This window comes from Micromonospora sp. S-DT3-3-22, assembly GCF_015354745.1.
Taxonomy (GTDB): Bacteria; Actinomycetota; Actinomycetes; order Mycobacteriales; family Micromonosporaceae; genus Micromonospora; species Micromonospora wenchangensis.
The window spans coordinates 1-48360 of sequence record NZ_JACGMO010000049.1; the positions used below are offsets into that span (position 1 = coordinate 1).

43 protein-coding genes are annotated in these 48360 nt (G+C 74.8%); 12 read left to right on the top strand and 31 right to left on the bottom strand.

The window, feature by feature from the left end; genetic code table 11:
- Window positions 1–163 precede the first annotated feature (163 nt).
- The 3 genes from H1A17_RS16105 to H1A17_RS16115 form a co-directional block, all read right to left on the bottom strand.
- Window positions 164–1717 carry a HAMP domain-containing sensor histidine kinase gene (locus tag H1A17_RS16105; protein ID WP_145920378.1) on the bottom strand — a complete coding sequence of 518 codons (1554 nt, stop codon included), beginning with the start codon at window positions 1715–1717 and terminating at the stop codon, window positions 164–166.
- Complete coding sequence (locus H1A17_RS16110) at window positions 1695–2441, bottom strand: response regulator transcription factor (RefSeq protein WP_088645272.1); 747 nt, start codon at window positions 2439–2441, stop codon at window positions 1695–1697. The genes H1A17_RS16105 and H1A17_RS16110 overlap by 23 nt, the downstream gene beginning before the upstream one ends.
- 144 nt (window positions 2442–2585) lie before the next feature.
- Complete coding sequence (locus tag H1A17_RS16115) at window positions 2586–2819, bottom strand: hypothetical protein (RefSeq protein WP_194822240.1); 234 nt, start codon at window positions 2817–2819, stop codon at window positions 2586–2588.
- 203 nt (window positions 2820–3022) lie between these two features.
- Here H1A17_RS16115 and H1A17_RS16120 point away from each other — a divergent pair, with 203 nt between their 5' ends.
- The 3 genes from H1A17_RS16120 to H1A17_RS16130 all read left to right on the top strand — a co-directional run bounded on the left by H1A17_RS16120 (window position 3023) and on the right by H1A17_RS16130 (window position 5577).
- Window positions 3023–3973, top strand: a complete 951-nt coding sequence (locus tag H1A17_RS16120; RefSeq protein ID WP_145920380.1) for a serine/threonine-protein kinase — start codon at window positions 3023–3025, stop codon at window positions 3971–3973.
- Between the two features lie 77 nt (window positions 3974–4050).
- A complete protein-coding gene (locus tag H1A17_RS16125) occupies window positions 4051–4476 on the top strand; it encodes an OsmC family protein (RefSeq protein ID WP_145920381.1) in 426 nt (141 codons plus the stop codon).
- Window positions 4477–4749: 273 nt separating this feature from the next.
- Window positions 4750–5577 carry a hypothetical protein gene (locus tag H1A17_RS16130; protein ID WP_168222513.1) on the top strand — a complete coding sequence of 276 codons (828 nt, stop codon included), beginning with the start codon at window positions 4750–4752 and terminating at the stop codon, window positions 5575–5577.
- 19 nt (window positions 5578–5596) lie between these two features.
- On the opposite strand, the gene H1A17_RS16135 is transcribed toward H1A17_RS16130, so the two are convergent.
- The 5 genes from H1A17_RS16135 to H1A17_RS16155 all read right to left on the bottom strand — a co-directional run bounded on the left by H1A17_RS16135 (window position 5597) and on the right by H1A17_RS16155 (window position 10137).
- The gene (locus tag H1A17_RS16135; protein ID WP_145920382.1) at window positions 5597–6124 is read right to left on the bottom strand and encodes an ATPase; all 528 of its coding nucleotides are present in this window, start codon (window positions 6122–6124) and stop codon (window positions 5597–5599) included.
- A 159-nt stretch (window positions 6125–6283) separates the two neighbouring features.
- Window positions 6284–6730 (bottom strand): response regulator, encoded by a 447-nt coding sequence (locus H1A17_RS16140; RefSeq protein ID WP_088645276.1) that lies wholly within the window; start codon window positions 6728–6730, stop codon window positions 6284–6286.
- A 128-nt stretch (window positions 6731–6858) separates the two neighbouring features.
- Complete coding sequence (locus H1A17_RS16145) at window positions 6859–7209, bottom strand: STAS domain-containing protein (protein ID WP_228543643.1); 351 nt, start codon at window positions 7207–7209, stop codon at window positions 6859–6861.
- Between the two features lie 82 nt (window positions 7210–7291).
- Window positions 7292–8338, bottom strand: a complete 1047-nt coding sequence (locus H1A17_RS16150; RefSeq protein WP_145920383.1) for a B12-binding domain-containing protein — start codon at window positions 8336–8338, stop codon at window positions 7292–7294.
- Window positions 8335–10137, bottom strand: a complete 1803-nt coding sequence (locus H1A17_RS16155; protein WP_194822241.1) for a PP2C family protein-serine/threonine phosphatase — start codon at window positions 10135–10137, stop codon at window positions 8335–8337. The genes H1A17_RS16150 and H1A17_RS16155 overlap by 4 nt, the downstream gene beginning before the upstream one ends.
- 250 nt (window positions 10138–10387) lie before the next feature.
- On the opposite strand from H1A17_RS16155, the gene H1A17_RS16160 reads away from it, so the two are divergent.
- Complete coding sequence (locus tag H1A17_RS16160; RefSeq protein WP_194822256.1) at window positions 10388–10735, top strand: STAS domain-containing protein; 348 nt, start codon at window positions 10388–10390, stop codon at window positions 10733–10735.
- Window positions 10736–10848: 113 nt separating this feature from the next.
- Window positions 10849–11205, top strand: coding sequence for an STAS domain-containing protein (locus H1A17_RS16165; RefSeq protein WP_145920385.1), 357 nt, complete (start codon window positions 10849–10851; stop codon window positions 11203–11205).
- A 75-nt stretch (window positions 11206–11280) separates the two neighbouring features.
- Here H1A17_RS16165 and H1A17_RS16170 read toward each other — a convergent pair whose 3' ends face one another.
- Both H1A17_RS16170 and H1A17_RS16175 read right to left on the bottom strand, forming a co-directional pair.
- Window positions 11281–11616 (bottom strand): hypothetical protein, encoded by a 336-nt coding sequence (locus H1A17_RS16170; RefSeq protein WP_228543644.1) that lies wholly within the window; start codon window positions 11614–11616, stop codon window positions 11281–11283.
- A 155-nt stretch (window positions 11617–11771) separates the two neighbouring features.
- Window positions 11772–13073, bottom strand: a complete 1302-nt coding sequence (locus tag H1A17_RS16175; protein WP_145920386.1) for an NAD(P)/FAD-dependent oxidoreductase — start codon at window positions 13071–13073, stop codon at window positions 11772–11774.
- A gap of 213 nt (window positions 13074–13286) precedes the next feature.
- Between H1A17_RS16175 and H1A17_RS16180 the strand changes: the two genes are divergently transcribed.
- Window positions 13287–14372 (top strand): hypothetical protein, encoded by a 1086-nt coding sequence (locus H1A17_RS16180; protein ID WP_145920387.1) that lies wholly within the window; start codon window positions 13287–13289, stop codon window positions 14370–14372.
- A 204-nt stretch (window positions 14373–14576) separates the two neighbouring features.
- On the top strand, window positions 14577–15605 hold the full coding sequence (locus H1A17_RS16185) for a LacI family DNA-binding transcriptional regulator (protein ID WP_145920388.1): 1029 nt from the start codon (window positions 14577–14579) through the stop codon (window positions 15603–15605).
- On the opposite strand, the gene H1A17_RS16190 is transcribed toward H1A17_RS16185, so the two are convergent.
- The 5 genes from H1A17_RS16190 to H1A17_RS16210 all read right to left on the bottom strand — a co-directional run bounded on the left by H1A17_RS16190 (window position 15606) and on the right by H1A17_RS16210 (window position 19052).
- Entirely contained in the window at window positions 15606–15896 is a 291-nt protein-coding gene (locus tag H1A17_RS16190; protein WP_145920389.1) for a DUF6510 family protein, read from the bottom strand.
- Window positions 15897–15912: 16 nt separating this feature from the next.
- Window positions 15913–16668, bottom strand: a complete 756-nt coding sequence (locus tag H1A17_RS16195) for a ferredoxin reductase (protein ID WP_194822242.1) — start codon at window positions 16666–16668, stop codon at window positions 15913–15915.
- Window position 16669: 1 nt separating this feature from the next.
- Window positions 16670–17269: a sulfite oxidase-like oxidoreductase gene (locus H1A17_RS16200; RefSeq protein WP_145920391.1), complete on the bottom strand. Its 600-nt coding sequence runs from the start codon at window positions 17267–17269 to the stop codon at window positions 16670–16672.
- A 100-nt stretch (window positions 17270–17369) separates the two neighbouring features.
- On the bottom strand, window positions 17370–18389 hold the full coding sequence (locus H1A17_RS16205; RefSeq protein WP_145920392.1) for a TerC/Alx family metal homeostasis membrane protein: 1020 nt from the start codon (window positions 18387–18389) through the stop codon (window positions 17370–17372).
- Window positions 18390–18638: 249 nt separating this feature from the next.
- The gene (locus tag H1A17_RS16210; protein ID WP_194822243.1) at window positions 18639–19052 is read right to left on the bottom strand and encodes a DUF2267 domain-containing protein; all 414 of its coding nucleotides are present in this window, start codon (window positions 19050–19052) and stop codon (window positions 18639–18641) included.
- A 169-nt stretch (window positions 19053–19221) separates the two neighbouring features.
- Here H1A17_RS16210 and H1A17_RS16215 point away from each other — a divergent pair, with 169 nt between their 5' ends.
- A complete protein-coding gene (locus H1A17_RS16215) occupies window positions 19222–19494 on the top strand; it encodes a DUF2795 domain-containing protein (RefSeq protein WP_145920394.1) in 273 nt (90 codons plus the stop codon).
- 190 nt (window positions 19495–19684) lie between these two features.
- Here H1A17_RS16215 and H1A17_RS16220 read toward each other — a convergent pair whose 3' ends face one another.
- The 3 genes from H1A17_RS16220 to H1A17_RS16230 all read right to left on the bottom strand — a co-directional run bounded on the left by H1A17_RS16220 (window position 19685) and on the right by H1A17_RS16230 (window position 22568).
- Entirely contained in the window at window positions 19685–20656 is a 972-nt protein-coding gene (locus tag H1A17_RS16220) for a pirin family protein (RefSeq protein WP_194822244.1), read from the bottom strand.
- 67 nt (window positions 20657–20723) lie between these two features.
- Window positions 20724–21641 (bottom strand): cell wall-active antibiotics response protein, encoded by a 918-nt coding sequence (locus tag H1A17_RS16225; protein WP_228543645.1) that lies wholly within the window; start codon window positions 21639–21641, stop codon window positions 20724–20726.
- Window positions 21642–21734: 93 nt separating this feature from the next.
- Window positions 21735–22568 (bottom strand): DedA family protein, encoded by an 834-nt coding sequence (locus H1A17_RS16230; protein ID WP_145920396.1) that lies wholly within the window; start codon window positions 22566–22568, stop codon window positions 21735–21737.
- A 71-nt stretch (window positions 22569–22639) separates the two neighbouring features.
- Here H1A17_RS16230 and H1A17_RS16235 point away from each other — a divergent pair, with 71 nt between their 5' ends.
- The gene (locus tag H1A17_RS16235; protein WP_194822245.1) at window positions 22640–22819 is read left to right on the top strand and encodes a hypothetical protein; all 180 of its coding nucleotides are present in this window, start codon (window positions 22640–22642) and stop codon (window positions 22817–22819) included.
- An 89-nt stretch (window positions 22820–22908) separates the two neighbouring features.
- Here the strand turns inward: H1A17_RS16235 and H1A17_RS16240 are convergent, their stop codons facing one another.
- The 3 genes from H1A17_RS16240 to H1A17_RS16250 form a co-directional block, all read right to left on the bottom strand.
- On the bottom strand, window positions 22909–23763 hold the full coding sequence (locus H1A17_RS16240) for an SAM-dependent methyltransferase (protein WP_194822246.1): 855 nt from the start codon (window positions 23761–23763) through the stop codon (window positions 22909–22911).
- A gap of 97 nt (window positions 23764–23860) precedes the next feature.
- A complete protein-coding gene (locus tag H1A17_RS16245) occupies window positions 23861–24742 on the bottom strand; it encodes a helix-turn-helix domain-containing protein (protein WP_375372819.1) in 882 nt (293 codons plus the stop codon).
- Between the two features lie 149 nt (window positions 24743–24891).
- Entirely contained in the window at window positions 24892–25131 is a 240-nt protein-coding gene (locus H1A17_RS16250) for a DUF397 domain-containing protein (protein WP_088645293.1), read from the bottom strand.
- A gap of 269 nt (window positions 25132–25400) precedes the next feature.
- Here H1A17_RS16250 and H1A17_RS16255 point away from each other — a divergent pair, with 269 nt between their 5' ends.
- Entirely contained in the window at window positions 25401–26051 is a 651-nt protein-coding gene (locus H1A17_RS16255) for a GGDEF domain-containing protein (RefSeq protein WP_194822248.1), read from the top strand.
- Between the two features lie 51 nt (window positions 26052–26102).
- Here the strand turns inward: H1A17_RS16255 and H1A17_RS16260 are convergent, their stop codons facing one another.
- The 4 genes from H1A17_RS16260 to H1A17_RS16275 all read right to left on the bottom strand — a co-directional run bounded on the left by H1A17_RS16260 (window position 26103) and on the right by H1A17_RS16275 (window position 29202).
- Entirely contained in the window at window positions 26103–26588 is a 486-nt protein-coding gene (locus H1A17_RS16260) for a type II toxin-antitoxin system PemK/MazF family toxin (RefSeq protein ID WP_194822249.1), read from the bottom strand.
- 30 nt (window positions 26589–26618) lie between these two features.
- On the bottom strand, window positions 26619–27896 hold the full coding sequence (locus H1A17_RS16265; RefSeq protein ID WP_309236784.1) for a DUF6596 domain-containing protein: 1278 nt from the start codon (window positions 27894–27896) through the stop codon (window positions 26619–26621).
- A 2-nt stretch (window positions 27897–27898) separates the two neighbouring features.
- The gene (locus H1A17_RS16270) at window positions 27899–28318 is read right to left on the bottom strand and encodes a YciI family protein (protein ID WP_145920402.1); all 420 of its coding nucleotides are present in this window, start codon (window positions 28316–28318) and stop codon (window positions 27899–27901) included.
- 95 nt (window positions 28319–28413) lie between these two features.
- Entirely contained in the window at window positions 28414–29202 is a 789-nt protein-coding gene (locus H1A17_RS16275) for a trans-aconitate 2-methyltransferase (protein ID WP_194822251.1), read from the bottom strand.
- Between the two features lie 54 nt (window positions 29203–29256).
- Here H1A17_RS16275 and H1A17_RS16280 point away from each other — a divergent pair, with 54 nt between their 5' ends.
- Both H1A17_RS16280 and H1A17_RS16285 read left to right on the top strand, forming a co-directional pair.
- Window positions 29257–29772 (top strand): NUDIX hydrolase, encoded by a 516-nt coding sequence (locus H1A17_RS16280; protein ID WP_145920404.1) that lies wholly within the window; start codon window positions 29257–29259, stop codon window positions 29770–29772.
- 40 nt (window positions 29773–29812) lie between these two features.
- Window positions 29813–31171, top strand: a complete 1359-nt coding sequence (locus tag H1A17_RS16285) for a hypothetical protein (RefSeq protein ID WP_194822252.1) — start codon at window positions 29813–29815, stop codon at window positions 31169–31171.
- Window positions 31172–31317: 146 nt separating this feature from the next.
- On the opposite strand, the gene H1A17_RS16290 is transcribed toward H1A17_RS16285, so the two are convergent.
- The 6 genes from H1A17_RS16290 to H1A17_RS16315 all read right to left on the bottom strand — a co-directional run.
- Window positions 31318–36834, bottom strand: coding sequence for a non-ribosomal peptide synthetase/MFS transporter (locus tag H1A17_RS16290; RefSeq protein WP_194822253.1), 5517 nt, complete (start codon window positions 36832–36834; stop codon window positions 31318–31320).
- Window positions 36831–39953, bottom strand: coding sequence for a non-ribosomal peptide synthetase (locus tag H1A17_RS16295; protein WP_194822254.1), 3123 nt, complete (start codon window positions 39951–39953; stop codon window positions 36831–36833). The genes H1A17_RS16290 and H1A17_RS16295 overlap by 4 nt, the downstream gene beginning before the upstream one ends.
- Window positions 39950–40138 (bottom strand): MbtH family protein, encoded by a 189-nt coding sequence (locus H1A17_RS16300; protein WP_145920407.1) that lies wholly within the window; start codon window positions 40136–40138, stop codon window positions 39950–39952. Before H1A17_RS16300 ends, H1A17_RS16295 begins: the two co-directional genes overlap by 4 nt.
- Window positions 40138–41091: a TauD/TfdA family dioxygenase gene (locus H1A17_RS16305; RefSeq protein WP_145920408.1), complete on the bottom strand. Its 954-nt coding sequence runs from the start codon at window positions 41089–41091 to the stop codon at window positions 40138–40140. The genes H1A17_RS16300 and H1A17_RS16305 overlap by 1 nt, the downstream gene beginning before the upstream one ends.
- A 25-nt stretch (window positions 41092–41116) precedes the next feature.
- Entirely contained in the window at window positions 41117–46591 is a 5475-nt protein-coding gene (locus H1A17_RS16310) for a type I polyketide synthase (protein ID WP_194822255.1), read from the bottom strand.
- 56 nt (window positions 46592–46647) lie between these two features.
- Window positions 46648–48360: condensation domain-containing protein (locus H1A17_RS16315; RefSeq protein WP_228543646.1), on the bottom strand; the 1713-nt coding region annotated here is incomplete at its 5' end.

The following is a 48360-nucleotide window of genomic DNA, read 5'->3' on the forward strand; positions in this document are numbered from 1 at the left end:
GGCGACGCCGCGCGGGCCGGCGGTGCGCCCGCCGCGGCGGGCGGACCCGATGCGGGTGCGGTCGCGGTGTCGTCCGGCGGGCTGGCCGGCGTCGTCAGCAGACTCTCGGTTCTGTCCATGCGGCCAGCCTCGACGAGCGGGTTGGGGCGGCCCCATGACCGAGCTATGCGTGGGCTGTGGAATCCGGCGGCGCCGGCGCGGCGTGGTCCGGGGGCGTCGGGGAGGCCGGCAGCCGGACGGTGAAGACCGTGCGGCCCGGCCGGCTCTCCAGCTCGACGGTGCCGTGGTGGGCCTCCACCACGGCGGCCACGATGGCCAGGCCGAGGCCGGTGCTGCCGTGCTGCCGGGACCGTGAGCTGTCGCCCCGGGCGAAGCGTTCGAACACCTCGTCGCGCAGTTCCGGGGGCACCCCGGGACCGTCGTCGGTGACGCTGAGCTCCACCGCGTCGGGCACCGGGGCGATGCGGGTGGTGACGGTGGTGCCGGGCGGGGTGTGCACCCGCGCGTTGGCGAGCAGGTTCGCCACCACCTGGTGCAGCCGGACGGCGTCGCCGGGCACCTCCACCGCCTCGTCGGGCAGGTCGAGCTGCCACCGGTGTTCGTCGCCGGCCACGTGCGCGTCGCTGACCGCGTCGACCACCAGCGCGGTCAGGTCGACCGGCCCGGTGGCCAGCGGTCGGCCGGAGTCCAGCCGGGCCAGCAGCAGCAGGTCGTCGACGAGGCTGGTCATCCGGGTGCTGGCCGATTCGACCCGGCGCAGCGCGTGGGCCACGTCCGGGGGCACCCGGTCCCGGCCCCGGCGGGCCACCTCGGCGTAGCCCCGGATCGCGGCCAGCGGGGTGCGCAGCTCGTGCGAGGCGTCGGCAACGAACTGGCGTACCCGGGTCTCGCTGGCCTGCCGGGCGGCGAGCGCGGCGGCGACGTGGCCCAGCATCCGGTTCAGCGCCGCGCCCACCTGCCCCACCTCGGTACGCGGGTCGGTGTCGGCGGCGGGCACCCGTACCGACAGCGCCACCTCACCCCGGTCCAGCGGCAGTTCGGCGACCCGCCCGGCGGTGGCCGCCACCCGGTTCAGCGGGCGCAGCGTGACCCGGACGATCAACGCGCCCAGGCTGCCGGCGACGAGCAGGCCGGCGGCGGCGACGCCGGCCTGGGCGACGACCATCCACCACACCGTCTCCTGCACCACGTCGAGCGGGATGGCGAAGACCAGGATGTCGCCGTCGGGGAGCTGGCGGGCCGCCGCCCGGTAGTCGCCCCGGTCGCCGAGGTCCACCGTGCGCGGCCTGTGGTCGGTGGGCAGGCCGGTCAGCGGGGCGGCCTCGGCGGCGCTGAGCGCTTCGGTCGGGCCGGAGAAACTGGTCCGGATTCGCGCCACGGTCTCCCCCTGTGGGGTGACCCGGACCCCGATCGAGCCGACCTGGAAGGTCGGTGGCGGCTCGGGCTGCCGGCTCGTCACCTGGTCGAGGGGCCGCTGCTGATCCGGGGCCCGTTCCCAGGGCAACCTGCTGTCGTGGCGGCGGTCGCCCATGGCGAGTTGGTCGTCGACCTGGCTGATCAGGAAGTGCCGCAGCGCGACCGTGGTCAGCCCGCCGATGCCGATGCTGACCAGCGCGAGCAGCGCCACCACGGCGAGCACCAGCCGACGACGCAGCGACCAGCCGGCCCACCAGCGACGCAGCCGGTCGGGCCGGTCACGGCGCGGGTTTGAGGACATAACCGGCGCCGCGCAGGGTGTGGATCATCGGCGCCCGTCCCACGTCGATCTTCTTACGCAGGTACGAGATGTACAGCTCGACGACGTTGGCCTGCCCGCCGAAGTCGTAGTTCCACACCCGGTCGAGGATCTGCGCCTTGCTGAGCACCCGGCGCGGGTTGCGCATCAGGTAGCGCAGCAGTTCGAACTCGGTGGCGGTCAGGGTGATCAGGTCGTCGCCCCGGCGTACCTCGTGGCTGTCCTCGTCGAGGGTGAGGTCGCCGACGGTGAGCACGGCCTCCTCCCGGGCGGTCACCGCGAAGCCGGTACGCCGCAGCAGGGCGCGCAGCCGGGCGATGACCTCCTCCAGGCTGAACGGCTTGGTGACGTAGTCGTCGCCGCCGACGGTGAGCCCGGCGATCCGTTCCTCGACCGCGTCGCGGGCGGTCAGGAAGAGCACCGGTACGGTCGGGGTCTGCTCGCGCAGCCGGCGCAGCACCTGGAAGCCGTCCAGATCGGGGAGCATCACGTCGAGCACCACCGCGTCGGGCTGGAACTGCCGGGCCGCGCTCAGCGCCGCCATCCCGTTGCCCGCGCTGCGCACCTGCCACCCCTCGTAGCGCAGCGCCATCGACAGCAGGTCGGTCAGGGTGGGTTCGTCGTCGACCACCAGCACCCGGACGGGTTCGCCGTCGGGGCGGCGCAACTCGATCCGGTGTGGTGCGGTCTGCCCGTCGGTCACCATGCCCCCATCGTGGGACCGGTTACTGGCGCTGACCTATGCGCATCCTGTGTGCCCGCTGTGCGGGTGCGGCGGCCCCGCTCGACCGTACCGGGCCGGGCGGCGTCGGGGGGCCGTTCCGGGAGCGCGGCCCGGCCGACCGGGTGACTACTGGCCCACCCCGGTCGGGTAGGTGTGCACGAACGACATCGTCCAGTGGCCGTCGCCGGCCGGCCGGTCCCGCTGGTAGAGGTGGTCGGGGCCGCCCCCGCCGGGGGCCGGCGGGGTGTCCGGGTGGCGCAGCACCCAGCGGGCGGGCGGCGTCCCCGCCGGGTCGGCCGGCAGGGTACGGACCAGGTCGTGGGCCGGCCCGCCGACGAAGCGTACGGTCACCTCGCCCATCGGGGCCTCCCTCCGGTGGCCGGCGGTCGCGCGGGCCACTGACGGCAAGCTACCGCACCCGGGACCGGGCCGGGGTCGCTCGACCGGGTCCACCAGGGTGCGGGGCGCAGCGGGCACGGTTTGCCCAGCGCAGCGGCCGGGTACCGGCTCGACAGCGCCATCGCCACCCCGGCGACGCGGTCGGCATGGACGGGAGCGGGTCGATGAGGACGCTGGCCGGGCGGTACCAGCTCGAACAGCGCATCGGCATGGGTGGGATGTCGGAGGTCTGGCGGGCCCACGACATCGTCCTGGACCGGCCGGTCGCGGTGAAGCTGATGTCCCCCGCCCACCGGGGCGAGCAGACCTCGGTCGAGCGGATCAGGGCCGAGGCCCGGTCCGCCGCCCGGTTGGTGCACCCCAACGTGGCCAGCGTCCACGACTTCGGCACCTCGACGACCCTGCCGGGCCGGGAGATGCCGTACATCGTGATGGAGTTGGTGGAGGGCGAGACCCTCGCCGCGCACCTGCGGGCCGGCCCGTTGGACTGGCGTATCGCGGTCCGGGTCTGCGCCGAGGTGGCCGCCGCGCTCGCCGCGGCGCACGCCCATGGGATCGTGCACCGCGACGTCAAACCGGCCAACGTGATGCTCACCCCGTCGGGGGCGAAGGTGCTCGACTTCGGTATCGCCACCCCGGCCGGTGCCCCCGACCACAGCCCGGACGGCATGCTGGTGGGGACTCCGGCGTACCTGGCCCCGGAGCAGTTCGACAGGCAGCCGGCCACCCCCGCCGCCGACATGTACGCCGTCGGCGTGCTGCTCTACTACTGCCTCACCGGGAAGTTGCCGTACGCGGCGGGGACCACCGCCACCCAGCTGGTCGGGTCCCGCCGGAAGATCACGCCGGAGCCGCTGCCGCCGGTCGCGGGGCTGCCGCCCGAGGTGGCCGACCTGTGCCGGCGCTGCCTCGCCGACGATCCGCGCGAGCGGCCCGGCAGTCTGGTGGCGGCCCTGGAGCTGGCGGAGGTGGTCGACGCCCGGGTCTACGTGCCGATGCTGGCCTCGGTGCCCCGGCCCCGCACCGCGCCGGTGTCGCCGTGGACCGAACGGGCGGCCGCCGAGGCGACCGAGGCGGTGGCGTTGCCCGACTGGTCCCGGACCGGACAGGTCTGATCCCGGCCGGCGGCGTGTCCCGGGCGTTTCACCCGTTCGTGGCCGGGAATCCGGCCGACGGATGAGGGGGGAACGCGATGCCGGATCCGAGTTCCTGGCTGCACGAGGCCAGCGCGACCGCCACGGGCGGGCACGTACGCACCGACGACGGTGAGCTGTCCACCGCGCTGGCGTCGCCGCTCGCGCCGCACTGCACCGGGTTGACCCCGGAGCAGCTGCTCGCCGCCGCCTTCGCCTCCTGCCTGCACCACGCGGCGGTCGAGGCGGCCGGGGAGATCACCGACGAGGCGCACACGGTGCAGGTGACCGCCGAGGCGAAGCTGGGACGCGACGACGACGGCCGGTACCGGGCCGACGTGCACGCCAGCATCTCGTCGGCCGGGTTGAGCCGGGAGCAGTTGGCCGAGCTGGTCGCGTACGCCGACCGGCTGTGGCCGTTCTCCAGCGACGACGGCAGCCGGCACCGGCTGACGGTGAGCGCGGCCGAGAACGGCCGGCACTGAGCCGGCGGCCCCGCCACGTCCGGGTGAGGCGGCCCCGCCGGGACGGCGGGTCGTCGCCTCCGCCGTTCGGCTGATGCCCCGCCTGCGGCCCGCGAGGGCCGAAGCCTGCCCGCTCCATCACGATATGACGGCGATGGCCGACACGAACGACATGCGTCGTTCACGGCTTTGACAGGGGCATGGGGGGAATATCCGGGCGGATTCCGGCCGATTGTGGCGTAGGCCACCCATACCACCGCCGGTCCGTGGCCGAAACCTCTCTAACCTCGTCGGGTGCACCCCGACGAGACCGCCGCGCCGCAGCCGCCCCGGAACCGCCCGGCCACCCCTTCGACCCCGGTGGCCTCGGACGAACGGAGGATCGGCCGGCACCGCGCGCCGGAGCCACCCCGACGGGGCGCCCGCGCCGCGCTCGCCTCGACCCCCGCCCGGATCGCCCTCGCCGGGGGTGTGACCTGCTGCCTGGGGCTCGTCGCGCTGGCCGGGACCCACCGGGTCGACCGGCAGCCCCGGCCGGTGCAGGAGGTGCTGGCCGACCGGGCCTCCGAGGAGCAGCGGGCCTCCCGGGCCCGGGAGCGGACCGCCCTGCCGGCCAGCCCGCTGCCGGCCAGCCCCCGCCCGTCGGCCACCCGCAGCACCGCGCCGAAGCCGACCAAGCCGGCCCGGCCCCGCCCGGTCGCCGGGCTCACCCCGGTGCAGATGGCCAACGCCCAGGTGATCGTCGAGGTCGGCGTCGAGCTGGGGGTGCCGCGCCGGGGCCTGGTGGTCGCCGTCGCCACCGCCATGCAGGAGAGCGACCTGCACAACCTCGCCAGCGACGTGCTGCCCGAGTCGTACGACCACCCGCACCAGGGCAGCGGCTCGGACCACGACTCGGTGGGCCTGTTCCAGCAGCGCCCGAGCAGCGGCTGGGGCACGGTCGCCCAGCTGATGCGTCCCGCCTACGCGGCGCGGGCGTTCTACTCCGCGCTGGCCGAGATCCCCGGCTGGCGGCAGCTCAGCATCACCGCCGCCGCGCAGGCCGTGCAGATCTCCGCCTACCCCGGCGCGTACGCGCGGCACGAGGACCGGGCCACCACCGTGGTCGACGCGTTGACCTGACCCGGCCCCGCCTGGTGGTTCAGGCGACCCGGGTGCCCGGCTCGGGCTGGTCGACAGTCACCTCGTCGGTGCCGGTGGCGACCCGGGTGGCCGGGACACCCCCGGCGGCGGCGGTCGGGGTGTCGACCGGCACCGTCTCGACGCTCAGCCCGGTCAGGAGCTGGTCGACCCGGGCCGCCCGGTGCCGCCGTTCGTGCAGCGACGCCTCGAACTCGCGGCGGGCCTGCACCGCCTCGGCGTACACCCGCTCGCGCAACTGCCGGGCCTCCTCCCGGGCGGCGTCCAGCTCGGCCCGCGCCCGGGCCAGCAGTTCGTCGGCCGCACCCGGGGCCGCCGGCCGGGCCGGGCCCCGGTCGGCGTCGGCCCGCCGCCGGTCGACCATCGCCAGGAGCAGGGTGGTCTCCTGGCGGATCTGGTCCCAGTCCCGCCCCGCGCCGGCGATCACCTCCGCCCGCGCGGCGAGCCGGGTCAACCGGACTCCGAGCTCGTCCAGGCAGGAATCGACCTGTCGCCGGTCGTAGCCGGACTCAACGACGGAGAACCTCATACGTGTCGCCCCCCAGGAAGCTGGTACGTCTGTCCCAGCTCGATCCTCGCGGCAGCCGACGACCCCCGGGGCGGTTCGAGAAAAATGTTCAGCAATTGCGGGGCGGCTCTTCGGGCCGACGACCGGGACGGACCCGACGCGCCGGGACACCCCGGGCGGTCAGGAACGCTTGGGCAGCACCACGACCCGACCGAAGAACTCGTCGATCCGGCGCACCACGTCGTTGAAGTCGTCCAGGTCGATCGGCTTGGTGACGTAGGCGTTGGCCTGGAGGCTGTAGCTGCCCACGATGTCGGTGTCCGCGTTGGAGGTGGTCAGCACCACGATCGGGATGGTGCGCAGGTCGTCGTCCTGCTTCACCTCGCCGAGCACCTGCCGCCCGTCCATCCGGGGCATGTTCAGGTCGAGCAGGATCACGTCGGGCCGCCGGGCGTCGACGTGCCGGCCCTCCTGCCGCAGGAACTCCATCGCCTCCTGGCCGTCACCGACCACGTCGATGACCTTGGCGATGCCGGAGTCCGCCAGGGCTTCCTCGATCATCAGCACGTCACCCGGGTCGTCGTCGACCACCAGGATGCGGACGGGGTTCGTGGCGCCTCGGTCCATGGGTCCAACCTGTCTGTGTCGGCGAGCGGGGGACGACGGTCTCGGTACCCCGTTGGCGGCCTGACCGAACGCGGTCACCCGCGGAGCGGGAACTGCGCGGTCACCCGCTGGCGGGGAAATTTAGCCCATCACCGGGCGGACGGCGACCGCGGGTCGGCGGTGTCGGGCTGATAGCGCAGCACGTCGGCCAGGCCGGTGATCTGAAGGACCCGGTCCACCCGGCCGGTCGCCCCGCACAGCCGCAGCCAGCCACCCCGGGCTGCGGCGAGGTTGTCCCCCCGGACGAAGGCGGCGATGCCGGTGGAGTCGCAGAAGGTCAGCTCGGTCAGGTCGAGCAGCAGGTGCCGCTGGCCGCCCGCGGCGAGCCGGTCGATCTCGGTGTTGAGTACCCCGGCCGAGCTGAGGTCCAGCTCACCGGCGAGCCGCAGACACACGCCGCCACCGTCCCGCTCGGCGTGCGTCACGGTGAAGGTCAACATCGTCCCTCTCGCTCCCACCACAGGCAGACCCTTGCAGTGCAGCAAGTATACGCAGCGCTCCCCCGGGGGCCCGCAAGGCGCGTCAGTGCCGCACCCCGCCGGACGCGACGGTCGCCGCCGCGCCGAGCGCCAGGAACCGCCCCGCCCGGGGGAAGTCCCGCAGGATGCGCGCGTAGTGCCCCAGGGTGGAGGCGACCGACCCGGCCGGCACCCCCCGGCTGGTCAGGATCGCCACCAGCCACGTCACGAAGTCGGTGAACAGCTCCGCGTCGTCGACGTAGAGGGCGGCGGCCAGGAAGTCCACGATGTACCCCAGGTCGCTCGTCGTGGCGTCCCACTGCGCCGGGGTGTAGTCCCCGACCGCCGGCATCCGGGCCCGCAGGTCCGCCACCGCCGAGTCGATCAGCTCGCCGCGCCGCTTCACCAGGCTGGCGTACTCGTCGTCGGCGAGGTGGGCGAGGTCGGCCGGGGGCACCCGGCGCAGCGCCCGCTCGTCGGCGACCAGATCGGCCGCGCCCGGGGCGTCCGGCGCCCAGGCGACCCCGAGCCGCCGGGCCCACCGGCCGTCCGCGCCGAACCCACGGCCACCGACCACCACCGGTACGTCCGAACGCCGGCACGCCTCGATCATCCGGTGTGCCTGCGGCAACCGCATCGGCAGGGCGCAGGCCAACGCGACCGCGTGCGCGTCGTGCCGGTGCAGGTACGACACCAGGTGGGCGGCCGGCACGCTGGCGCCCAGGAAGGTCACCTGCCAGCCGCGCAGCCGCAGCACCTCGGCTACCAGCCGGGGCGGCAGGGCGTGCCACTCACCGTCCATGCAGGCCACCACGATCCGTCCCCGGGTCGGACGTGGAGCGGCGTACCCGGCGACCGCCGCCACCGCCCGCTCGCTGATGTGCGTCGCGGCGTGCTCCTGCGCCACGCTCCACTCGTTGCGGGCCCACCGCTCGCCCACCTCGGTCTGCGCCGGGGCGACCAGGTCGAGCAGCACCCGCTCCGCCGGGACGCCGGCGTCGAGCAGCCCGGTGACGACCTCGATCGCGCCGTACTCGTCGGCCTCCTCCAGGCAGGCGAGGAAGTCGCCGAAGGCCCGGTACGGGTCGGCCGGGACGGTCGGGGCGGTCACGGTCGGGACGTCCTCTCCTCGGCCGGGCCCGGCACGGCCGGCACCGAGTGCAGGTGCCGCCGGGGGCGGCCACCCGGCCCGGTGGCCCGCAGGGCGAGCACCGCGATGTCGTCGTGGTCGCCGTGCGCCAGCCAGTCGCAGGTGACCTGCTCGACCCGCTCGGCGAGCGCCGCGGCGGGCATCCGGTGACAGCCGGTGACGGCGTGGACCAGCCGGTCCTGACCGAACTGCTCGTCGCCGCGCCGACCGCCCCGGGCCTCGGTCACCCCGTCGCTGTAGAGCAGGCAGGTCTCCCCCACCGCCAACCGGACGGTGACCTCGCCGATGCGGGGGTCGGGCACCACGCCGATCAGCATGCCGCTCAGCGGCACCGTCTCCACCTCGCCGCCGTGGCGCAGCACCAGCGGCGGCAGGTGCCCGCCACCGGCCAGGGTCAGCGACAGGCCGCCGTCGCGGTGCGGGCGGACCACCCCGAGCACCATGGTGGCGAAACGGCCCTGCCCGTGCGCCTGGGTGGTCTCCAGCAGGGCGTCGTTGAGCAGCTTCAGCAGCCGGCCGGGCCGCGACTCGACCCGGTAGAGCGCCTGCAGGCACTGGCGGAGCTGGCCGGTGAAGACCGCCGCCTCCACCCCCTTGCCGGAGACGTCACCGAGGAAGAACACCGCGCCGCCGTCGGCCAGCCGGTGCGCGCCGTAGAAGTCGCCGCCGATGCGCAGGCTCGCCTGGGAGGGCCGGTAGGCCGTGCCCCACTGCCCCCCGGCCACCTCGGCCGGTTCCACCGGCACCAGGCTGGCCTGGAGGGTGTCGGCCACCTCGGCCTGGTTGCGGTAGAGGACCGCGGTGGTGAGCGCCGCGCCGGCCCGGGCGGCGAAGGCCCGCACCAGCTCCACGTCGGCGTCGTCGTACCAGCGGGTACGCCGGGCCACCAGCAACACACCCGCCGGGGCGTCCCGACCGGGCAGCGGGACCACCCGGGCGGTCACCTCGCGGGCGCTGAGCCCCGGCAGCCAACCGGCCTCGACCGCCTGGTCGACCAGCCAGTCGACCGTGTGCGGCTCCACACCGGACAACCCCTCGACGATCGCCGGGGGTAGCGCGGCGGCGGGCAGCATGCCGCTGTCCACCGTGGGCGACTCGTCGTCGGCCCGGGTCGCCCGCCACCACCGGGCCCGCCCGGAGCGGGGGGCGAGCACCAGCACCGCCACCTCGGCCAGGGTCGGCACGGTGAGCCGGACCACGGCGGCGGCGGCCCGGTCCGGGTGCAGCGGGTTGCCCAGCTTCTCGCCGACCACGGCGAGGAAGGCCGACCGGGCCCGCTCGGCGAGCAGCGCGTCGGCCCGGGACACGCTGTCGGTGACGTCCTCGACGTACAGGCAGCTGCGGGAGCCGGACAGCGGCACCCGGCGGATGCGCAGCCGCCGGCCGTGGTGACCGAACCCGTCGGGCTCGGCGGCGGCCCCGGTCAGCACGGCGAGACCGGCGGCGGCCAGCGGACGGCCGGGGGACACCTCGGGCAGCAGCCGCGCGGCGACCGGGCTGACGTGCCGGACCATCCCGTCGGCGTCGCAGACGACCAGCCCCTCCCGGAAGTGTTCGACGACCTCGGACCAGGCCGGGTCGACGCGGTCCGGATCGGGCCGGACGGGGTCGGGCCGGGCAGGGTCGGGGCCGACCCGGTCGGGGGCCAACGGCGGCAGCCCGGTGGGCGCGCCGGCGGACCGCGCCGCAGCCCGACCGGCACTCGGCGTGGAGATCCGTCCGTCGCCCGGGTCGAAGCCCCTGACGTCGGCAGCACTCACCAGCTGAGCCCCACTCCCCTTGTCGCCATCCGGCGCATCCCGGATGTAGGCCGTATGTTCCAATCTGTTCCGCTCAGCCTACGCCGGAACGCGGTCACCGCCACCGCACGGCGTCCTGCGCGGATGCGCATCCCTGCGGGTCCACCGGCGGGTTGTTACGATCCGGCGTAGTCCGGCCCGACCGTCGGCCCTCGCGGAAAGGCGTGCTGTGGTGCCCCCTGGAAGGAAACCCGAGGCTGCCCCGTTGACCATGTCGGTGGACCGCTCCGACCCCGGGGCGCCGGTCCTGTCGGTCGGCGGTGAGCTGGCCTACGCCACCTCCCGCCCGTTGCGGGTGGAGGTCGACCGGGTGCTGGTGGAGCGCCCTGCGGTGATCGTCTTCGACTTCTCCGGGCTGACCTTCATCGACAGCACCGGCCTGTCGGTCATCGTGCACGCCTGGCGGGAGGGGCAACGGGTCGGGACGCTGGTCCGGCTGCGGGCCGTCCCCCGCTTCCTGACCACCATCCTCGACATGACCGGGGTCACCGGCCTGCTGGCCCGTCAGTTGCCGCAGCAGTCCACCCCCGCGCCGCAGCGCCCGGCCGCGTCCGCCTGAACCCGGGCACCGGGACGCCCGGTCCGGGGCGAACCGCCCGTACCGGGCGTGCGGGGACCGCGTCGGCCGAACCCCGGCGTTTCCCGATCACCCGTTGCTGGGAACATGGGGACATGCGCCCGCAGCTGTTGACCATCGAGGTGACCCGGCTCGACGCCGGCACCGCCCGGCTGCGGCTCACCGGCGACCTCGACTTCGACACCGCGCCGGAGCTGGTCGAGGCGGCGGCCGGGGTCCGCGCGGACGGTCACCGCACGCTGATCATCGACCTGGGCGGGGTCGGCCTGTGCGACTCGTCGGGGCTCAGCGCGTTCGTGGTGCTCAGCCAGGGCGGGGCCGGCCCGGTCCGGTTGACCGGGGTCGGCGCCCGGCTCCAGCAGCTGCTCGACCGCACCGGTTTGGCCGAGTTGCTGGCGGTGCAGGAGCAGCCGGCGGCCGGCACCGGCGACGACGTCCGCGAGGTGGGCTGAGCCGTCCGGCCGGGGTGGCCCCCGACCCTGGGACCAGGGGCCGGGGGCCGGGAGGAGGGCCTGGGCGGGTCACCGTCACGCGCTGACGACAGCCTCCTGCGCCTCGACGGCCGGTTGCCGGCGCGGCCCGGTCGACCGGGGCGCGGCGGACGACGGGGGTTCGACGTCCTCCGGAGGACCGGAATCGGGCAGTTGGAACAGGTACCGGACGAATCCCCCGCCCGACTCGTTGTCCTCCGCGCCGGGCCACTGCCCGGCACAGTCCATGCCCACCACCTCGCGGCCCGAGCCGTCGGCCTCCTCCACCAGCGCCCAGAGGCTCACCGGGTAGCACCGGGTCACCTCGGGGCCGACCTGCCAGCGGGAGTACCAACCGGGACGGGCCGGGACAATCTCCACGATCCTCTTCATGACGACCTACCCTTCCGCGTGCCTCGGAAGACCTCCGGTCGTCCCGATGGTCTGTCCCGCGCGGGTGAGCACCCCTCACCCCACGGGAGTGAAGCCGGGGCGGAGGTCGTCGCCGGGTCTCGCAGGCGTCCCGTGGCCGTCCGGGCGGCACCGGCTCAGCGGGTGCGCACCGGCACCTCGGGCGAGGAACTCTCCAGCGGCACGGCGTGGGCCGGGACCAGGCCGAGCTGCGTCGCCGGGCGGGGCAGCGCGGCGTCGAGCACCCAGTCGGCGCTCACCCGCGCCCGGTTGCCGGGCATCGCCAGCAGGTGGTAGCCCCGGGTGACCGCCTTGGCGGCCAGCCCCGACAGCGACAGCTTCAGCGGGTTCGCCGCCGCGTCCTTTCCGCCCAGGTCGACCACCCAGCCCAGGTCGTGGTGCTTGTACGGGCGACGCCGGCCGTGCCCGTAGGAGGCGGCGATGTTGTGCGCGGCGAGCTTGCCCTGCCGCTGCGCGTGCTGGGCGGTCATCGTGCAGAGCTGCCCGGGGCGGGTCAGGTCCGGCACGGCGGCGGCGTCGCCGCAGGCGTACACCTCGGGGAAGCCGGGGACGTTGAGATACTCGTCGACCACCAGCCGGCCCTTCTCGGTACGCAGGCCCAGCTCGGCCACGAACGGGTCGGGGCGGACCCCGACGCACCAGGCCAGCGTGCAGGTCGGGACGTACTCGCCGTCGGTGAGGTGCACCCCGTCGGCGGTGGCCTCGGCGACGGAGGTGCCCATCCGGACGTCGACCCCCCGGCGGCGCAGCACCCGGTCGGCGGTCTGCGACATCCGCTCGTCCAGCTCCGGCAGCACGCGGGGGGCGACGTCCAGCAGCATCCACCGGGGCCGGACGGTCAACCGGGGGCGTTGGGCGTGCAGCGCGTCGGTGAAGAGTTGCCCGTGCGCGGCGACCTCGGTGCCGGTGTAGCCCGCGCCCACCACGACGAAGGTGGACCGGGCCCGCTGCTCGGCCGGGTCCTGCGCCTGCTCGGCCAGCTCGATCTGGCGGACCACGTGGTCGTGCAGGTAGACCGCCTCGGGCAGGCCCCGGAAACCGTGGGCGTACTCGGTCACACCGGGGATGGGCAGCAGCTTGTTGACGCTGCCGACGCAGAGCACCAGCCGGTCGTAGGCGAGCTGGCCCCGCTCCCCCTCCGGGTTGGTGAAACCGACCCAGCGGTGGCGCAGGTCGACCCGGTCGGCCTCGCCGACGACCACCCGGACCCCGGGCAGGGTGCCGGTCAGCGGGACCGAGATCCGGGTGGGCTCGACCACCCCGGCGGCCACCTCGGGCAACAGCGGCAGGTAGAGGAAGTAGTCGGTCGAGTTCAGCAGCACGATCTCGGCCCGTCCGCCGGCCAGCCGACGCAACGTCTTCGCCGCGTGGTAACCGGCGAAACCGGCCCCCACGATCACCACCCGAGGTTTCGTCATGTCCGCTCCCTTCCCGGCGGTCAGCCCGACAAACGTGTCGGTCGCACCGGCACCGCCGCGCCGGAGCGCGGCGGACGAGGCCGTCGGGGGCAGTTTGATACATCAGTGACGGGCTCCCGACTGTCGTCACACCGCGTAGCCGACACCGTTGCTTTGGGCGCGCCTTCCGCTCACGCTGAGTTCCTGTTCGACCACCACCGATCGGAGGAACAGATGAGAGTTCGCCGTGTCGTCGCCGTCGCACTGGCCGCCCTGGTGGCTGCCGTGGGGCTCGCGCCGGCCGCACCCGCCGCGGCCGCCACCGCGGACCGCTGGGGCTTCGCCTACGTCGACAACCCCACCGTCACCAGCTGGACCGTGCTGGACACCAGCCGGCAGTGGGGCACCTGGAAGACCGCCTTCCCGGCCGCCTGGGCCGACGGCGTCAAACTCGCCCCGGGCCGGTTCCAGGTGCGCTTCCCGCAGATCGGCGCCGGTGCGCGCGGGGTGCCGCACGTGACGCCGGTCGACCGGGCCGGGCACTACTGCACGGTGGTGCGCTGGTTCCAGTCGGGCACCGACGAGATCGTCGACGTGCAGTGCTTCGCCCCCGGCGGCACCCGCGACGACAGCCGGTTCACCGTGCTGTGGACCGCCAGCTCCGGGGTGCTGCCGGCCGGCACCGCGCACGCCTACGTCCAGGGCGGGGTCAGCGGCCTGGTCCAGTCGTACGTGTCGACCGGGGCCCCCGCCGCGCTGGCCCCGCTCGGGGTCGGACAGTGGTCGGTGAAGCTGCCCGGGGTCGGGCTGGCCGGGGTGCTGGCCGGCAACGTGCAGGCCACCGCGATCCAGCCGAACGCCGGTCCGCGCCGGTGCACCGTCGCCCGCTGGGGCGCCTCCGGCACCGACGTGCTGGTCTACGTGTTCTGCTTCGACCAGGCCGGCGCGCCCGTGAACACCGACTTCACCCTCTCCTACCACCGGGGACGGTCGGTGGTCGGGTCGCTGGCCCCGCCGACGTTCTTCGGTCACCTGGCCAGCGCGGCGGGCGGCCCCACCAACGACAACTCCCAGCTCGGGGTGGGCGTCAACACCATCGCGCCGCTCGCCCCGGCCGGCCGTTACCTGGTCACCTTCAAGCAGCTCGGGCAGAAGGAGACGCACGCGCAGGTCACCGCACAGGGCACCGGGCCGAACTACTGCAACCTGACCCAGCCGTGGTCGTACGCGGTGGACGCCCCGGTGGACGTGATCTGCTTCGACAACACCGGCAGTCCCGCGCCGTACCAGGTGCTCGTCGCCTTCACCTCCCGGATCTGAGCCGTGCGGCGCCGCCCGCCGGTGGGCCCGGCGGGCGGTGCCGCACGGGGCGGACCGGACCGCCGCCCGGCGACCCACCGGCACCGCCGGGCGACCATCCCGTGGGCGGGGCCGTTGGTGATCTCCACCGGTGGGTCCGTTCGGCTAGCGTTGTCGGGCCGGCGGGTCCGACGGCCGAGTCACGAGCGACACGAAGGTGAACCGATGGGACCGAAGGCGAGCATCCGGGACGTCGCCGCCGCCGCAGGTGTCTCGGTGACCACCGTCTCCCACGTGCTGAACAACAAGTCCGGTACCCGGGTCAGCGCCCAGACCCGGGAACGGGTCGAGACGGTGGCCCGCCAGCTCGGCTACGCGGCGAACGGGCTGGCCCGGGGGCTGCGGCTGCAACGGTCGTACGCGCTGGGGCTGCTCGGTGACGTCGTCGCCGCCGCCGGCCAGGCCGGGCGGCTCGTCCTGGGCGCGCAGGAGACCGCGTCGGCGCGCGGGTGGGTGCTGCTGCTCACCACCGGCCGTGACCCCGAGGTCGAACGGCGGGAGATCCGGGCCCTGGCACGGCACCGGGTCGACGGGGTTCTTTACGCGACCATGGACCACCGGGTGGTGCGGGTCCCCGACGAGCTGCGCCCGATGCCGGTGGTGCTGCTCAACGCCCGCAGCGCCGACGCCACGGTCCCCTCGGTGGTGCCGGACGAGCGCGGTGGTGCCGCCACGGCGGTGCGGGAACTACTCGCCCACGGACACCGGCGGATCGGTTTCGTCACCACCGTCGACGACGTCCCCGCCGCCCGGGGCCGGCTGCTCGGCTACCGGGAGGCGCTCTGGGCGGCCGGGGTGCCGTACCGGCCGGAGCTGGTGTACGCCGACGTCGGCGACCCCGCCGGGGGGCACCGGGCGGCCCGCGCCCTGCTCGGCGCGGCCGACCGGCCGACGGCGCTGTTCTGTTTCACCGACGCGATGGCGATGGGCGTCTACCGGGCGGCGGCCGAACTCGGCCTGCGGGTCCCGCAGGAACTCTCGGTGGTCGGCTGCGACAACCAGGAGGTCATCGCCGACGGGCTGTTCCCCGCCCTGACCAGCGTGGCGTTGCCGCACCACGGGATGGGCGCGTGGGCGGTGGAGACCATGGTGGAGCTGCTCGACCGGCCGAAGGGGGCCCGCCGTCGGGTGGCCCGGCACGTCGCCCTGCCGTGCCCGCTGGTGCGCCGGGCGTCGGTCGCCGCCGCACCGTGATCAGCGCAGGGACGGCGGCGTGGTCGGCGGCATCGGCACCTGGAGGTAGGTCGCGCCGCGCAGGTCCAGCCAGGCGCGGTCGGGGGCCCGGACCAGCCGGAGCATCACCTCGGCGCAGGCCGGGCAGCGACCCACCAGCCCGGGGGCGTGGGCGTAGACGCGCAGGCCGGCCATCGGGCCGACCATGCCGCAGGACGCGCACCGCCCGGTCGCCGCGCTCAGGTCCACGGCGAGCAGCTCGCGCAGCGGCCCGTCGAGCATGTTGCCGTCCAGGTAGGACATCTCGGTCATCGGTTCTCCTCGCCGGTCAGCCGGTGGGCCCGAACCGTTCGGTGCGGACCCGGCGGGTCGGGTGGCCCAGCCCCACCAGCAGGTCCGCGACGGTCTCCACGAAGCCGGTCGGGCCGCAGACGTAGCAGAGCGGCTCCAGGTCCGCCGGCCAGCCGTGGGTGTTCACGTCGGCCAGGCCGATCCGGTGCGGTTCGCCCCGCCATCCGTCGGGGGCCTCGCGGGTGTAGACGTAGGTGACGTCCAGGCCGAGGTCGTCGCGGGCCCGGGTGCGCAGCTCGTCGGCGTAGATGACGTCCGCCGGGGTGCGTACCGAGTAGATCAGCCGGAACGGCGCGCGGTTGCCGGCGGCCCGGCGGGCCCGCACCATCGCCATCAGCGGCACCACCCCGGAGCCACCGGCGACCAGCAGCACCGGCGCGGTCTGCTCGGGTCGCCAGACGAACCAGCCGCCGACCGGGCCGCGTACCTCCACCGGGTCCCCCTCGGACCAGGTGTCGGTCAGGTACGGCGACACCTCGCCGTCGGGCACCCGCTGCACGGTCAACGCGATCCGCTCGCCGTCGGCCGGACCGGCAAGCGAGTACGACCGGGCCGCCTGGTACCCGTCGGGGGCGGTGAGCCGGACGTCGACGTGCTGCCCCGGCAGGTGCCCCGGCCAGCCGGGCACCGACAGCACGAGGGTCTGCGCGGTGGGCGTCTCGATCCGGCGCTGCGCCAGCCGGGCCACCCGCCAGCCCAGCGGCGTGGCCAGCCGGCCACCCGCCCCGGTCACCTCAGTCGCCCTGGTAGCGCTGCTCGCGCCACGGGTCGCCGTAGTCGTGGTAGCCGGCGGTCTCCCAGAAACCGGGTTCGTCCTCGACGGTCAGCCGCAGGCCGCGTACCCACTTGGCGGACTTCCAGAAGTAGAGGTGCGGCACCAGCAGCCGGGCCGGGCCGCCGTGTTCGGCGGGCAGCGGTTCGCCGTCGTAGCCGTGCACCACCCAGGCCCGCCCGTCGCGCAGGTCGTCCAGCGGCAGGTTGGTGGTGTAGCCGCCGTACGAGTGGGCCTGGGCGTAGTCGGCGGCGGTGTCCACCCCGTCGAGCAGCACGTCCAGCGAGACGCCCTGCCAGTTGGTGCCGAACTTCGACCACCGGGTGACGCAGTGGATGTCCACCGTGGGGGTCTCCTGCGGCAGCTCCATCAGCTCCGCCCAGGACCAGCGGACCTCGTCGCCGGTCTCGGTGGTGAGGACGAACTCCCACCGGTCCGGCGGGACCCGGGGGGTCGGCCCGGCGGACAGCACCGGGAAGTCCTCGGTCAGGTACTGCCCCGGCGGCAGGGCCGGGTCGGTCGTCCGGCGGCGGCCCTGGAAGCCCGGTGACACGATTCCCACCCGTCAGTCGTACCACCCGGCGGGCGTGGGCGGGAGGGTTCCGGCGGACCGGGCCACGACGGCGGCGGCCCCGTCGCGGGCCGCCGCCGGTCGCGTACCGTCAGTGCTTGTCGACGACGACCTCGGCCTCGCCGGGCTCCCGGTCACGGGTGGCCCGCAGGCTGGTGAGGGTGACCACGACCAGAACCCCGATGATCACGCCGAGTGAGGCCAGCGTCGGGATCTCCGGCACGCCCGGCCAGATGCCGTGCGCCCAGTGCAGGCCGAGCTTGACGCCGATGAAGGCCAGGATGATCGCCAGGCCGTAGCTGAGGTGCACCAGGCGGCTCAGCGCGGCGTGCAGCACGAAGTAGAGCGCCCGCAGCCCGAGCAGCGCGAACGCGTTGGTGGCGAAGACCAGGTAGGGGTCCTCGGTGATGCCGTAGACGGCGGGCACCGAGTCGACCGCGAAGACGATGTCGGTGGCGAGCACCGCGACCACCACGAGGGCGAACGGGGTGAGCGCCCGCCGGCCGTGCTGCCGGATCGTCATCCGGGTGCCGTGGTACTCGTCGACCACCGGCATGAACCGGCGCAGCAGCCGCACCGACCGCATCCTGTTGATGTCGATCTCCTGCTCGTGCCCGGAGAGGGCGTCGCGCAGCAGCTTGACCGCGGTGGCGATGAGGATGATGGCGAAGATCAGGAAGGCGAAGTCGAGGGTCTGCAACGCCGCCGCGCCGAGGGCGATGAAGACCGCACGCAGCACCAGCGCGCCCGCGATGCCGTAGAGCAGCACCCGCTGGGCGAGCACGGCGGGCACCGCGAAGGCGGCCAGCAGCAGCATGAACACGAAGAGGTTGTCGACCGACAGCGACTTCTCGACCAGGTAGCCGGTCAGGTACTCGACGCCCTGCTGGGAGCCGAAGCGGTACCAGACCCAGCCGCCGAAGGCCAACGGCAGCGCGATGTAGAACGCCGACCAGCCCAGCGCCTCCCGGATCGACACCTCGTGCGGCCGTCGGGTGACCAGGAAGTCGAGCACCAGCAGGGCGAGCACGCCGACGATGGTCACCGCCCACAGGGTGGGGGTGCCGACCGACGACAACCCACCGGCAGCAAAGTACGACAGATCGGTCATGGAGCCTCCTCGAACACCGTGCCATGTTCGAGGTCTCCTTCACCCACGTTCGCCGTGGGCAACCACCCGAGGCGCGCCCGGGGCACGCCGTACTGACCGGAATGGTTCGTGGGAAGTACTCCCCTCGTGCCGACCAGGTTAGGCCAGGTCCGGACGACTCGCCAAGTCAGGGCGGACTCCCGTTCCGGCGTGGTTGCCCTGGTCAACGGCTGTGTGCCCCGGTCCACCGCCCGGGGCGCGGCCGGTGGGTCAGGCCCGGCGCGGGGTGGCCATGCCGGGGGCGAGCGCCGGCTCCACCAGATCGCGGTAGTCGCGGGGCAGCCGGGTCACCAGATCGTCGAACTCGCCGCCGCTGACCGCCTCGTGGACGGTGCCGAAGACCACCCGCACCCCCTCCCGCGCGGCCGGCTCGTCCAGCTCGGCCCGGTGCGCCACCCGGGCGACGAACTCGGCCGCGCCGAACAGCTCGGCCGCCTCCGTACCGGGGCGGGGCCGCAGCGCCAGCCGCAGCGGCGCGGGCAGCTGCGTCGCCAGGTCGAGCACCTCACCCCCGGTCAACCGTTCGGCGAGGGTCGCCAGCGTCGCGTGGATCAGCACCACCGCCCGCTGCGGGTCGGTACGGACCCGCCGGGCCACCTGGTCGACGAAGGTGTCGTAGTTCATGCGGGGCTCCCTTCGACATGAGGCGGCTCGGTTACCCGCCGGGACGACCCGGAAACGACGCCGCCCGCCCCGGCCCGCCCGGGTTTTCCGCCCGTCGGCGCGTGACCGGCCGCCGGGCGGGTAACCGCCGCCGATCGTGACCGGATCGAGGCGGCGAGGAGGCCCACCGATGGCCAGTCGGACCGATGTCCTGCGGTACCTGTCCAGCCTGGACTACCCGGCGGCGAAGGAGGCCGTGGTGCGCCAGGCCGAACGGGAGGGCGCACCGCCGGACGTGCTGCGGGCGTTGCGGGCGCTGCCGCCGGTGGACTACGCCAACGACGCGGAGGTGGCCCGCTCCGCCCGGATCGACCCCGCCCCGGAGGTCGACGCCGCCCGGCGGGCGCAGCAGGCGAGGGAGAAGCAGCACCAGCGGGTCGCGCAGCACCTGCGGAGCATCTGACCCCGGACAGGCGGGCGCCCCGGGTCACGAACCGCGACCTGGGGCGCACGCGTGCCTGTTCACCGGCGAACCGCCGGGTGGCCACCCGAACCGGGTGGGCATCGCTGCCACGATCATCATAGGCCACGCCATCACCCGTACGGCTGATTCTGGAAATACTGTGGGCGAGCACACCACCGGGGCGGGCCGGTCAACCGTGCAGGTCCCCCCGCCGGTCCCGGGCCTTCAACCGGACGGTCGGCAGGTCCGGGGCGGGCAGCGGCGGGGCCGCGTCGTCGGTGACCCGCCCGAACCGTCGGCCGGCCATCCAGTCCTGGCGGGCGGCGGCCACCTCCTCGTGCGAGCGGCCGACGAAGTTCCACCACATGACCAGGGGCTCGTCGAACGGCTCACCGCCGAGCAGCATCAGCCGGCTGCCCGGCTCGGCGCTCACCTCCAGCCCGCCCCGCCCCGTGCCGAGGTAGAGCAGCGCGCCGGGCTCCAGCGACACGCCGTCCACCCGGGCCCGGCCGGACATCGCCAGCAGGGCGTACTCGAAGCGGGGTCGCAGTCGCGGCGTCGCCGGGGCCGGGCCGTGCGCCGCCAGTTGCACGCCGAGCAGCGGGGTGTGCACCACCGCCGGGGACGCCTCGCCGGCCAGCTCGCCGACGAGCAGGGTGTGGTCCCAGTCGCCGGACCGCCAGCGGGGCAGGTCGGCGTGGTGGGCGAAGCCGGCGGCACCGGCACGCGCCGGGTCGGGCAGCGCCACCCACAGCTGCACGCCGTGCATCAGCGGCGGATGGATGGCCGGGGACCGCTCGGAATGGGCGATACCGTGCCCGGAGGTCATCACGTTGAGCTGGCCGGGACGGATCGGCTGGACGTTGCCGAGACTGTCCCGGTGCACGATCTCGCCGTCGAGCAGCCAGGTGACCGTCTGCAACCCGGTGTGCGGGTGCGGGGGCACCTCCATGCCGGGGCGCTGCGCCACGTCGTCCGGGCCGAAGTGGTCGACGAAGCACCACGCCCCGACCATCCGGCGGGCCCGCTGCGGCAGCAGCCGGCGCACCGTGGTGTACCGGCCCAGCGGCACGTCGTGGCCGGGCAGCAGCACGCTGCCCGGGTCCTCGGGGGCGACGCCGGGTGGTCGGGTCTGCGCCGGCAACGATTCGGTACGGTCCACCGCCCGACTCTATGCCGGCCGGCCCGCGACGGGTCCGTCCCGGGACGGTTCGGTCCTCGACGACGGTTCAGTCCTCGACGACGGTGACGGTGTTCGCCCCTTCCACCAGGTCGAGGTAGAGCCGGTCGGGTGACCGGTCCCAGTTCGGCGAGCCGACCGTCGCGCCCCGGGCCAACCCGTCGCGCCGGTCGCCGTACCACACGACGCTGCCCGCGCCGGAGGCGGCGCGGACCCGGACCGGAGGGCCGCCGGGGGCGTGGACGACGAACTGGTTGACGCCGCCGGTCATCCGTACGGTGCGGGTGCCGGTGGTCGGCGGCAGCCGCAGGTCGATCCGGGCCGCGCCGCCGATCAGCTCCACCCCGGACAGCCGCGCGCCGGTGAGGTCGAGCACGTGGTCGCTGACCCCGCCGATCAGCCGCAACCGCCAGGTCACCCGCGCGTTGAGCGTCACGTCCACGACGCCCCGGCCGGGCCGGTCCCGGCGGGTCACCCGCAGTTGCACCCGGTCGCCGGAGACCTGGGGGCGGGGGGTGAGTCCGGCGTCGGCGGGGCTGCTGATCCGGTACAGGTCGGCACCGAGGTCGTCGGTGCGCAGCCGGAACGAGGTCACCCCGTCCATCAGCTCGAAGGTGGCCCGGCGCAACCCGTCGGCCGGCGCGGTCAGGGTCCGCCCGGGGGCCTCGGCGGCGCCCGCGCCACCGGGATCGGCGGTCGCCTGCGCCGGGGGCGCGGCGGTACGGTCACCGGAGGAGACGATCCCCAGCCGGTCGGGGTTCGCCATGGTCACCACCACCGCGATCGCACCGAGCGCGACCACCAGCGCCGCGGCGGCGGCCAGCAGCCGCGCGCCCCGGGGCCGGGGTGAGCGGTACGCCGCGTCCCCCGTCGCCTCGACCGGTTCCCCGGTCACCTCGATCACCGGCTCGAAGACCGGTCGCTGCTCTCCCGTCGCCGGACGGTACTCCTGCCCCGGCTCCGCCATCGTGCCTCCCCTGTCCCGGTCCCCGCACAGCAGTACGGCCCGGCCGCCGCAACGGATCATTCGGCCTGCCCGGAACCCGGCCGCCGCGACCGGTCAGTCGGTGTCGCGTCCCCAGAGGCCGCCCCGGTAGACGGTCCCCCGGTAGGGCGGGCCGTCGGCGACGTCCGGCCGCCCCGCGACGTCACCCCCGGACGCGTCGGCCGACCGGACGTCGGCGGCCGGGCCGTCGGCGGACCAGGCGTCGGTGGTCGGGGCGGCGGCGCGGGCGGCCCGCGCCCGGCGGACCCGGTTCACCACGAACCACCCGGCGGCGGCGACACAGACCACGATGACGACCTTCTGGAACGACCCGACGTACTCCTCGACGACGTGCCAGTTGTCGCCGAGCAGGAACCCGGCCATCACGAAGGTGGTGTTCCAGATCAGGCTGCCCAGCGTGGTGTAGAGCAGGAAGGTCATGATCGGCATCCGCTCCACCCCCGCCGGGATGGAGATCAGGCTGCGGAAGATCGGGATCATCCGGCCGAAGAACACCGCCTTGACCCCGTGCTTGAGGAACCACGCCTCGGTACGGTCCACGTCGCTCAGTTTCACCAGCGGCAGTCGGGCCGCGATGGACCGCATCCGGTCCCGCCCCAGCGCCGCGCCGATGCCGTAGAGCACCCACGCGCCGACCACGGAACCGAGGGTCGTCCAGAGGATCGCCGAGACCAGGCTGATCCGCCCCTGGGCGGCGGCGAAGCCGGCCAGCGGCAGGATCACCTCGCTGGGGATCGGCGGGAAGAGGTTCTCCAGCGCCACCGCCAGCCCCGCGCCGGGTCCGCCGAGCCGCTCCACCAGACCGGTGACGAACCCTACCGGCCCGTCCGAGGGGGGCTCGGCGGAGACGACCGTACGGGGGCTGAGCGCCAGGGAGCGTGGGATCATCCGACAAAGTTACGAGCCGGACGACGAATCGACCACGCGTACCGACGACACCCCACCGGTACGCTGGGCCGGTGCCGGCCCGACTGACCGAACTGTGGCGGTATCCGGTCAAGTCGATGCTGCGGGAACCGTTGCGCGACGCCACCGTGGACGGTCGGGGGCCGGGGGCCGTCGGCTCGCCGTGCTCGACCGTCCCGACGCCGACCTGGACGCCGCGCTGTCCCGGCCGCCCGGCCGGGAGGTCACGCTGACGCCACCTCCCGGGCGAGGACGCCGGCCCGCCGGCACGTGTACCGCGACGGCCGGGCACCTGCGGTCCGGCCCGACGGCCGGGTGCCGGTCAGGGCTTGCGGGCCACCGCGCCGTACACGCTGACCTCGTCGACCGTGGGCCGGGGCTGCGGTTCGGCCTCGGCCCGCCACTCGGCCACCGAGACGACGCCGGGTGCGACCAGGTCGAGGCCGTCGAAGAAGCGGGCGAACTCGTCCCGACTGCGCAGGTTGATCATCCCGGGCGGGGTGCCGTTACGGTTGCCCGCCCGCGCCTCCTCGGCCACGGCGGGTGGCAGGTAGTCGTAGGTGGCGTGCGACGCGGCCAGGTAGCTGCCCGGCGGCAGCGCCGCGAGCAACCGGCCGACCACCCCGTACGGGTCCTCGGCCTCCGTCACGAAGTGCAGGATGGCCACCAGCATCAGGGCGACCGGCTGCTCCAGGTCGAGGGTGCGGCGCAGTTCGGGGTGGTGCAGGATCTTCTCGGGTTCACGCAGGTCGGCGTCGATGTAGGCGGTGGCGCCCTGGGCCGAGCTGGTCAGCAGCGCCCGTGCGTGGGCCAGCACGATCGGGTCGTTGTCGACGTAGACCACCCGGGCCTGCGGGGTGATCGCCTGGGCCACGTCGTGGGTGTTGTTGGCCGTGGGGATGCCGGTGCCGATGTCCAGGAACTGCCGTACGCCGGCCTCGCGGGCCAGGTGGGCGACGGCGCGTTGCAGGAAACGGCGGTTCTCCAGGGCGGAGGTTCGTACGGTCGGGAAGGCCGCGGCCATCGCGTCGCCGGAGTCCCGGTCGGCCTGGAAGTTGTCCTTGCCACCCAGCCAGTAGTTGTAGCGGCGGGCCGGGTGGGCGACCGAGGTGTCGATCCGGTCGCTGGGGTGCGGGGCGGCGCCCGTCGGGGCATCGGCGGTCACAGGATCCTCCATGACTCCGCGCCATCCGGTCGTCGATGGCGTCCGTCCACTGTCTCCGGTCGATCATCGTAGAGGCCGCCCTGGTGGGGCCGACGGCCCGGTGCGGCCGTCACTGCGGGTACAGCTCGTCACGCAGTCGGGTGAGCACCTCGGGCGTGCGTTCCGGCGGGGTGGCCTCGACGCAGAGCCGCTCCATCGCGGCGGCGTAGTAGTCCAGGTCCTCCCGCTTGTCGAGGTAGAGCGCGCTGGTCAGCTGTTCGATGTAGACGATGTCGGGCAGGTCGTCGTCGCCGAAGCGCAGGATGGTGAAGGCCCCGCCGGCGGCGGCGTGGCCTCCGGCGTCGAACGGGATGATCTGTAGTCGGATGTGCGACGAGCGGGTCGCCTCGATCAGCGCGGTCAACTGCCCGTGCATCACCTGCGGGCCGCCGATCGGCCGGCGCAGGGCGGCCTCGTCGATCACCGCCCACAGCTGCGGCGGGTTCTCCCGGTGCAGCACCTGCTGGCGCTGGATGCGCAGCTCGACCCGCCGGTCGACCTCCTCGACCGCCGCGCCCCGGTGTCCGAGCAGGACCACCGACCGGGCGTACTCCGGGGTCTGGAGCAGGCCGGGGACGAACTGCACCTCGTAGCTGCGGATCAGCGCGGCGGCGGCCTCCAGGCCCAGGTAGGACTGGAACCAGCCGGGCAGGACGTCGCCGTAGCGGTGCCACCAGCCGGGGCTGTTGGCGTCGCGGGCCAGCTTGAGCAGCGCGTCGCGTTCCTCGGCGACGGTCACCCCGTAGAGGGTGAGCAGGTCGGCGACGTCGCGTTCCTTGAAGCCGACCCGGCCCAGCTCCATCCGGCTGATCTTCGACTCCGAGGAGCGGATCTCCCAGCCCGCGCCCTCACGCGTGACACCGCTGGCCTCCCGCAGCCGGCGCAACTGCGCGCCGAGCAGCATCCGCAACACCGTGGGGCCGGTGGCCGGTCCCCCCTCGGCGGCAACCATCGTCACGTGCCCCGCCCCTCCGCGCTTGCCCACACCAACCGATCGCGGCCCCTGGCCCCCGCCCGACCGACGAGTAAGCATGCCATGGACCGACGGTGAGGTGAACATCCTCCGGACGGATACGGTCCCGTGGGCGGGACCGTCGGGCGTCAGCCGATCAGATGGTCGAAGTCCCCGTCGCGGGCGCCGAGGACGAACGCCGTTATCTCGTCCACCGTGTAGATCAGGGCCGGGCCCTCGGGATGGCGCGAGTTGCGCACGGCGATGCCGGCCCCGCCGGGTAGTTCGGCCAACTCGACGCAGTTGCCGCTGGGATTGCTTCGCCGGCTCTTCTCCCACCTCAGCGGGGGCAACTGGGTGGTGGGGACGCCGTTCTCTGGCTGCTGCATGGATGTCTCTCTGTCGGGGTGCGGAGCCACTGTCGCGAGGGGACGTTGCGGTGCCGAAGGGGCGGTGCGACATCAGATCCGGCCGTGCTGCACGTGCATCTGCTATTGCATCTGCATCGGACAGCGAGCATGATAACGCACGTGGGCGGTACTTATCCGTTCACTTTGGGTTACCAGGCTCAGGGCTTCCACCTGGGCAAACAGCGACCCGGCGGGGCACGACGGCCGCCGCCGCACGGGTCGTGCGCCGACACTGCGAGGGAGGACCCGTGCCGGATCCGTTGACCGTCGCGTCCGGCGTTTCCGCAGCCGGGGCCCTGGTCTCGGTGTGGCAGCTACGCCGCCGGGCCCTCCAGGCCGAGGCGGAACTGGAGCACCTGCAGGCCGAACTGGCCGCGGAACGGCACGCCGCCAGCCACGACCCGCTCACCGGGCTGCCCAACCGGCGGGCCTTCTACCGGCTGGCCGCCGCGCTGCTCACCGACGCCGGCGGGCAGCCCCTCATCGCGGTGGTCCTCGACCTCAACGACTTCAAGCAGGTCAACGACCGCTACGGACACGCCGCCGGCGACCAGGTGCTGATCAGCGTCGCCCAACGGCTGGCCGCCTTCGCCGGCGACAACCTGGTCGCCCGGCTCGGCGGCGACGAGTTCGCCGGCCTGCTGGCCAGCCCCTCGCTCGACCGACGCTGGATCGACCACGCCAACCGGCGGCTCTGCGAGGCCATGGCCGCCCCCATCCCGCTGGGCGCGTGCAGCGTCCGGGTCACCGCCTCGGTCGGGCTCGCCCCGGTCACCGGCCCCACCCAGCTCGCCGACGCGCTCTGCCGGGCCGACGCCGCGATGTACCGGGCGAAGGGCGTCACCAGCCGGCAGTCACCCCGGCAACTGCTCGACGCCGCCCGCCTCGCCGAATGCTGAACCGCACGCCCCGTCCGGAGCGCCACCAACGACAGCGGCGGCACCGACCGGTCAGCGCCAGCCGTAGCCGGACCGCAGCGCCTGCCCGACCCGGTCGAAGCGCCCCCGGTCCAGCACCGCGCCCTCCCGGCGGATGCCGTCCTCACGCATGGTGAGCACCCGGTCCAGCCGTACCCAGCTCGGACGGGCGTCGCGGTCCCACTCCCCCGGGCCCAGCGCCAGCCAGTGCCGCTGACCGTCCCGATCGCTCTGGCTGGACAGCATCAACCCGAACAGGGTGTGGCTGGACCGGCCGACCACCAGCACCGGACGGTCCTTGCCCTGCTTCGGGTCGTCCTCGTAGGGGACCCAGGTCCAGACGATCTCCCCCGGGTCGGCCTGCCCGTCCGGCTCCGGGGCGTACGACAGCTCCCGCCGTTGCAGGGCGCTGACCTGACGCCGCCGGGCCACCTGCGCCGGGATCGGACCGGGGGTGGCGCGCTGCGCGCCGGTCACCCGGCCCAGCCGGGACGCCACGTTCCTCAACAGACCTGCCACGGCGGGCAGCCTACCGCCAGCCGGACCGGATCACCCGTCGAGGTCGTCGGCCCGACGCAGCAGCACCGCCCGTTCCCGCACGTTGCGGCACAGCCGGGCGGCGAACTCCAGCTCGGCGCGCGCCTCCGCCGTCCGGCCGAGCCGGGCGAGCAGCTCGCCACGGACGCCGGGCAGCAGGTGCGACCCGGCGAGGCGGCCCCCGGCGGCGACCTCGTCCACCACGGCCAGCGCCGCCTGCGGACCGTCGGCCATCGCCACGGCCACGGCCCGGTTCAGCTCGACCACCGGCGACGGCGCCACCCGGCCGAGCGCCTCGTAGAGCAGCACCACCCGGGCCCAGTCGGTGCCCTCCACCGAGGGGGCGGCGGCGTGGCAGGCGGCGATCGACGCCTGCAACCCGTACGGCCCGAGGCCGCGCCCCGACGCCACGGCCCGGCCGAGCGCCGCCATCCCCCGGCGGATCGCCGACCTGTCCCACCGCCGCCGGTCCTGGTCCGTCAGCAGCACCGCCTCGCCGTCGGAGTCGACCCGGGCCGGGAACCGGGCTGCGGTCAGCTCGCACAGGGCGAGCAGACCGTGCACCTCCGGCTCGCCGGGCAGCAGCGCGGCCAGCGTCCGGGCCAGCCGGATCGCCTCGTACGCCAGGTCGGGGCGGAGCAGGTCGACGCCGGCCGTCGCCGTCGACCCCTCGGTGAAGATCACATAGAGCACGCCCAGGACCGCGCCGAGGCGTTCCCGCCGCTGCGGCGGCTCCGGCAGGGCGAACGGCACCCGCGCGGCAGCGATCGTCTTCTTCGCCCGGGTGATCCGCGCCTGCACGGTGGGCACCGGCACCAGCAGCGCCCGCGCGATCTCCTCGCTGGACAGGCCGCCGACCACCCGCAGCGTCAACGCCAGCCGGGCCGGCGGCGCGAGCACCGGATGACAGGCGACGAACATCAGCGCCAGGACGTCGTCGTCGACCCGGTCCGGGTCCCACGGCAGCTCCCCGTCCCCGGACGCCGGTCCGGCGAGCTGGCCGGCGAGCACCGCGTACCGGTCGTCGAGCGCCGCCCGGCGGCGGAACGCGTCGACCGCGCGCCGCCGGGCGGCGGTGAGCAGCCAGCCCACCGGGTTCGCCGGCACGCCGTCGCGCGCCCAGCCGACCAGGGCCTGCGCCACCGCCTCCTGGGCGACGTCCTCGGCGAGCGCGAAGTCGCCGGTGTACCGGGCCAGCGCGCCGACGATCCGGGCCGACTCGATGCGCCAGAGCGCCTCGACGGCCCGCCGGGCCGACTCGGCGCCCGGCGGGCCGTCGGTGGGGACCACGCTCAGAGCTGGCCGGTCCGCTCGCGCCACTCCCGCTCCCGGACGATGAACTCGTTGTCCTGCGGGAACTCGTCGATGCCGGGGACCCGGCGCACCTCGCACTTGCTGCCGTTGACCGCCGGCATCCGCCGGGCCCACTCGACGGCCTCCTCCTTCGACGCCACGTCCAGCAGGTAGAAGCCGCCGAACAGCTCCTTCGTCTCGCCGTACGGGCCGTCGGTGACGACCGGGGTCTCCCCGCTGTAGTCGACCACCACGCCCTGCGCCGGGTCCTCCAGGCCCTCGGCGGCGACCAGCACGCCCGCGCGGATCAACTCGTCGTTGAACCGCCCCATCGTCTCCAGCATCTCCTCGAAGGGGATCTTCATCATCGTCGCCAGGGAATCGTCCGTGTTCCGCATGATCAGCATGTACTTGGCCATCGTCGCTCCTCGTTGTCGGGTCGCCGTTCGACCCGCTCACCCTCTGGTCGAACGGCGACCGGGCCGGATCGACACGACCGTCCGGTGAATTGTCGTCAGGCCGGCCGCCGGGCCAGCACCAGGGTGGTCCGCAGGTCGAGGGTGACGGTGCCGCCGAAGTCGTCGACGGCGGCCCCGACCGCCGCGAGGACCCGCTCCCGCTGCTGCGGTGGGCGGCGCAGCTGCGGCGAGAAGGTGCCGACCAGCCGCTGGTACTGCGCCGTGGTCAGCGGCACCGACCGGCGCAACGCCGTCGACCGGACGTCGGTGAACAGCCCGCTGCCGGTGACGTCGGCGTGGAACCAGTCCTCCGGCTGGTCGTGGTGCGGCACCGGGTCGACCGACTCGAACGCCGCCCGGATCGCCGCCGACTGGGCCGGGTCGACGTAGTCGTACCGGTGGGCGAAGACGGCCAGGGTGCCGCCGGGGGTCAGCGCGTCGTGGGCCCGCCGGTTGCGGGTGGCCGGGTCGAGCCAGTGCCAGGCCAACGCGCAGGCCAGCAGGGGCACCCCGGCCGGCGGCGGGGACCACTGCTCGAACCGGGCCACCACCACCTCGACGTCGGGAAACCGGGCGGCCAGCACCGCCGCCATCCGCGCGTCCGGCTCGACGCAGGTCACCCGCGCCGGGACGGCCCCGGCCGCCGCCGGACGTGCAGGGGGCGGCCCGTCGGGGTGGGCGAGATCACGCAGCAGCGCGGTGGCCAGGCCGGTGCCCGCGCCGACCTCGACCAGCCGGGCGGGGGGTCCACCGTGATAGGCGAGGATGGTGGCGGCGAGGGCGGCCGGATAGCCCGGCCGGATCTCGTCGTAGTCGTCCGCCACCTCACCGAAGAGCTCCACCATGATCGCCATCGTCGCACCGCCGCCGCCCGGACGGTGCCCCGTCGAGGGAGGCCCATGACCGAACTGCCCCGGGACCTGCCGGTGGTCGAACGCACCGCCGTCCGGCTGGTGGTCCGCGACCGGGACGGCCTGATCCTGCTGTTCCACACCCGTGACCCGGAACACCCCCGGCTGGGCACCTGGTGGGAGCTGCCCGGCGGGGGCGTCGACCCCGGTGAGACGTACCCGCAGACCGCCCTGCGGGAACTGCGGGAGGAGACCGGCTTCGTGGTCACCGCCGCGCAGCTCGGCCCGCCGACCTGGCGGCGGCGGGCCAGCTTCATCCACCGCCGGTTGCGCCACGTCCAGGACGAGGTGGTGCTGACGGTACGCCTCGACGCCGCCGCGCCGGACGTCGACGGAGCGGACCGGCTCGACTACGAGGTGGAGGACTACTTCGGGTTCCGCTGGTGGTCGGCCGAGGAGATCGTGACCAGCCCCGCCCGGTTCTACCCGGGTCGGCTGCCCGCCCTGCTCACCGCGTTCCTCGCGGGCGAGCGGATCGACGAACCGTTCGAACTGTGGTCCTGAGCGGGTGCCGGTGGCCCGCACGGTGGGCACAGTGGAGGGCATGACGACGCTCCCGCACGACCCGCTGGCCCGGTACGCCGCCCGGCTGCACGCCGACCTCGGCGACCGGCACCACGTCGCCTCCCCGCTCGGGGCCTGGCTGCTGCTGGCGCTCGCCGCGCCGGCCGCCACCGGCGCGGTCCGGGCCGAACTGGCCGAGGTGCTCGGTGTCGACGTGGCGGTCGCCGCGCAGGCGGCCGCCGCGCTGCTGGACCGGCCGCACCCGCTGGTGCCGTCGGCCACCGCCGTCTGGCACCGGCCCGGCGCGGACCCCGACCGGTTGGCCGGCTGGTGGGACGGGCTGCCCCGGAGCACGGCCACCGGCCCGCTGCCCGACCGGGCGGGCCTGGACGCCTGGGCCCGTGAGCACACCCTCGGCCTGGTCGACCGGTTCCCGCTGACCGTCTCCCCCCGGGTGCTGCTGGCGCTGGCCAGCGCCCTGGCCACCCGGATCTCCTGGGCCACCCCGTTCGACCTGGTGCCCGGCGCGGCGCTCGGCCCCGACGACCCGCGCGACGCGGCCCGACCGGACGACGGAGACGGGCCTGACCGCCGGCACGGGCCGGACGAGGGGCGCGGGCCGGCCGGCCCGCAGCGGCGCGACGTGCCCAGCCGGGACGGTGGGGGCGGCGGCTGGGCCGGGCGGCTGGGCCGGGCGTTGCGCAGCCCGGAGCACGGACACCGGGTCTGGATCGCGGCGACCGGGCCGGCCGGTGACGTCGCCGTGCACGCCGCCGAGGCGGTGGAGCACGACGGGGCCGGGCTGGTGGTGCTCTCGGTGCTCGCCGATCCGGCGGTCCCGCCCGCCGACGTGCTCGCCGCCGGCTACGCGCTGGCCGGCGCGGCGGTGGACGGCGAACCGGCCCGCCGGTCGCTGTTCGACCTGCCGCTGGGCGCGGGTCCCCTCGGCACGCTGCGCGAGGAGCGGGTCCGCACCGCCGCCCGCGACGACCGGGAGGAACGCCACCGCGCGGTGCTGCCCTGCTGGTCGGCCCGGGACGAGCACGACCTGACCGCCCCCGGGCTGGGGTTCGCGGCGGTGGGGCGGGCGCTGGGTGGGCTGCTCGGCGTCGACGTGGGCGTCGAGGCCCGGCAGGCGACGGTGGCCCACTACGGCCGGTACGGCTTCGAGGCCGCCGCGGTGACCGGGGCGTTCGCCCTGACCAGCCTCCCGCCGGAGGGCGTACGCCGCAGCGCCGAGTGGCGTTTCGGGCACCCGTACGCGGTGCTGGCGGTGGCCACCGACCACCGCGACGGCGGCACCGGGCCGTGGCACGGGCTGCCGGTCTTCTCCGCCTGGGTGGCCGAGCCCCGGGAACCGGCGGACACCGACCTCACCGATCCGGTCGAGTCCTTCTGACCAGGGGCGAGCCCTGCTGAGCAGCGCTGACCAGGCCCGACCGCGACGTACGCCCCCGAGGCGGCACCGTCCCCGGGGGACCCGCCGCGGTCGGGGGTCCCGCTGCCGCGCGGGCACGACGCATGTCGCCGTGCCCGCGCGGGTGCTCAGCCGGCCACCGACACCGGCTCCGGGCGGGCCTTCGCCCGCTCGGCGAGCCGCCGCTGCCGCTCCTGCGCCCCGATCAGGTCGTCGGGGAGCGAGTCGGGCACCTCGATGTCGAACCGGCGCAGCATCCGGATCGCGAACCCGCCGAGCGTGATCAGCACCAGGGCCAGCCCGAAGCAGACGTACGCGAAGCCGATGCCCCGGCCCGGACCGGTGCCGATCACCGCGCCCACCGACCCGGCGAGTGACCCGCCGTCGGCGAGCATCGGCTCGAACAGGGCGGTCGCGCCCGGGGCGAGCAGCGCGAACCCGATCGGCAGGGTCGACCAGGAGATCGTCTGGTTCAGGCTGAACACCCGGCCGTGGAACCGCTGCGGCACCTTCACCTGGACGATCGTGGCGTAGATCGACTGGGCGGTGGTCATCGCCATGGCCAGCCAGAACGCCCCAAACGCGATCATGACGACGGAGGCGTCCAGGCCGATCAGCACACAGCCGACGGCGGTGCCCAGGTTGCCGATCAGCACCCCGATCATCCGCCGCTGCCGGGGCCCGCCCCACAGCGACATCAGCACCCCGCCGGTCACCGCGCCGATCGCCTCGGCCAGCGCCACCTGTGCCACCTGGGTGGCGTTGCCGAACGACAGCACCAGCGGGGTGGTGAGCACCAGCGCCGGGGCCAGGAAGACGTTGCCCAGCGCGAAGTAGCCGAGCATCAGCCGGAAACCCTTGTGCCGCCACGAGTAGCGCAGGCCGTTGGCGATCGCCACCAGCAGCCGTTCCCGGGGCCGCCAGCCGAGCAGGTCGGGGAAGCGGACCACGGCCAGCGTCAGCACCGCCACCAGGTAGCTCGCCACGTCGATCAGCAGGATGCCCTTGAGGCCGATCGCGGCGAGCAGACCGGCCGCGAAGACCGGCATCAGGAGCATCGCGAAGCCGCTGGAGAGCTGGGTGATGCCCATCGCGTGCCCCAGGTAGCGCTTCGGCACCAGCTGCGGCACCGCCGACTGGAAGGCGATCCGCTGGAACGACCCGGCCACCTGGCTCAGCGCCACCAGCCCGTAGATGTGCCACAGGGCGAGGTTGTCGGTCCAGAGCAGGGCGGCGAGGACGAGCTGGATGGAGCCCGACACGCAGCTCGCGATCATCATGATCCGTCGCCGGCTGACCCGGTCGGTGAGCGCGCCGGCCACCGGCAGCATCAGCACCCCGCAGATCAGCGCCAACGCCCACAGCAGGCCCAGGTCGGCCACCGACCCGGTGCGGGTGAACAGCCAGATCGGCAGGGCGAACGCGGTCAACGCCGAGCCGGTGGTGGAGACGAGCTGGCCGGCGGTGACCGCGACGAACCGGGCCATGCTCGGCTTCACCACCGCCGGGGCCGGCCGGTCGGCGTCACCGATCCGCTGGTGGTCGGCGACCACCCAGCCGGCGTCCTCGCCCCGGGCCGCCGGACCGAGCGCCGTCACGTCCCCGGCCCGCACGGCCGGGTGCACCTGGGTGACGATCTCGGCCAGCTCGTCGGCCCGGTACTTGAGGAAGAAGTGGCCGGCCTGGTCGAGCACCACCAGGCCGAGGGTGTCGCTGAGGAACTGCCACTCCGCGTACCGCTCGGCGTGGTAGTCGGTCACCGGGTCCTCGGAGCCGACCACCGAGACGATCGGCGCACGCAGCTTCGCCGCGCCCCGGTCGAGCAGCCCGGTGAAGTACTCCTCCGACGCGCGGGAGTCGGCCCGCATGTTGCTGATGATCCGGTCGGCCTGCTCCGGCTCCAACTCGTCGGTGTCCACCCCCATGCTCTTGAGCCAGCTCGCGTAGTGCCGGTTGCTGCTGAGCTGCTCCAGCCGGTTGCGCAACGCCGCGAAGGCACCCTTCGGGCGGGCGAACGGGAACATCGCCCCGATGTAGACGACCTCCAGCTCCCGGCCGGCGGCCTCCACCTTGCGGGCCACCTCGGCGATGATCGCGCTGCCCACCCCGCAGTGGCCGTAGAGGGCCAGCGGCCCCTCGATCCGCTCCACGATCTCGGCGGCCACCCGGCTGGTCAGCTCGTCGAACGGCAGGGCGTCCTCGGTCAGCCCGACGTCGTGACCGGGGATGGCCAGCGACCACAACGCGTGCCCGGCGGGCAGCGCGTCGGCCAGCGGCTGGTAGACGATGGCGCTGCCGCCGCCGTACGGCACGCAGACGTAACTGAGCACCCGCCTGCCGGCCGGGATCGGCTTGGTCAGCTCGTAGAGCAGCCGACGCGGGCCGGCCGCCCCGGCGTCACCGGTCATGAACGTGGCCAGCTCGCGGATGGTGCGCTGCTGGAACAGGTCCATCACGCCGACCGCCCGGCCACCGTGCTCGGCCCGGCGGATCTTCGCCACCACCTGCGTGGCGAGCATCGAGTGCCCGCCCAGGTCGAAGAAGTCGTCGTCGATGCCGAGCGTCGGCACGCCCAGCACCTCCGACCAGATGCCGGCGAGCAACCGCTCGGTGTCGTCACGCGGCTCGACCAGGGCCACCGACGCCTCGCGGGTGACCACCGGCGCGGGCAGCGCGCGGCGGTCGAGCTTGCCGTTCGGGGTCAGCGGCAACGCGTCCAGGGTGACGAACGCGGCCGGCACCATGTACTCCGGCAGGGTCTCCTTCAGCGCCGCCTTGAGCGCGGCGTGCTCGGCGTCGCCCACCAGGTAGGCGGTGAGCCGCTTGTCGCCGGGGCTGTCCTCCCGGACGACCACCGCCGCCTCGGCCACCCCGGGCTGCTCGCGTAGGGCGCTCTCGATCTCACCCAGCTCGATGCGCAGGCCCCGCAGCTTGACCTGGTGGTCGATCCGGCCCAGGAACTCGATCACCCCGGCCGGGTCGGCCCCGGCCGTCGGCCCCGCCGGGTCGGGCACCCAGCGGGCCAGGTCGCCGGTGCGGTACAGCCGGGCACCCGGCTCACCGGAGAACGGGTCCGGCACGAACCGCTCGGCGGTCAGCGCCGGCCGGCGGTGGTAGCCACGGGCCAGCCCCACCCCGCCGATGTGCAGCTCACCGGCCACCCCGACCGGGCACTCCCGGCCGGCCGGGTCGAGCACGTGCAGCCGCAGGTTGGCGATCGGCCCACCGATCGGCACGCCGGTCGACCCGGCCAGCAGCGCCGGGTCGCAGTGCCAGGCGCTGACGTCGATCGCCGCCTCGGTCGGGCCGTACAGGTTGTGCAGGGCGCAGTGCGGCAGCCGGGCGGTGAAGTCGACCGCCGAGGCCAGCGGCAGCTCCTCGCCGGAGCAGATCACCCGCCGCAGCGCGGTGGCCGCCTCCACCCCCTCCTCGGCCAGGAACACCGTCAGCATCGACGGGACGAAGTGGGCGGTGGTGACCCGCTCGGCCACCAGCACGTCGCGCAGGTAACCGGCGTCCTTGTGGCCGCCGGGCTTGGCCAGCACCAGCCGGGCCCCGGTACGCAGCGGCCAGAAGAACTCCCACACCGACACGTCGAAGCTGGCCGGGGTCTTCTGCAACACCGCGTCGTCGACGTCGAGCCGGTAGGTCTTCTGCATCCAGTCGAGCCGGTTGACGATGCCCCGATGGGTGTTCGGCACCCCCTTCGGGCGACCCGTCGACCCCGACGTGTAGATCACGTACGCCAGGTGTTCCGGGCCGGCCAGCGGGGTCGGATCGGTCTGCGGCTGGTCGGCCCAGACCGCCGGGTCGTCCAGGGCCAGCACCGTCGCGTCGACCGTGGGCAGCACGTCACGCAACTGCTCCTGCACCAGCACCACCGGCGCGGCGGCGTCGGTCAGCATGAAGGCCAACCGGTCGGCCGGGTACTCCGGGTCCAGCGGCAGGTACGCCCCACCGGCCTTGAGCACGCCGAGCAGCCCGGCGACCAGCTCCACGGAGCGTTCCGCGCAGACCCCGACCAGGGTCTCCGGGCCGACGCCGGCCGCCCGCAGCCGGTGCGCCACCCGGTTCGCCGCAGCGTTGAGCTGCGCGTACGTCGTCGATACGCCCTCGATGGTGACCGCCACCGCGTCCGGGGTGGCCGCCGTTGCCGCCTCGATCGGGCCGTGCAGCGTCTCGGCGGTCGGGAAGTCGGCGGTGGTGTCGTTCCAGGACGCCAGCAGCGCCCGCTCCCCGGCGGGGAGCAGGTCCAGCGCCGAAACCGCCACGTCCGGGGTGGCCGCGACCGCCCGCAGCAGGGTGCACCAGCGGCCGGCCATCCGCTCCACGGTGGCCCGGTCGAACAGGTCGGTGTTGAAGACCAGCTTGCCCCAGAGCCCGTCGGCGGTCTCCACGGCGTGCAGCTCGAAGTCGAACCGGGTGGCCCGCAGCTCCATCGGGGTCCAGTCGAACGTCACGTCGGTGGCGTCGGAGACCCCGGTGAACCGGCCCATCTCGTAGTTCTGCAACACGAACATGGCCTGGAACACCGGCGAGCGGCTGACGTCGCGGGGCAGGCCCAGTTCGTGGACCACCTTCGCGAACGGCACCTCGGCGTGCTCGAAGCCGTCCAGCACGCTACGCCGGGTGCGTTCCAGCAGCTCGGTGAAGGTCGGGTCACCGGCCAGCTCGGCGCGCAACGGCAGCATGTTGATGAACATGCCGACGACGTTCTCCAACTCCGGGGCGGACCGGCCGGCCACCGACGCGCCGACCGCGAAGTCCTCCTGGCCGGCGTGCCGGGCCAGGAACACCTGGTACGCGGCGAGCAGCGTCATGAACAGCGTGCCACCGGACTCCCGGGTCAGCGCCGTCAGCCGCCCCGTCTCCGCCTCGTCGAGCCGGAACTCGACGAAGTCGCCCCGGTAGGTCTGCGTGGCCGGGCGGGGCCGGTCCAGCGGCAGCTCCAGCGGGGTGATCCCGGCCAGCCGGGACTTCCACCAGTCCAGGTGCGACCGGGCCGCCGGGCCGCCCAGCTCCTGGGCCTCCCAGACGGCGAAGTCGCCGTACTGCACCGGCAGGGTGGGCAGCTCGCCGCCCCGGTAGGCGGTGATCAGGTCGCGCAGCAGCACGTCGACCGACCAGCCGTCGCCGACGATGTGGTGCTTGCTGAGGAACAGCACGTGGTCGTCGGCGGCCAGCCGGATCAGCAGCGCCCGCAGCAGCGGCCCGGCCGCCAGGTCGAACGGCGCGAGCGAGGCCGCCTCCACCAGCTCCCGGGCGGCCCGCTCGTCCGGGGCGTCGACCACGGTCAGCGGCACCTCGACCGCGTCGGCGACCACCACGGTCGGCTTGCCGTCGGCGTCGGCGGGAAACCGGCTGCGCAGCGACTCGTGCCGGGCGGTCAGCGCGGCCAGGGCGGCGCGCAGCGCCGTGACGTCGAGCGGGCCACGCACCCGCAACGGCACCGCGATGTGGTACGCCGCCTCGCCCGGGGCGAGCTGGTCCATGAACCAGACCCGCTCCTGGGCGTACGACAGCGGCACCTCGACGTCGTCGGGTCGCGGCGTGACGCGGGCGGCGGGGGTGGCCTGTCGTCGGCGCAACCGCTGGGCGATCAACGCCGCCCGGGCGGCCTCCCGGGAATCCTTCAGGTCCGTCATGCGGGGGTGTCCTTCTCCGCCGCCAGCAACGCGGCGACCTCGGTCTCGGAAAGGTCGTCCAGTTCGGCGGCGATCTGCGCCTCGATCTGGGCGGCCAGGTCGGCCACCACGGGGCTGCCGAACAGCGCCCGCATCGGCAGGTCGACGTCCACCTCGGCGCGGATCCGGGCCATCGCCCGCATGCCGCGCAGCGAGTTGCCGCCGAGGGCGAAGAAGTCGTCCAGCGCGCCGACCTTCTCCACCTGGAGGATGTCGGCGTACACCTCGGCGACCAGGGTCTCGGCGTCGGTGCGGGGCGGGACGTAGCCGTCGCCGGCCACGGACTCCGGCGGGGCGGGCAGCGCCACCCGGTCCAGCTTGCCGTTCGGGGTCAGCGGCAACGCGTCGAGCCGGACGAACGCGGTCGGCACCAGGTGCGCCGGCAGCTCCCGGGCCAGCTCGGCGGCGAGGTGCGCCTCCTCGGCGGTGCCGACGTGGTAACCGACCAGGGTCGGCTCCCCCGAGTCGGTGCGGACGGCCACCGCCGCCTGGCGCACCTCCGGGTGCTCCCGCATCGCCGCCTCGATCTCGCCCAGCTCGATCCGCATCCCGCGCACCTTGACCTGGTCGTCGCGGCGACCCAGGTAGTCCAGGGTGCCGTCGGCCCGCCACCGGGCCAGGTCACCGGTGCGGTACATCCGCTGCCCCGGCGGGCCGTACGGGCAGGGCAGGAACCGCTCGGCGGTCAGGCCGGGCCGGCCCAGGTAGCCCCGGGCGAGCTGGTCACCGGCGACGTACAGCTCACCGACCACCCCCGGCGGGACCGGCTGCCAGGCGGCGTCGAGCAGGTACACCCGGCTGGTGGCGGTGGGCCGGCCGATCGACACCGGGCCGGCGGGCACCGGCTGCCCGGGGGCGAGCCGGGCGGCGACGCAGCCGACGGTGGCCTCGGTCGGGCCGTACTCGTTGACCACCGCCACATCCGGATGCGCGGCCCGCCAGTCGGCGAGCTGCTCACCGGTGAGCGCCTCGCCGCCGATCACCAGGTCGGTGGTGGGTGACAGGGCCTCCTCCAGCAGCGGCAGGTGGCTCGGGGTGACCTTGAGGAAGGTCGGCCGGCCACCCACCCGGGCCGCCGGGGAGTCGATCCCGGCCAGCCGGACGGTACCCCCGGCGGTGAGCGGGCCGAGCAGCCCGGTCACCGTCAGGTCGAACGAGACCGGCGAGTGCAGCAGGGCGGTGCCGGCCAGCCCCGGGTAGGTGTCCCGGGCCCAGGCCAGGTACGCGACGATCGCCCGGTGCTCCACCACGACACCCTTGGGCCGGCCGGTCGAGCCGGAGGTGTACAGCACGTAGCCGGGGTGTTCCGGGCGCAGCGACGCGACCCGGTCGGCGTCGGTGAGATCGCCACCGCCGTCACCGTCGGCGTCGAGCACCCCGTCGACCAGCAGCGCGTCGGCCGGCACCAGGGCGGCGGTCTCCGGCACGGCCAGCACCAGCGCCGGTGCGGCGTCGGTGAGCAGGTAGCCGATCCGGCCGGCCGGGTAACCGGTGTCCACCGGCACGTACGCCGCGCCGGCCTTGAGCACGGCGAGGATCGCCACCAGCAGCTCCGGGCCGCGCGGCAGGGCCAGCGCCACCCGGGTCTCCGGGCCGACGCCCCGACCCACCAGCACCCGGGCCAGCCGGTTCGCGGCGGCGTTGAGCTGCGCGTACGTCAACGTGACGTCCTCGCAGACCAGGGCGGTGGCGTCCGGGGTGGCCGCCACCTGCCGCTGCACCTCGTCGACGACGGTGGCCGCCGGTCCGGTCGCCGCCACCCCGGCCCACCCGCCGAGGACCAGGTCCCGTTCGGCGTCGGCGAGCAGCGGCAGCGCGGAGACCGGCCGCTGCGGGTCGGTCACCGCCGCGTCGAGCAGCCGGACGTAGCGGGCCACGACCGCCTCGGCGGTGGCCCGGTCGAACAGCTCGGTGCGGTAGACCAGCCGGCTCTCCCCGGTGGTGATGTCGAACGCCAGGTCGTCCTTGGTGGTGCCCAGCTCCACCGGGTCCAGCCCCGAGTCGGGGATGAAGTTCAGCGCGGTCTGGAAGATCGGCTGCACCGACGGGTCCCGCTCCGGGGCGACCGCCTCGACGATCGCCTGGAACGGGGTCTGCCCGTGTTCCAGGGCGTCGACCAGCCCGTCGCGGACCCGACCGAGCAGCTCGGCGAAGCGCGGGTCGCCGCCGACGTCGCAGCGCAACGCCACCGGGTTGACGAACATGCCGATCAGCGGGGTCAGCTCGGCGGTCTCCCGACCGGCCGTGGAGACCCCGACCACCACGTCGGTGTCGCCGGAGATCCGCGACAGCAGCGCCGCGAAACCGGCCAGCAGCACCATGTACGGGGTCGCCGCCGACCCGGCGGCCAGCCGGGTGATCCGGTCCAGCAGCCCGGCGGGCAGGTCGAAGCGGACCTCGTCACCGGCGAAGCCGAGCTGGGCCGGGCGGGGCCGGTCCAGCGGCAGGCCGGTGGCCTTCGGGGCACCGGCCAGGTGCCCGGTCCAGAAGGCGAGCTGCCGGTCCCGTTCCGCGCCGGTGAGCTGGTCGCGCTGCCACACCGCGAAGTCGGCGTACTGGATGGGCAGCTCCGGCACGGCGGCCGGCGCGCCGGTCGACGCGGTCCGCGCGAACGCGGCGACCTCGGCGCCGAACAGCACCGCCGAGTGGCTGTCGAAGACGGCGTGGTGCACCACCAGCAGCAGCGTCCACCCGTCGTCGAAGCGGATCAGCCGGGCCCGCCACAGCGGCGGCGCGTCCAACGGGATCGGGGTCCGGGCCAGCTCGGCACGCAGCGCGTTGGACCGCCGCACGCGCTCCGGCTCGGGCAGTCCACGCAGGTCGTCGACGGGCAGCCGGGGCGGCTCGTGCTCCCGGACCACCTGCACCAGGGTGCCGTCGTCGACCCGTAGGTGGGTACGCAGCGCCTCGTGCCGGGCGACGACCTGGCTGAACACCTCGGTCGCCGCCTCGGCGTCCAGGTCGGCGGGCAGCCGGCACGGCACCGACACGTTGTAGACCGGGGAGGCCGGGTCGAGCTGGTTGGCGATCCAGACCCGTTCCTGGGCGAACGAGGCGGGGAAGGTCCACTCGCGGGTCATGCCGTCTGCTCCCGTACCGAACGCGGACGCATGTCGGTCCAGACCTCGTCCACGTGGGCCAGGCACTCCTCGCGGCTGCCGGAGAAGCCCGCGTCGTGCCAGCCGGCGGGCAGGTCGCGGTCGGCCGCCCAGATCGAGTACTGCTCCTCGTCGTTGCGCACGACCAGGAATCGGGTGTCGGCCATCAGTTCGCTCCAGCGGTGTCGGGGGTGTGCGGTTCGGCCATCGCGACGGCGATCTTGCGGGGGCCGGTGAACGGCTCCCGCCCGTGCGCGGCGGTCATGTTGTCGACCACCAGCACGTCGTCGCGCCGGTAGTCGAAGCGGACGCTGGCCGCCCGGTACGCGGCCCGCAGGTGGTCCATCACGTCGGCGGGGATCTCGCCGCCGTCGCCGTAGTAGGTGTTCGCCGGCAGCCCCTCGGGGCCGAACATCGCCAGCAGTCCCTCCTGGTAGTCCTTCGGCAGGGTGCTCAGGTGGAAGAAGGTGGCGTGGTTGAACCAGCGCGGGGTGTCCGAGCCGGGCCGGTGGTGCACCACGTCCCGCACCGCCCGGGTCCGCAGCCCGTCCCTGCCCACCCACTCCAGCTCGATCCGGTTCGCCGCCGCGTACGCCTGCACCTGCGCCCGGTCGTCGGTGCCGAAGACGTCCTGCCAGCGGGTGCCGAAGTCGGCGTGGAAGTTGCGCACCAGCAGCCAGCGCCGCCGGACGAACTCCTCGCGCACCGCCGGGTCGATCTCGGCGTACACCCGGCGCACGTCGGCCAGCGGGGTCGCGCCGAGGGTCTGCGGCGCGGTGAGGCAGTAGAAGAACAGCGTCAGCGGCCAGCGCGCCTGGTACGAGTTCTCGTTGTGCAGGAAGATCTCCTCGTCCGGCGGGTAGTCGGTCGAGGTGTAGACCTTCCCCTTGATGGCGTGCCGGGGCGAGGACCGCTCGGTGTAGGTCAGCGGTTCGCCGGAGAACGCCCGCACCACCGCGTCGAAGCCGTCCACCCCGCCCACGTCGAAACCGCGGAACAGCAGCCCGCCGTGCGCGACGAGGGTGTCGCGCAGCTCGGCCCGGCGGCGGTCGATCAGCTCGGTCAGGGGTGTGCCGTCGTTCTCGACGACCACCGGCAGCGTGGCGATCGTGTCGCTCATTGCGTGGTCTCCTGCTTTCTCGACGTCAGGCGCGGGGTAGCCGCGGGATGGCGGGGATGGTGGCCGGCGCGGCCGGTTCGTCGGCGGCGGCGGCCCGCAGCTGGGTGATGCGCTCGGCCAGACCGGCCACGGTCGGGGTCTCGAAGAGGCTGCGCATCGGCAGCCGGACCCCGGTCGCCTTACGCATCGCGGCGATCAGCTGCACCGCGACCAGCGAGTTGCCGCCGAGGGCGAAGAAGTCGTCGTCCACCCCGACCTCGGCCACCCCCAGCCCGTCCCGCCACACCCCGGCGATGGTGATCTCCAGTTCGGTACGCGGGGCCGCCGAGCCGCCGCCGGTCGACGCCGGGGCGGCGGTCGACGGCTCCGGGTCCTGCTCCAGGCTGTCGGTGGTGACCCGGGAGGCCCGCCGCCGGATGTCCGCCACCGTCCGGGTGGCGATCACCACCTGCGGGCCGAGGCCGGCGGTGAGGCTGCGCCGGAACGCCTCCGCGCCGTCGACCGGGCGGATGTCCTCGGTGAGCGCCCCGGCCGCCGGTTCGGCCGGGGCCGCGTCGGCGGTGCCGGTCAACCCGCCGGTGACCGCGCCCTGGTCGACCCGGCGCAGCACGAAGTCACCGATCGCGACGAGTTCCCGCCCCTGCGGGTCGGTCAGCGACAGGTCGGCGGCGACCACCTCGTCGGTGGCGCTGGCCCGGTGCCGCAGGTGGCTGTGGAACACCGCCGGCAGCGGCCCGCGCACCACGATCCGCCCGTACGACAGCGGCAGGTAGGTGCCGTCGCCCTGCCCCCGGCCGAAGGCGGTGGCCACGTCGAGCAGCGCCGGGTGCAGCCCCCACGCCGGCAGGTCGGCGCGGACCGGTTCCGGGGCCTCGATCCGGGCCAGTTCCTCGCCGTCGCCGAGCCGGTGCTCGGCCAGCGAGGCCCAGCGCGGGCCGAAGGTCAGCATGCTGGTGCGGCCCCGGCCGAACGAGGCGTCGTCGTCGACCCGCCGGCCGTCGACCACCGGCACCCGGGCCGGCGGGGCGGCCTCGACGGTCCAGCCGGCCGAGCCGCGCACGTGGGTGCGGAGCTGGCCGGCGGCCAGGCTGCGGACGGCGAAGTCGACGCCGTCCTCGGCGGCGGTCAGCTCCACCCGGTACTGGGCGACGGTGCCCTGCGGCACCGCGAACGGCTCCAGGAACACCACGTCGCGCAGCTCCACCACGGCCTGCGGGGCGGGGCCGGGCACCGCGGCGGCCACGGCGGCCCGTACCGACTCCAGGTGGGCGGTGCCGGGCACCACCGGCACCCCGCCGATGCGGTGCTCGTCGAGCAGCCAGTGGGTGTCCGCGGAGACCAGCCCGTGCAGCACCGTCGACTCCGGGCCGACCACCTTCGTGGTGAGCACCGGGTGCTCCACCGGCGTGGTGACGGTGTCCCGGCCGGCGGCCCGGAACGCGGCCGGCGCGGCGGTCTCCACCGCCATGCCGACCTCCGCCCAGCCACCCCAGTTCTGCGACAGCACCGGGGCCCGGAAACCCGCGCCGGAGCGGGCGAAGGCGTCGAGGAAGGCGTTCGCCGCGCAGTAGTCGACCTGGCCGAAGCCGCCGATCACCGAGGTGATCGACGAGCACAGCGCCACGAAGTCCAGCGGCAGGTCACCGAAGACCTCGGCCAGGGCGAGGGTGCCGGTGAGCTTCGGGGCGAGCACCCGCTCGGCCTCGGCCCGTTCCTTCACCTCGGCCATCCCGCCGCCGGGCAGACCGGCGGCGTGCACGATGCCGTCCAGCCCGCCGAACTCGGCCTCCACGGTGGCCCGGACCCGACGCAGGTCGGCCGGGTCGGTGACGTCGGCGGCGAGCACCAGCACCGTCGCGCCGGCCGCCTCCATCCGGCGGATCGCCGCGATGGCCCGACCGGCCCGGTCCGCGCCGCCGTGCACCGCCAGGTGGTCGTCCCACCGCTCACGCGGCGGCAGCCCGGAGCGGGCTAGCAGCACCAGTTTCGCCCCGGCCCGCCGGGCGAAGTCCTCGGCGAGGGTGACGCCGATGCCGCCCAGGCCACCGGTGACGAGGTACCGGCCGCCGTCGCGCAACGCCCCCGAACCGGTTTCGGCGGCGACGGTCACCTGCTCGTAGCCGGTCACCCAGCGGCGGGTGCCGCGCAGCGTCACCTCCGCCCGCTCCGGGTCGACCGGGCGGCGCAGTTCGGCGGCGAGCGCGTCGACCCCGTCGCCGGCCGGGTCGGCGTCGACCAGCCGTACGGCCAGGCCGGGCAGTTCGGCCGGCAGCACCCGGGCCAGGCCGGCGAGGGTGGCGTGCTCGGGGCGGACCAGGTCGGCACCGGTGACGTCGCCGACGCCCGCGGTGACCAGGTCGAGGGTGAGTGGCTGCTCCCCGGCGGTCACCCCCGCCCCGGCGAGCGCCTGCACCAGGTGCAGGGCGTCGAAGAAGCCGCGCTGCTGGGCGTCCCAGGTGGCGGCGGCGTCGAGGCCGGCGGGCGTGCCGTCCAGGGCGAAGGCGTGCACCAGCCGGGTCGGCATCCCGCCGACGGTCAACGCCGCGACCAGCGCGTCGTGGTCCTCGCGGTGGCCGGGGCGCAGCCGGTACCCGTCGTCGGTCGCCGCGAACGCCGTGCCGGGGCGTACCACGACCGGGTCATCGCCGGCGGCCCGCAGCGCGGCGACCAGCGCGTCGGCGCGCGGGCCGGCGGCGAGCACCAGGCAGCGGCCGCCGGGCACGGTCACCGGGTCGGCGGCGGCCTGCCGCCACACCGGCACCGCGAACCACCGCTCCAGCGCCTGCGGGCCGGCGTCGGCCGGGGCGTCGGGCGTCGCCGCCACCGGGTCCGGGTCCACCCAGTAGCGCAGCCGCTCGAACGGGTACGTCGGCAGCGGCACCCGCCGGGCGGCCGGGTCGGCGTCGAGCCGCACCCCGGTCCCGGCGCACCACAGGGCGGCGGCGCTGGTGAGCAGGGTGGCCAGGTCGCCGGTGGGCTCACCGGGGCCGGGCAGGCTGCCCAGCGGGGTCAACGCCCGCTGCGCCGGGGAGCCCTTGGCGACCTGCATCCGGGCCAGGTTGGCCAACTGCCGGCCCGGCCCGCACTCCAGCAGCGCCCAGGTGCCCGCGCCGAGCAGGGTCGCCACGCAGTCACCGAAACGCACCGGCCGGCGCAGGTGCGCCGCCCAGTACGCCGGGTCGGTGGCCTGTTCGGCGGTGATCCAGGTGCCGGTCACGTTGGACAGGAACGGGATGGTCGGGGCGTGCAGCGGCACCGTCGCCATCAACGCGGTGAACTCGGCCAGGATCGGGTCCGTCATCGGCGAGTGGAACGCGTGCGAGGTGCGCAGCGGCTTGCTCTTCTTGCCGCCGAGGCTGTCGGCGAACGCGGCGACAGCCTCGCTCTCGCCGGCCACCACGCAGGTGCCGGGCCCGTTGACGGTGGCGATGGACAGCCCCTCGGGCAGCCGGGCGGCGACCTGCGTCTCGTCGAGCGACACGGCGAGCATCGCCCCGGCCGGCAGCGACTGCATCAGCCGGCCCCGGGCGGCGACCACCCGCAGCGCGTCGGGCGGGGTCAGCACCCCGGCGACGGTGGCGGCGACGTACTCGCCGATCGAGTGGCCGATCATCGCCGCCGGGCGTACGCCGGCCCGCTGCCAGTGCAGCGCCAGGGCGTACTCGACGACGAACAGGGCCGGCTGGGTGTAGCGGGTCTCGGTGAGCTTCTCCGCCGCCTGCGGGTCCCGGCCGAGGATCAGGTCCCGCAGGTCCAGGCCCAGCTCGGGCCGGAGCAGCGCGGCGCACTCGTCGACGGTGGCGGCGAAGGCCGGCTCCTCGGCGTAGAGCTGCGCGCCCATCCCGGCGTACTGGGCGCCCTGGCCGGAGAAGAGGAACGCGGTGCGGGGCGCGGCACCGTCGACCACCCCGGACTGGCGGCGGCGCGGGGTACGCAGCGCGGTCACCGCCTCGGCCAGGTCGGTGGCGACCACGGCCACCCGGTGCGGGTACTCCTGCCGGCCCACCCGCAGCGTGTGCGCCACGTCGGCGAGCAGTCCCGGCCCGCCGTCGGTGGTGGCCGCCAGGTGGTCGGCGAGCCGGGTGACGGCGCTGTCCAGCGCCGACGCGGTCTTCGCCGACACCGTCAGCAGGTGCGCCGGGCGGACCCGCCGGTCCGCGCGGTGGGCCGCCGGGGCCTCCTCCAGGACCACGTGGGCGTTGGTGCCGCCGATGCCGAACGAGCTGACCCCGGCCCGGCGCGGCCCGCCGTCGGTGTCCCACTTGGTCAGGGTGTTCGCCACGTAGAACGGGGTGTCGGCGAAGTCGATGCCCGGGTTGGGCGTCTCGTAGTTGATCGTCGGGGGGATCAGCCCGTGCTCCATCGCCAGCACCGTCTTGATCACGCTGACGATGCCGGACGGCTGGCTCAGGTGCCCGATGTTGGACTTCACCGAGCCGATGCCGCACCAGCCCCGCTCGTCGGTGTCCCGGGTGAACACCGCCGACAGGGCGGCCACCTCGATCGGGTCGCCCAGCGCGGTGCCGGTGCCGTGCGCCTCGACGTAGCTGATGCTGCGCGGGTCGACCCCGGCCATCCCGACCGCCTGGGCGATCGCCTCGACCTGCCCGTCGACGCTGGGGGCGGTGAAGCCGACCTTCCCGGCGCCGTCGTTGTTGATCGCGTTGCCCAGCACCACCGCGCGGATCGTGTCGCCGTCGGCGATCGCGTCGGAGAGCCGCTTGAGCAGGGTCACCCCGACGCCGCTGCCCCAGACCGTGCCGTTGGCCCCGGCGTCGAACGGGCGGCACCGGCCGTCGGGCGAGGTGAAACCGTCCATGCCCAGGTAGCCGACGTGCGGCAGCTCCACGTTGACGCCACCGGCCAGCGCCATGTCGCACTCGTGGTTGCGCAGCGCCTCGCAGGCCAGGTGGAAGGCGACCAGCGAGGTCGAGCAGGCGGTGTGCACGGTCAGGCTCGGCCCGCGCAGGTCCAGCCGGTACGACACGTTGGTCGCCACGTAGTTCGGCGAGTTGCCGGTGGCCAGCGAGACCGCGCCGTGCGGGTTGCCGCCGACCCGCTTGTTACGCAGCACGTACCGGTGCAGGTAGGTGTTGCCGCCGGTGCCGGCGTACACGCCGACCGCGCCGGGGTAGCGGGCCGGGTCGTAGCCGGCGTCCTGCAACGCGGTGTAGCAGCTCTCCAGGAACAGCCGGTGCTGCGGGTCGGTCATCTCCGCCTCGCGGCTGGTCATCCCGAACAGCCCGGCGTCGAAGGTGTCGTACCCGTCGATCAGCGGGGCCCGGTTCACCCAGCCCGGGTCGTCGACCTCGTCGGCGGTGGCGCCCCGGGCGAGCTGCTCGTCCCGGCTCAGCTCGGTGACCGACTCGACGCCGTCGACCAGGTTGCGCCAGAACTCGTCGACGTCGGCGGCGCCGGGCAGCCGCGCGGCGAGCCCGACGATGGCGATGGGTTCGATGCCGTCGTCGGTGGGCGACGCGGTGGCGAAATCGTTCTGCATCGGGGTTGTCCTTTGTCGCAAGGTGCCGCCCGCGGGCGGTGGGGAGGGAGGCGTCGTCACTGTTGGTGCGGTCGGCGGGGCGGTGGGGTACGACGGGTCCGGCCGCGCCGGGCGGCGGCGCGCAACGCGGCGCGGGCCAGCTCGGGTCGGTCGGCGGCCCCGTCGAGGCTGGCGGCGAGCGCCCGGACGGTGGGGTGCCGGAACAGGTCGAGCATGGTGATCGACCGGCCGGTCGCGGCGGTGAGCCGGGCGTGCACCGCCGCCAGGGCCAGCGAGTGCCCGCCGATGTCGAAGAAGTTGTCGGCGACCCCGACCCGGTCGCGTTCCAGCACCTGCCGCCAGATGCCGGCGATCAGCTCCTCGGTCTCGGTCAGCTCGTCCGGCCCGGTCGGCACCGGCGCGACCCGGACCGGTTCGGTGGCGGCCACGGTCATCGCGCCCAGCGCCGCCACCCGCACGGTCGGCCGGGGCAGCGCCGCGGCGACCGCGCCGGCCGGGGTGTCGGGGTCGGCGGCGAGCGCGCCGACCAGGTCGGCGAGGTCGGCCAGGAGCGCGTCGATCCGGTCGGCGTCGAACAGGTCCGGGTTGTAGACCACGTCCACCCCGCACCGGCCGTCGCGCTGCACCACGTAGACCGTGATGTCGAACGGGGAGCCGGGCTTGGGCACCGGCAGCGCCTCGGCGGTCAGCCCGGTCAGCGTCAGCCGGGGCGCGGTGAAGTTGAGCACGTTGAACAGCACCTGCACCAAGGGTGCCCGGGAGGTGTCCCGGCCGACGCCGAGGGTCTCGACGAGCTTCTCCAGCGGCGCGCCCGGGTGGGCGGTCGCCTCGTGCAGTTCGGCGGCGCACCTGTCGACCAGTTCGGCGAATCCCACCCCGGCCGGGCCGTCGGGGCCGGTGCGCAGCCGCACCGGGACGGTGTCGATGAAGAAGCCGACCACGTCGTCGAAGGCGGCCAGCCGGCGGTCCGCGACGATCGCCCCGACCACGTGGTCGTCGCCGCCGGTGAGCCGGCGCAGCAGTTCGGCGAACCCGGCCAGCAGCACCGCCGCGACGGTGCTGCCGCCCCGCTCGGCCAGGTCCCGGACCGCCCGGTCGGCGGTGGCGGTCAGCGTCACCGCCGCCTCCGCGCCCGCGTACGTCTGCACCGCCGGGCGGGGACGGTCGCGGGGCAGGTCCAGCACGGTCGGCACACCCCGCAGGTGCTCCGCCCACCAGGTGAGGTCGGCGGGGCCCTGCCGGCGGTCCCGCGCGTCGCGCCACACCGCGTAGTCGGCGTACGAGGCGGCCAGGGCCGGCAGCACCGGCGGGTCACCGGCGACGGCGTGGGCGTACCCGGTGGCCAGGTCGGCGTAGAGGACGGCCTCGGACCAGCCGTCGAAGACCGCGTGGTGCATGGTCATCGCCAGCACGTGCTCGGCGGGGCCGAGCCGGTAGACGGTCACCTGCCAGGGCGGTCCGGTGGCCAGGTCGAAGGCGTGCGCGGCACCGGCGGCGAGCATCCCGGCCAGTTCGGCCTCGGCGTCGGCGCGGCCGGTCAGGTCGACCACCGGCACCGCCACGTCGGTCGGCTCCTCGCACACCGCGTAGGGCACCCCGGCGGTCTGCGGGATGCGCCAGCGCAGCACGTCGTGCCGGGTCGCCACGGCCCGCAGCGCCGCGCCGAGCGCCCCGGTGTCCAGCGGGCCGCGCAGCCGGTGCGCGACCGCGATGTTGTAGGGGGCGCTGGAGGGGGCGAGCTGGTCGACAAACCACAGCCGGCGCTGCGG

Coding starts and splice junctions, on each gene's coding strand:
- H1A17_RS16170 (WP_228543644.1), bottom strand. CDS start 11,616: ATGAAGAGGATCGTGGAGATTGTCCCGGCCCGTCCCGGTTGGTACTCC.
- H1A17_RS16305 (WP_145920408.1), bottom strand. CDS start 41,091: ATGAGCGACACGATCGCCACGCTGCCGGTGGTCGTCGAGAACGACGGC.
- H1A17_RS16145 (WP_228543643.1), bottom strand. CDS start 7,209: ATGTTGACCTTCACCGTGACGCACGCCGAGCGGGACGGTGGCGGCGTG.
- H1A17_RS16120 (WP_145920380.1), top strand. CDS start 3,023: ATGAGGACGCTGGCCGGGCGGTACCAGCTCGAACAGCGCATCGGCATG.
- H1A17_RS16300 (WP_145920407.1), bottom strand. CDS start 40,138: ATGGCCGACACCCGATTCCTGGTCGTGCGCAACGACGAGGAGCAGTAC.
- H1A17_RS16270 (WP_145920402.1), bottom strand. CDS start 28,318: ATGGCCAAGTACATGCTGATCATGCGGAACACGGACGATTCCCTGGCG.
- H1A17_RS16115 (WP_194822240.1), bottom strand. CDS start 2,819: ATGGGCGAGGTGACCGTACGCTTCGTCGGCGGGCCGGCCCACGACCTG.
- H1A17_RS16110 (WP_088645272.1), bottom strand. CDS start 2,441: ATGGTGACCGACGGGCAGACCGCACCACACCGGATCGAGTTGCGCCGC.
- H1A17_RS16205 (WP_145920392.1), bottom strand. CDS start 18,389: ATGACCGATCTGTCGTACTTTGCTGCCGGTGGGTTGTCGTCGGTCGGC.
- H1A17_RS16185 (WP_145920388.1), top strand. CDS start 14,577: ATGGGACCGAAGGCGAGCATCCGGGACGTCGCCGCCGCCGCAGGTGTC.
- H1A17_RS16125 (WP_145920381.1), top strand. CDS start 4,051: ATGCCGGATCCGAGTTCCTGGCTGCACGAGGCCAGCGCGACCGCCACG.
- H1A17_RS16215 (WP_145920394.1), top strand. CDS start 19,222: ATGGCCAGTCGGACCGATGTCCTGCGGTACCTGTCCAGCCTGGACTAC.
- H1A17_RS16225 (WP_228543645.1), bottom strand. CDS start 21,641: ATGGCGGAGCCGGGGCAGGAGTACCGTCCGGCGACGGGAGAGCAGCGA.
- H1A17_RS16160 (WP_194822256.1), top strand. CDS start 10,388: ATGTCGGTGGACCGCTCCGACCCCGGGGCGCCGGTCCTGTCGGTCGGC.
- H1A17_RS16275 (WP_194822251.1), bottom strand. CDS start 29,202: ATGGTGGAGCTCTTCGGTGAGGTGGCGGACGACTACGACGAGATCCGG.
- H1A17_RS16290 (WP_194822253.1), bottom strand. CDS start 36,834: ATGACGGACCTGAAGGATTCCCGGGAGGCCGCCCGGGCGGCGTTGATC.
- H1A17_RS16140 (WP_088645276.1), bottom strand. CDS start 6,730: ATGGACCGAGGCGCCACGAACCCCGTCCGCATCCTGGTGGTCGACGAC.
- H1A17_RS16105 (WP_145920378.1), bottom strand. CDS start 1,717: ATGTCCTCAAACCCGCGCCGTGACCGGCCCGACCGGCTGCGTCGCTGG.
- H1A17_RS16240 (WP_194822246.1), bottom strand. CDS start 23,763: ATGGAGGATCCTGTGACCGCCGATGCCCCGACGGGCGCCGCCCCGCAC.
- H1A17_RS16190 (WP_145920389.1), bottom strand. CDS start 15,896: ATGACCGAGATGTCCTACCTGGACGGCAACATGCTCGACGGGCCGCTG.
- H1A17_RS16175 (WP_145920386.1), bottom strand. CDS start 13,073: ATGACGAAACCTCGGGTGGTGATCGTGGGGGCCGGTTTCGCCGGTTAC.
- H1A17_RS16295 (WP_194822254.1), bottom strand. CDS start 39,953: ATGACCCGCGAGTGGACCTTCCCCGCCTCGTTCGCCCAGGAACGGGTC.
- H1A17_RS16135 (WP_145920382.1), bottom strand. CDS start 6,124: ATGAGGTTCTCCGTCGTTGAGTCCGGCTACGACCGGCGACAGGTCGAT.
- H1A17_RS16285 (WP_194822252.1), top strand. CDS start 29,813: ATGACGACGCTCCCGCACGACCCGCTGGCCCGGTACGCCGCCCGGCTG.
- H1A17_RS16180 (WP_145920387.1), top strand. CDS start 13,287: ATGAGAGTTCGCCGTGTCGTCGCCGTCGCACTGGCCGCCCTGGTGGCT.
- H1A17_RS16165 (WP_145920385.1), top strand. CDS start 10,849: ATGCGCCCGCAGCTGTTGACCATCGAGGTGACCCGGCTCGACGCCGGC.
- H1A17_RS16250 (WP_088645293.1), bottom strand. CDS start 25,131: ATGCAGCAGCCAGAGAACGGCGTCCCCACCACCCAGTTGCCCCCGCTG.
- H1A17_RS16230 (WP_145920396.1), bottom strand. CDS start 22,568: ATGATCCCACGCTCCCTGGCGCTCAGCCCCCGTACGGTCGTCTCCGCC.
- H1A17_RS16280 (WP_145920404.1), top strand. CDS start 29,257: ATGACCGAACTGCCCCGGGACCTGCCGGTGGTCGAACGCACCGCCGTC.
- H1A17_RS16210 (WP_194822243.1), bottom strand. CDS start 19,052: ATGAACTACGACACCTTCGTCGACCAGGTGGCCCGGCGGGTCCGTACC.
- H1A17_RS16310 (WP_194822255.1), bottom strand. CDS start 46,591: ATGCAGAACGATTTCGCCACCGCGTCGCCCACCGACGACGGCATCGAA.
- H1A17_RS16245 (WP_375372819.1), bottom strand. CDS start 24,742: ATGGTTGCCGCCGAGGGGGGACCGGCCACCGGCCCCACGGTGTTGCGG.